The organism is Scytonema hofmannii PCC 7110 (assembly GCF_000346485.2).
In the GTDB taxonomy this organism is placed as follows: domain Bacteria; phylum Cyanobacteriota; class Cyanobacteriia; order Cyanobacteriales; family Nostocaceae; genus Scytonema; species Scytonema hofmannii.
The window spans coordinates 11,408,152-11,465,822 of sequence record NZ_KQ976354.1; the positions used below are offsets into that span (position 1 = coordinate 11,408,152).

Annotated in this window: 53 protein-coding genes and 3 pseudogenes (2 of these 56 only partly in view); 28 read left to right on the forward strand and 28 right to left on the reverse strand. The window is 40.3% G+C overall.

Annotated features, from left to right (window positions below; translation table 11 throughout):
- From WA1_RS48030 to WA1_RS48065, 8 genes and pseudogenes are all read left to right on the forward strand, one after another.
- Positions 1 to 472 carry the end of a S46 family peptidase gene (locus tag WA1_RS48030; protein WP_017747412.1) on the forward strand. Its footprint begins 1,697 nt before the window's first position, so the window shows 472 of its 2,169 coding nt (coding positions 1,698–2,169); its start codon lies beyond the left edge, outside the window; it ends in the stop codon at positions 470 to 472.
- Between the two features lie 187 nt (positions 473 to 659).
- On the forward strand, positions 660 to 2,978 hold the full coding sequence (locus tag WA1_RS48035) for a CHASE2 domain-containing protein (RefSeq protein WP_017747411.1): 2,319 nt from the start codon (positions 660 to 662) through the stop codon (positions 2,976 to 2,978).
- 4 nt (positions 2,979 to 2,982) lie between these two features.
- Positions 2,983 to 3,708 (forward strand): DUF928 domain-containing protein, encoded by a 726-nt coding sequence (locus WA1_RS48040; RefSeq protein ID WP_017747410.1) that lies wholly within the window; start codon positions 2,983 to 2,985, stop codon positions 3,706 to 3,708.
- 395 nt (positions 3,709 to 4,103) lie between these two features.
- The gene (locus WA1_RS48045; protein ID WP_017747409.1) at positions 4,104 to 4,298 is read left to right on the forward strand and encodes a hypothetical protein; all 195 of its coding nucleotides are present in this window, start codon (positions 4,104 to 4,106) and stop codon (positions 4,296 to 4,298) included.
- A gap of 336 nt (positions 4,299 to 4,634) precedes the next feature.
- Positions 4,635 to 5,264 (forward strand): hypothetical protein, encoded by a 630-nt coding sequence (locus tag WA1_RS48050; protein ID WP_272819382.1) that lies wholly within the window; start codon positions 4,635 to 4,637, stop codon positions 5,262 to 5,264.
- Complete coding sequence (locus WA1_RS59090; RefSeq protein ID WP_026135110.1) at positions 5,264 to 5,812, forward strand: hypothetical protein; 549 nt, start codon at positions 5,264 to 5,266, stop codon at positions 5,810 to 5,812. The genes WA1_RS48050 and WA1_RS59090 overlap by 1 nt, the downstream gene beginning before the upstream one ends.
- Before the next feature lie 11 nt (positions 5,813 to 5,823).
- On the forward strand, positions 5,824 to 6,174 hold the full coding sequence (locus WA1_RS48060) for a hypothetical protein (RefSeq protein WP_026135109.1): 351 nt from the start codon (positions 5,824 to 5,826) through the stop codon (positions 6,172 to 6,174).
- A 15-nt stretch (positions 6,175 to 6,189) separates the two neighbouring features.
- Positions 6,190 to 6,732 (forward strand): annotated as a pseudogene (locus WA1_RS48065) (GUN4 domain-containing protein); the annotation flags it as partial.
- 147 nt (positions 6,733 to 6,879) lie between these two features.
- Here the strand turns inward: WA1_RS48065 and WA1_RS48070 are convergent.
- From WA1_RS48070 to WA1_RS48080, 3 genes are all read right to left on the reverse strand, one after another.
- The gene (locus WA1_RS48070; protein ID WP_272819383.1) at positions 6,880 to 7,419 is read right to left on the reverse strand and encodes a hypothetical protein; all 540 of its coding nucleotides are present in this window, start codon (positions 7,417 to 7,419) and stop codon (positions 6,880 to 6,882) included.
- A gap of 15 nt (positions 7,420 to 7,434) precedes the next feature.
- Positions 7,435 to 8,493 carry an AAA family ATPase gene (locus WA1_RS48075; protein ID WP_017747405.1) on the reverse strand — a complete coding sequence of 353 codons (1,059 nt, stop codon included), beginning with the start codon at positions 8,491 to 8,493 and terminating at the stop codon, positions 7,435 to 7,437.
- 61 nt (positions 8,494 to 8,554) lie between these two features.
- The gene (locus WA1_RS48080; RefSeq protein WP_017747404.1) at positions 8,555 to 8,974 is read right to left on the reverse strand and encodes a CoA-binding protein; all 420 of its coding nucleotides are present in this window, start codon (positions 8,972 to 8,974) and stop codon (positions 8,555 to 8,557) included.
- A 171-nt stretch (positions 8,975 to 9,145) separates the two neighbouring features.
- On the opposite strand from WA1_RS48080, the gene WA1_RS48085 reads away from it, so the two are divergent.
- Both WA1_RS48085 and WA1_RS48090 read left to right on the forward strand, forming a co-directional pair.
- Complete coding sequence (locus WA1_RS48085) at positions 9,146 to 9,571, forward strand: hypothetical protein (RefSeq protein ID WP_017747403.1); 426 nt, start codon at positions 9,146 to 9,148, stop codon at positions 9,569 to 9,571.
- Between the two features lie 58 nt (positions 9,572 to 9,629).
- A complete protein-coding gene (locus WA1_RS48090) occupies positions 9,630 to 10,307 on the forward strand; it encodes a class I SAM-dependent methyltransferase (RefSeq protein WP_017747402.1) in 678 nt (225 codons plus the stop codon).
- 100 nt (positions 10,308 to 10,407) lie between these two features.
- On the opposite strand, the gene WA1_RS48095 is transcribed toward WA1_RS48090, so the two are convergent.
- Positions 10,408 to 10,698 carry a hypothetical protein gene (locus WA1_RS48095; protein ID WP_017747401.1) on the reverse strand — a complete coding sequence of 97 codons (291 nt, stop codon included), beginning with the start codon at positions 10,696 to 10,698 and terminating at the stop codon, positions 10,408 to 10,410.
- A gap of 207 nt (positions 10,699 to 10,905) precedes the next feature.
- On the opposite strand from WA1_RS48095, the gene WA1_RS48100 reads away from it, so the two are divergent.
- The 4 genes and pseudogenes from WA1_RS48100 to WA1_RS48120 all read left to right on the forward strand — a co-directional run bounded on the left by WA1_RS48100 (position 10,906) and on the right by WA1_RS48120 (position 13,676).
- Positions 10,906 to 11,088 (forward strand): hypothetical protein, encoded by a 183-nt coding sequence (locus tag WA1_RS48100; protein WP_066613496.1) that lies wholly within the window; start codon positions 10,906 to 10,908, stop codon positions 11,086 to 11,088.
- A 214-nt stretch (positions 11,089 to 11,302) separates the two neighbouring features.
- Positions 11,303 to 12,806: pseudogene (gene tnpC, locus WA1_RS54260) on the forward strand (IS66 family transposase).
- A pseudogene (locus WA1_RS48115) lies at positions 12,803 to 13,190 on the forward strand (four helix bundle protein). Before tnpC ends, WA1_RS48115 begins: the two co-directional pseudogenes overlap by 4 nt.
- Before the next feature lie 156 nt (positions 13,191 to 13,346).
- Positions 13,347 to 13,676 (forward strand): hypothetical protein, encoded by a 330-nt coding sequence (locus tag WA1_RS48120; RefSeq protein ID WP_017742462.1) that lies wholly within the window; start codon positions 13,347 to 13,349, stop codon positions 13,674 to 13,676.
- A 317-nt stretch (positions 13,677 to 13,993) separates the two neighbouring features.
- On the opposite strand, the gene WA1_RS48125 is transcribed toward WA1_RS48120, so the two are convergent.
- Positions 13,994 to 14,179, reverse strand: a complete 186-nt coding sequence (locus WA1_RS48125) for a ribbon-helix-helix domain-containing protein (RefSeq protein ID WP_017742461.1) — start codon at positions 14,177 to 14,179, stop codon at positions 13,994 to 13,996.
- A gap of 142 nt (positions 14,180 to 14,321) precedes the next feature.
- Here WA1_RS48125 and WA1_RS48130 point away from each other — a divergent pair, with 142 nt between their 5' ends.
- Positions 14,322 to 15,422 carry an AAA family ATPase gene (locus WA1_RS48130; protein ID WP_017742460.1) on the forward strand — a complete coding sequence of 367 codons (1,101 nt, stop codon included), beginning with the start codon at positions 14,322 to 14,324 and terminating at the stop codon, positions 15,420 to 15,422.
- Positions 15,412 to 16,341 carry a TniQ family protein gene (locus WA1_RS48135; protein ID WP_017742459.1) on the forward strand — a complete coding sequence of 310 codons (930 nt, stop codon included), beginning with the start codon at positions 15,412 to 15,414 and terminating at the stop codon, positions 16,339 to 16,341. Before WA1_RS48130 ends, WA1_RS48135 begins: the two co-directional genes overlap by 11 nt.
- A gap of 300 nt (positions 16,342 to 16,641) precedes the next feature.
- On the opposite strand, the gene WA1_RS48140 is transcribed toward WA1_RS48135, so the two are convergent.
- Positions 16,642 to 17,073: a hypothetical protein gene (locus WA1_RS48140; RefSeq protein ID WP_017742458.1), complete on the reverse strand. Its 432-nt coding sequence runs from the start codon at positions 17,071 to 17,073 to the stop codon at positions 16,642 to 16,644.
- Between the two features lie 857 nt (positions 17,074 to 17,930).
- Here WA1_RS48140 and WA1_RS48145 point away from each other — a divergent pair.
- A complete protein-coding gene (locus WA1_RS48145; protein WP_017742457.1) occupies positions 17,931 to 18,761 on the forward strand; it encodes a calcium-binding protein in 831 nt (276 codons plus the stop codon).
- Positions 18,762 to 18,773: 12 nt separating this feature from the next.
- Here WA1_RS48145 and WA1_RS48150 read toward each other — a convergent pair whose 3' ends face one another.
- Positions 18,774 to 21,512, reverse strand: coding sequence for a CHAT domain-containing protein (locus WA1_RS48150; protein ID WP_017742456.1), 2,739 nt, complete (start codon positions 21,510 to 21,512; stop codon positions 18,774 to 18,776).
- Positions 21,513 to 21,772: 260 nt separating this feature from the next.
- Between WA1_RS48150 and WA1_RS48155 the strand changes: the two genes are divergently transcribed.
- Together WA1_RS48155 and WA1_RS48160 are read left to right on the forward strand one after the other, a co-directional pair.
- Positions 21,773 to 22,309, forward strand: coding sequence for a hypothetical protein (locus WA1_RS48155; protein ID WP_017742455.1), 537 nt, complete (start codon positions 21,773 to 21,775; stop codon positions 22,307 to 22,309).
- Positions 22,310 to 22,890: 581 nt separating this feature from the next.
- A complete protein-coding gene (locus WA1_RS48160; protein WP_017742454.1) occupies positions 22,891 to 24,558 on the forward strand; it encodes an FAD-dependent oxidoreductase in 1,668 nt (555 codons plus the stop codon).
- Positions 24,559 to 24,600: 42 nt separating this feature from the next.
- On the opposite strand, the gene WA1_RS48165 is transcribed toward WA1_RS48160, so the two are convergent.
- Complete coding sequence (locus WA1_RS48165) at positions 24,601 to 25,107, reverse strand: DUF29 domain-containing protein (protein WP_017742453.1); 507 nt, start codon at positions 25,105 to 25,107, stop codon at positions 24,601 to 24,603.
- A 264-nt stretch (positions 25,108 to 25,371) separates the two neighbouring features.
- On the opposite strand from WA1_RS48165, the gene WA1_RS48170 reads away from it, so the two are divergent.
- Positions 25,372 to 25,812: a hypothetical protein gene (locus WA1_RS48170; protein WP_017742452.1), complete on the forward strand. Its 441-nt coding sequence runs from the start codon at positions 25,372 to 25,374 to the stop codon at positions 25,810 to 25,812.
- 296 nt (positions 25,813 to 26,108) lie between these two features.
- On the opposite strand, the gene WA1_RS48175 is transcribed toward WA1_RS48170, so the two are convergent.
- The 3 genes from WA1_RS48175 to WA1_RS48185 form a co-directional block, all read right to left on the reverse strand.
- Positions 26,109 to 27,095: a hypothetical protein gene (locus tag WA1_RS48175; RefSeq protein ID WP_017742451.1), complete on the reverse strand. Its 987-nt coding sequence runs from the start codon at positions 27,093 to 27,095 to the stop codon at positions 26,109 to 26,111.
- Between the two features lie 285 nt (positions 27,096 to 27,380).
- Positions 27,381 to 30,092: a two-partner secretion domain-containing protein gene (locus tag WA1_RS48180; RefSeq protein WP_017742450.1), complete on the reverse strand. Its 2,712-nt coding sequence runs from the start codon at positions 30,090 to 30,092 to the stop codon at positions 27,381 to 27,383.
- Positions 30,093 to 30,281: 189 nt separating this feature from the next.
- Positions 30,282 to 31,082 (reverse strand): hypothetical protein, encoded by an 801-nt coding sequence (locus tag WA1_RS48185; RefSeq protein ID WP_017742449.1) that lies wholly within the window; start codon positions 31,080 to 31,082, stop codon positions 30,282 to 30,284.
- A gap of 431 nt (positions 31,083 to 31,513) precedes the next feature.
- Here WA1_RS48185 and WA1_RS48190 point away from each other — a divergent pair, with 431 nt between their 5' ends.
- The 3 genes from WA1_RS48190 to WA1_RS48200 all read left to right on the forward strand — a co-directional run bounded on the left by WA1_RS48190 (position 31,514) and on the right by WA1_RS48200 (position 34,150).
- On the forward strand, positions 31,514 to 32,470 hold the full coding sequence (locus tag WA1_RS48190) for a hypothetical protein (protein WP_017742448.1): 957 nt from the start codon (positions 31,514 to 31,516) through the stop codon (positions 32,468 to 32,470).
- 36 nt (positions 32,471 to 32,506) lie between these two features.
- A complete protein-coding gene (locus tag WA1_RS48195; RefSeq protein ID WP_017742447.1) occupies positions 32,507 to 33,445 on the forward strand; it encodes a DUF1822 family protein in 939 nt (312 codons plus the stop codon).
- A 180-nt stretch (positions 33,446 to 33,625) separates the two neighbouring features.
- Positions 33,626 to 34,150, forward strand: coding sequence for a calcium-binding protein (locus WA1_RS48200; protein ID WP_017742446.1), 525 nt, complete (start codon positions 33,626 to 33,628; stop codon positions 34,148 to 34,150).
- Between the two features lie 34 nt (positions 34,151 to 34,184).
- On the opposite strand, the gene cobA is transcribed toward WA1_RS48200, so the two are convergent.
- The 5 genes from cobA to WA1_RS48225 form a co-directional block, all read right to left on the reverse strand.
- Positions 34,185 to 35,852 (reverse strand): uroporphyrinogen-III C-methyltransferase, encoded by a 1,668-nt coding sequence (gene cobA / locus WA1_RS48205; protein WP_017742445.1) that lies wholly within the window; start codon positions 35,850 to 35,852, stop codon positions 34,185 to 34,187.
- Positions 35,853 to 35,950: 98 nt separating this feature from the next.
- Positions 35,951 to 36,409, reverse strand: a complete 459-nt coding sequence (locus tag WA1_RS48210) for a tetratricopeptide repeat protein (RefSeq protein ID WP_017742444.1) — start codon at positions 36,407 to 36,409, stop codon at positions 35,951 to 35,953.
- 37 nt (positions 36,410 to 36,446) lie between these two features.
- A complete protein-coding gene (locus WA1_RS48215; RefSeq protein WP_017742443.1) occupies positions 36,447 to 37,049 on the reverse strand; it encodes a hypothetical protein in 603 nt (200 codons plus the stop codon).
- A gap of 122 nt (positions 37,050 to 37,171) precedes the next feature.
- Positions 37,172 to 38,098 (reverse strand): homogentisate phytyltransferase, encoded by a 927-nt coding sequence (locus WA1_RS48220; RefSeq protein WP_017742442.1) that lies wholly within the window; start codon positions 38,096 to 38,098, stop codon positions 37,172 to 37,174.
- Positions 38,099 to 38,143: 45 nt separating this feature from the next.
- Complete coding sequence (locus tag WA1_RS48225) at positions 38,144 to 38,986, reverse strand: methyltransferase domain-containing protein (RefSeq protein ID WP_017742441.1); 843 nt, start codon at positions 38,984 to 38,986, stop codon at positions 38,144 to 38,146.
- A gap of 145 nt (positions 38,987 to 39,131) precedes the next feature.
- On the opposite strand from WA1_RS48225, the gene WA1_RS48230 reads away from it, so the two are divergent.
- Together WA1_RS48230 and WA1_RS48235 are read left to right on the forward strand one after the other, a co-directional pair.
- Positions 39,132 to 40,466 (forward strand): TrkH family potassium uptake protein, encoded by a 1,335-nt coding sequence (locus WA1_RS48230; RefSeq protein WP_017742440.1) that lies wholly within the window; start codon positions 39,132 to 39,134, stop codon positions 40,464 to 40,466.
- Positions 40,467 to 40,650: 184 nt separating this feature from the next.
- On the forward strand, positions 40,651 to 41,346 hold the full coding sequence (locus tag WA1_RS48235; protein WP_017742439.1) for a potassium channel family protein: 696 nt from the start codon (positions 40,651 to 40,653) through the stop codon (positions 41,344 to 41,346).
- A 73-nt stretch (positions 41,347 to 41,419) separates the two neighbouring features.
- Here the strand turns inward: WA1_RS48235 and WA1_RS48240 are convergent, their stop codons facing one another.
- Together WA1_RS48240 and queA are read right to left on the reverse strand one after the other, a co-directional pair.
- Positions 41,420 to 42,538 carry a tetratricopeptide repeat protein gene (locus tag WA1_RS48240; protein ID WP_017742438.1) on the reverse strand — a complete coding sequence of 373 codons (1,119 nt, stop codon included), beginning with the start codon at positions 42,536 to 42,538 and terminating at the stop codon, positions 41,420 to 41,422.
- A gap of 122 nt (positions 42,539 to 42,660) precedes the next feature.
- Positions 42,661 to 43,893 carry a tRNA preQ1(34) S-adenosylmethionine ribosyltransferase-isomerase QueA gene (gene queA / locus WA1_RS48245; RefSeq protein ID WP_017742437.1) on the reverse strand — a complete coding sequence of 411 codons (1,233 nt, stop codon included), beginning with the start codon at positions 43,891 to 43,893 and terminating at the stop codon, positions 42,661 to 42,663.
- 195 nt (positions 43,894 to 44,088) lie between these two features.
- On the opposite strand from queA, the gene WA1_RS48250 reads away from it, so the two are divergent.
- The gene (locus WA1_RS48250) at positions 44,089 to 44,478 is read left to right on the forward strand and encodes a hypothetical protein (RefSeq protein WP_017742436.1); all 390 of its coding nucleotides are present in this window, start codon (positions 44,089 to 44,091) and stop codon (positions 44,476 to 44,478) included.
- A 206-nt stretch (positions 44,479 to 44,684) separates the two neighbouring features.
- Here the strand turns inward: WA1_RS48250 and WA1_RS48255 are convergent, their stop codons facing one another.
- The gene (locus WA1_RS48255) at positions 44,685 to 45,200 is read right to left on the reverse strand and encodes a YraN family protein (protein WP_017742435.1); all 516 of its coding nucleotides are present in this window, start codon (positions 45,198 to 45,200) and stop codon (positions 44,685 to 44,687) included.
- Between the two features lie 15 nt (positions 45,201 to 45,215).
- On the opposite strand from WA1_RS48255, the gene WA1_RS48260 reads away from it, so the two are divergent.
- Positions 45,216 to 45,731 carry a pentapeptide repeat-containing protein gene (locus WA1_RS48260; protein ID WP_017742434.1) on the forward strand — a complete coding sequence of 172 codons (516 nt, stop codon included), beginning with the start codon at positions 45,216 to 45,218 and terminating at the stop codon, positions 45,729 to 45,731.
- 206 nt (positions 45,732 to 45,937) lie between these two features.
- Here WA1_RS48260 and WA1_RS48265 read toward each other — a convergent pair whose 3' ends face one another.
- The 5 genes from WA1_RS48265 to WA1_RS48285 form a co-directional block, all read right to left on the reverse strand.
- Positions 45,938 to 47,167 (reverse strand): glycosyltransferase, encoded by a 1,230-nt coding sequence (locus tag WA1_RS48265; RefSeq protein ID WP_017742433.1) that lies wholly within the window; start codon positions 47,165 to 47,167, stop codon positions 45,938 to 45,940.
- A gap of 391 nt (positions 47,168 to 47,558) precedes the next feature.
- Positions 47,559 to 48,443, reverse strand: a complete 885-nt coding sequence (locus WA1_RS48270) for a hypothetical protein (RefSeq protein ID WP_017742432.1) — start codon at positions 48,441 to 48,443, stop codon at positions 47,559 to 47,561.
- Between the two features lie 7 nt (positions 48,444 to 48,450).
- Positions 48,451 to 49,782 (reverse strand): AAA family ATPase, encoded by a 1,332-nt coding sequence (locus WA1_RS48275; RefSeq protein ID WP_017742431.1) that lies wholly within the window; start codon positions 49,780 to 49,782, stop codon positions 48,451 to 48,453.
- 205 nt (positions 49,783 to 49,987) lie between these two features.
- The gene (locus WA1_RS48280; protein ID WP_017742430.1) at positions 49,988 to 50,389 is read right to left on the reverse strand and encodes a hypothetical protein; all 402 of its coding nucleotides are present in this window, start codon (positions 50,387 to 50,389) and stop codon (positions 49,988 to 49,990) included.
- 133 nt (positions 50,390 to 50,522) lie between these two features.
- Complete coding sequence (locus WA1_RS48285) at positions 50,523 to 51,962, reverse strand: RtcB family protein (protein WP_017742429.1); 1,440 nt, start codon at positions 51,960 to 51,962, stop codon at positions 50,523 to 50,525.
- A gap of 122 nt (positions 51,963 to 52,084) precedes the next feature.
- Between WA1_RS48285 and WA1_RS56310 the strand changes: the two genes are divergently transcribed.
- Positions 52,085 to 52,270, forward strand: a complete 186-nt coding sequence (locus WA1_RS56310) for a hypothetical protein (RefSeq protein WP_148662910.1) — start codon at positions 52,085 to 52,087, stop codon at positions 52,268 to 52,270.
- Between the two features lie 255 nt (positions 52,271 to 52,525).
- On the opposite strand, the gene WA1_RS48290 is transcribed toward WA1_RS56310, so the two are convergent.
- The 4 genes from WA1_RS48290 to WA1_RS48305 all read right to left on the reverse strand — a co-directional run.
- Positions 52,526 to 55,207, reverse strand: coding sequence for a DEAD/DEAH box helicase (locus WA1_RS48290; protein ID WP_017742427.1), 2,682 nt, complete (start codon positions 55,205 to 55,207; stop codon positions 52,526 to 52,528).
- A 142-nt stretch (positions 55,208 to 55,349) separates the two neighbouring features.
- Positions 55,350 to 56,162, reverse strand: coding sequence for a pyrroline-5-carboxylate reductase (gene proC, locus WA1_RS48295; RefSeq protein WP_017742426.1), 813 nt, complete (start codon positions 56,160 to 56,162; stop codon positions 55,350 to 55,352).
- Between the two features lie 93 nt (positions 56,163 to 56,255).
- A complete protein-coding gene (locus tag WA1_RS48300) occupies positions 56,256 to 56,852 on the reverse strand; it encodes a cell division protein SepF (protein ID WP_017742425.1) in 597 nt (198 codons plus the stop codon).
- Positions 56,853 to 57,139: 287 nt separating this feature from the next.
- Positions 57,140 to 57,671: the 3' portion of a YggS family pyridoxal phosphate-dependent enzyme gene (locus tag WA1_RS48305; protein WP_017742424.1), read on the reverse strand. 143 nt of this gene lie beyond the right edge of the window; the window shows 532 of its 675 coding nt (coding positions 144–675); its start codon lies beyond the right edge, outside the window — the gene reads right to left on this strand; it ends in the stop codon at positions 57,140 to 57,142.

Sequence of the window (57,671 nt, forward strand, 5' to 3'; positions counted from 1 at the left end):
ACTGAAGAAGCCTGTGTATGCTGATGCTAATAAAACACTGCGAGTTACTTTTGGTCGCATCCGGGGTTATTCACCAGGAGATGGTAGCTTCTATGAGCCTTTTACTACTTTGCGTGGTATTACTGAAAAATATACTGGCGCTGAGCCTTTCGATGCACCAAAGGAACAATTGGAATTTATTGAGAAAAAAAATTATGGTCGTTACTATAATCGGGCTTTAGATTCAGTTGCTGTTAATTTTCTCAGTGACCTCGATATTACTGGTGGTAACTCTGGTTCTCCTACTCTCAATAGTAAAGGGGAACTGGTGGGTTTAGCTTTTGACGGTATCTATGAAACTATTATCAGCAATTGGGAGTTTACTAAAAATGCCAGTGCTATTCATGTGGATATTACTTATATGCTGTGGGTAATGGAATACTTAGATAAGGCAGGAAATTTACTGGATGAAATGACTGTAAAGGGTAAATAATTCTTCGGAGTTTTCAGCCGTTTTCTTTATAAAATTAATTTTTGTAACTAAATACATAATTAGGGCTTGCTCGGACTGAGTTAATACTTAACGTGAGTTTGATGAAGTCAACACGACCTCACCCCAAACCCCTCTCCTACGAGGAGAGGGGCTTCAAACAAAAATGGTGCATTGCTTCACTCTCGTTATGACGAAGTTAATTGTCCTCAAGTTAGATGGTAATTTTTTACAGGGTTTTCGGGCAACTCTAGAAATAGGGTTAGAAGGTGAGCGCCCTGAAGTGGAGATAATGGGTAATTTGCCTCCCGCAACTGAACTTGTAGAACAGTATACTAGCTGGCAGTCAACTTATCGCAGTTTGGGGAAAGTAACCCGTGTTATTAAACCGAAAAGAGCCAAAATTGATGGTTCTCTAAAAAAAAGGAGAGAGGAGTGTCGTCTTAAAGCCTTGGAGTTACGCAATCAACTTAATACCTGGCTGAAAGTTGAGTCGTTTTTCCCAATTCGGGATAATTTACTAGAAACAGCAAGCACATCCGAACAAGTACGAGTGATGATTCGTGCTGAAAATGACCAAATCTGGCAGTTACCTTGGCACCAATGGGATTTATTGGAACGCTACAATCAAGTGGAAATTGGATTCAGTAATCTAAATTCAAAACCACCTCCAAAGCAAGAAAACTTTGACCACTTTGACCGCGAGCATCAATTGAGAATCTTAGCGATTTTGGGTAATAGCGAAGGTATTCAGGTTGAGGAAGATAGGCAACAATTGTTAAATTTTCCTGGTGCAGAAATCACATTTCTGGTGGAACCACAACGCCAAGAGTTAAACGACCAGCTTTGGGAACGACGCTGGGATATTTTGTTTTTTGCAGGTCATAGTTGGACAGAGGGTGCAACGGGTCAAATATGTCTCAATCAAACCGATCGCTTTAGTCTTGATGAACTTAGGTATGCTTTAAAAAAAGCAGTTAGCAGTGGGTTGCTGTTAGCTATTTTTAACTCCTGTGATGGCTTGGGATTAGCACGTGAGTTAAAAAAAATTCACATCCCACAAATGATTGTGATGCGGGAGCCAGTACCAGATCGCGTAGCACAAACATTTTTGAAGTATTTTCTCCAAGCCTTTGCCTGTGGTAAGTCTTTTTATATATCGGTTCGGGAAGCACGACAAAGATTGCAAGGTCTGGAGGATGAATTTCCTTGTGCTAGCTGGTTGCCAATTATTTGTCAAAATTCAACAACGGTGTCTCTGACGCAGTTAAAGTTACCTGTTCCTGTAAAAAATTGTCCAAAAAGTTTTTTCTGGAGTCGTTGGCAAACAGTTTTCCTGACAAGTTTGTTTGTGACTAGCTTAGTTTTCGGAATGCGATCGCTGGGAGTATTACAAACTCTAGAGTTAGAGAGTTATGACCAGATTCTTCGCCAGCGCCCTCCTGAATTACCAGATGCTCGCCTCCTGATAGTCGGAGCTGATGAAGCAGATATTCAACAATATAAGTACCCACTTCCTGATACTGTCCTCGCGCAGGCGATCGCAAAACTGGAACAGCATGGAGCTATAGCAATCGGTCTTGATATTTTTCGCGACCAACCTGTACCGCCCGGTCATGAGTTACTCGTTGCTCAGTTGCGTCAAAAACCACGTCTGTTTACTGTATGCTCGTTTGGCACTCGTAAAGAACAGGCTGTTGCACCTCCGCCCGACAGCCCAGATGAAAAGATAGGTTTTAATGATTTAGAAAAAGATGCAGATAATACCGTTCGTCGCCATCTCCTATCCCGTACTCCCAATGAAATATCTTCCTGCAACACGGGCTATTCCTTGAGCTTAGAATTAGCTAACCAATACCTGGAAGCACAAGCAGAGCCAATATCAGCAACAATTACCCCAGAGAAAAACTGGCAGTTCGATCAAGTCATCTTGAAAAATTTAGAATCGCGTAGTGGAGGGTATCAAAACCTAGATGCACGAGGAAATCAAATCTTAATAAATTACCGTGCTACGGATCGGATTGCTCAACATACAGTCACAATTAAGGACATCTTAACTGGAAAGTTAAAACCTGAGTGGGTAAAAAATCGAGTCGTTCTGATTGGTGTCACCGCCGCAAGTGTTCAAGACGAGCACAACACCCCTTATGGCAAAATGCGAGGTTTGGAAGTTCACGCACACATGGTAAGTCAGATTCTCAGTGCAGTAGAGAATAGACGCCCTTTAATTTGGTGGTTACCTTTATGGGATGATGCACTTTGGGTTTGGTTTTGGTCGCTAACCGGTGGAGTCGTTGTTTGGCAAGTGCGTGTGCGTAGTCCCCGTCCTGTAGTCAGACGATTGCGCCTAGTGCTGGTACTCAGCATATCTACCACTTTTGTGTATGGGGTCTGCTGGGTTTTCTTGTTACAGGGTGGTTGGCTCCCGCTTTTTCCAGCGATATTAGCTTTAATGAGTACAGGTGGAATCATCGCTTACATACCATTTCAGTCTTCAAGTTTGGAGTAAAGCAATGATTGATAAATCAACAATCAAATTTGCCTTTGTGACTGTTTTAGCGATCGCTATAAACACAAGCGATGAGAAAAACAGTATGGCTAGCAATCCAAAATCAAAATTGCCTAGTTTACAAGAGATTGCTGCTTTACCACCTGTACCCTCTCGAGGTACCCCTAATGGTCAGCGAACGCCAGGGGGAACTCGTACTCCTGACGGAAAAATAGATGGAAAGATAGGAGCCTGTAAGCCGACCGATAAGCTGCTAACAGCCTTAGTTCCAGAAGATGCTAAGGGTTTAACAACAGTTGAGCATCCAGTTTTTTGGTTTTATATTCCCTATGCTCCTAAAGAGGTACACTCCGTTGAGTTTTCGCTGCACGATCAACAAGAGACAACGACCATCTACCGAATTCCTCTCCAGCTGACGAAAACACCAGGAATATACAGCATATCCTTGCCACCAAATTCAGAAAAAGCTTTAAAACTTAATGAACCCTACCACTGGTACTTTAAACTGAATTGTGACCCTCAAGAAAAGCTTGAAAATGACATTGTTTTAGATGGTTGGGTAACACGAGTTCAGCCAAATACTAGCCAAATTATTTGGTACGATAAGCTGACAGATTTATCTAAACGCCTTTTCTCCAATCCAAAAAATTCTCAAGTTAAGAAAGATTGGGAGGAATTTTTGAAATCTGTAGGTTTGGAAGGACTAGCACAAGTACCCGTGGTTAATTAGTTACTTATATCATCTGTCGAGCCATCAACTGAGAAAATAACCCTTCAGTAGAAGCTAATTTATCAAAACTAATTTTGCATAATCAATGGGGAGGCTCCCGAATTTATCAATTGCCCTCAGAATAGAATTCTGGGGCTACACAAACAAAGTCCACCTGCGTGGACTTAATAATATGTATGATTTTGTGGTTAGAGATTTAGCGGCTAGGGCAGCATCAGCTTGATTATGTGATTAATTCAGTATCTCGTAGAATCAAAGAGAATTATTGCGATATTTAATTGTGGACACAACTCATACTATGAAAATCTGAAAAATAATTGAAAAGCACTCTATGAACTAGCTTTTAGACTTGTTGCTGAAGCCGAATTTGAATTAGTGACAGAATCAATCTGCGAATGTGCGAGCGGCGATCTTTCAGCTTGCGTCAAAGCGATCGCCAATCGCTACTGCCAGAGGGCTGTGATGAAAAAATCACGGCATCAAAATTGGTATTCAAGAGCGAATTTGAACCCAATACGGCTCGGCTAATTCATTTTGAAATAGTGATAAATTCAATTGAAAATGAATTAGTGACAGAATCAATCTTCTAGTGTGGGTTGCGAACGCTGGTTTTCGCGATCGCAATCCATACCCGAATCAAATAAAATGGAGACAGTCTCATAAGTTGATTTAGTCTCCATGTAGTAGTTAAAATGATTGTGTGATTAATTCATTTTGGAGTTCAATTGCATGAAATCATTACGAAGAGGCACTACAGAATCACATTTTTGACGAACATCGGGATTATTATGGCTACATCCACGTTAACGGTCGCATTTTAGCTAAAGATAAACAATTTACTAAGAGAGATATTCAAAAGCTTAACTTCAAGGATCTAGAGGATATAATTTTTGATTTACAAACCAGGATAGATAGGGGCACTAGCATTGATAATTGGGCTAATTACAAAGCTCCTCTCAATCAATCGAACGATCATCCGTTACGCTTACAGCTTACAGTACCTCAAAGGTATGTTGGAGTATCTGGGAGCGCACTATCTAGAGATTAATGAGCAATGTACAAATTATCAGTCACTTTCTGAGCAATTTGGTCGAGCTTTTGGTTACTTGCAACCGTTTCCTTTTTCGCTTGCACAACAAACTCGCTACTCAATAGCTTTCAAAATGAATTGGTTTCGGCAATTAGCAGAAGCACCAGAACATTCATTATTTTTCTGGACTGGGCAGTTTTTTGTAAATAACTATGAAAAGGTTGTCGAGATCGTCTTACCACCAACTGGTGGTAGGCAAACCCAGGGAATCATTATTGATTATTTTCATCAAGAGTTTTTAGAAGCATTGAGGCTTTACTACAGCGATCGCTCAGTTCTCAAATATGGATGGTTAGTAAAGCTAGAAAGTCTTCTCAGCAGTATAAGCAATCGCAACTATACTGACAAGCTCGCTTTACTCAAGGCTCGGCTCTTTCGAGAGTGGGAAGAAGTGAACCAAGCTAGACAAGCTTACCGTAGTATCAGAAATCATCCCATTTTTGGAGTGGAGGCAAGAGGTTTCTAATGTCTAAAAATGTTTTTAAGGATTCTCAACCACAAAAAACTGTAAAGCTAGTTCAAGAACCTCGTTCGGCTGAGGAGTTATGCGAGCAACTGAACGCATTAATTCAACAACCAGAATGGAAGATTGAAACAGCATATCGGTTTATTAATCTACTTATTAATTCTGACAAGCAATTTCAGTTAAATGTACAACAGCAAGATAAAGTAGTTCAAGCCATCATTAACTGTCCAATTAAATATCGTGCGTTGAATGTCTTGTTTATGGCAACTTCTCCTCAAGGAATAGAACCAGTGTTGGATTTTGAGGCAGAGGAAGGGCGCATTCTAGAGGCAACAAAGCGCATACCTTTATCTTTGACAGTTGAAGAAAGCGGTTGTCTGAGCGAATTAGGGTATTCAATACAAGAGTACGAACAGGGCTACTTTGATATCTTTCACCTAACGGGATATGCAACATTTAAAGATGAAAAACCCTGCTTCATAACAGAGACAGAATTAGGAGAACCAGAATATAGTAGTGCAGAAGATATTGCCGAGCAATTGAATTAGGACTCATAGAAGTGAGTTCCGAATCTGACAAATCAAAACGAGGTTATCGAGTTTCGCGTATTTTACCCTACATAATACCCACTATTCAGTTACCCGAAAAACCAAAATTATATTCATTGTATCGTAAAGCTTCAGATAAGTTATACGAATTATGGGGAAGTAAGGAAAATAGAAGTGAAGAACAATGGAGAGAAATTTTTCGTTTAGCATTGGCTGACAAAGAAAATCAAGAGCGATTTAGAGAGCAATTTTCCCGAATGCTGAAAGTACAACACAATTCAGAAGCCAATGAAGCTTTAGAATCCGAACTTAGAAAGGTTCGATTTGATTTATCAGAAGAAAACCTATGTATCCAATTATAAGAATATTTACAACAAGAAAGATGGGCAGAGGCTGATGAGGAAACAGCATTGATTTTTTATCAAGTAATGATATTAAATGAATACAACAATTTTAAGGATCTATTTCAAAACTTTCCCTGTGAAACTCTTAACAACATCAATCAACTATGGCTAAAATACAGTAAGGGAAGATTTGGTTTCAGTGCTCATTTGAAGATATTAGAAGATGTGGAATTTTTTAAACTGGATTCGGGGATCGGAGTAAAAGTCCCTAGAAGTAGGGCAATATATCCAAATAACTTGGATATAATTAAGGTAATACTAACAAATTATGTAAAACAAGTTGGATGGTTAGAAGTACCAAAACTACAGGGCGAGGAAGAACAACAAAGCGAGAGCAAAAAAATCTACCCCTATTTATTATTGAATAGAGGAAATGTGGATGATGGATATAGTGGGGGATATTATGAAGGTTCAGAAAAATGGTTCTTGGTGTGTAATAGTTGGAAAAACATTTCCGACTTCTGGGATGTTCTCTATTCTCTCGTGCAAAGACTTGTAGACTGTAACATAACGTAAGTTCAGCATTTCTAAAGTTTTGTTAATCTAAGTACTTTTTAGAAAACATAGGCATTTCAACAATTTCAATACCTAGTCTAAACTCCAGTAAATAAGAATGTATCTTAATTGTTTTATTTTATGCTGTGTTAGTTAATTTAGGAGATCCTATAGTTGCTCAATCCTACTTTGTAACTCAACAAGATCGGGATATTGATCGACATCTAGTTGATTCAGCCCCCAATCAAAAAAAGCATTCAGAGAAATATAGCGAGATTCTCGTTGCTGCATAGCTTTTTGAATATCTTTGCCATGAAACCAAATCAAATATTGCTTCTGTGTCCAAAACTCCTCTTGAGCAAACTGTTGCTGATACACAGCAAGACTTGCTTCAAATATGTCCTGTGTCACCGTTCTCACAACTTCTTGAAACTGGTTAATTAATTCCACAGCTTGAATTCGACAATCTTGCAATAACAGTGAGTTTGGGAGTTTACCACTACCACCCGTCCATGTCGTCTTCAATTGCACTCGCGCTGCACTTAAAAGTAATAAATCAGCTAATGCCCATCTTACCGCTTGATAATCCCGCAAGCTCATTGCAGATTCTTCAATCCATGCTGAAATCGCCTCTATTCCTGGAGAATTGCCATGTCCCCATCGAGAACAAACTCGTTTGCTTACCCTCACAGAAAATAACTTTTCCACTAACAACACTCACACCTACACCTCTAGCCGAATAATATACGCATCAGGCACTAATTGCTCCACATAATCAGAATGGGTTGTAATGATAAACTGATTGTTTTTCCCTAACTTGGGTAAGGCTCTTAACAAAGCCTGTTGCATGGGTGGATGTAAATGCAACTCAATTTCATCAATAAGAATCACAGAATTGTGAATATTCCAACTCGCAAAGTCCATTAACATTGGAAAGACAGCACGCTCACCCCCGGACATTTCAGAAATTTCATACTGATTTCTGCCATCATAGAGATAAAACCAAGGTTCGCTCAAAATATCATCTAAATTCTCTCGCGGAATGGGACCTAGAAAACTACGTTCTGGAAAGACGGTTTGATAAGCTCTTTCAATTTCTGCATATAAATCCTTTTGTCCATGAGGTCGTTGATGAATTTTACCCAATTCAATATCTTGATGAAATTGTCGCCATTTAGTCATGCGATCGCGCAACAAATCTTCTGTAATTTCCAACTGACGATTGGGATCTTCACTCGTGAGACTGGTGGAAGTTCTCTGTTCTGTATACCAAAGAACTGTACCAACTTGCTCAAACACTTTCCATCCTTCATTTCGGCGCAATTGTTTGGCATATAATCGTCCTTTAAATTGAAACAATTGAGCAGTACTGTTAGCAACAACACCTTCCTTGTTCCATCTAAGAGTTACATTGTGCTCTTCACCTGGAGATGGCAAATCTCGCCCCATTTCTCGTAATTTGAAGTGAAAATTTCTAAAGGCTTGGAGTTCGCCAGACGAGAATTGTACCTGTACGGCTACCTCAGGCGTCATACCTCCCCAATTAGAAGCGAGCAATTCATAGTTAAATCCCGCCCATTCCAAATCGGAGATGTTCTCTAAGCGTCCAGTCGCCGTACCTAAAGTGGCTGCAATAGCTTGCAACAAACTTGTTTTCCCAGAACCATTCATTCCAACCAGGACAATCGTATCTCGTGCTAACCCAGTTTCTGGCTCAGTAAAATCAAATACATAATCCTGAAATTTCTTAAAATACTTTAACTGAACGGATTGAACTTTCATTTTGAAATCTCATTTAGGAGAAAAACAGCGCTCAACAGTTATAAATGTATCTTATATAAAATTAGACACGAATCAAGCGTAAATATTCAATCAAGATACACATATCCATCACTACATTCATTCCCGCATCCAATGCTTTTTGTGCGGCTGCTTCATCCGATATACCGAGTTGCGCCCAGATTGTGTTGGCATTAATAGCGATCGCCTCAGTTACAATTTCACTTAAGTACTCAGAGCGGCGAAAGACGTTAACAATATCTATATGTGATGGCACTTCTTTCAAAGAAGGATAACTGGGTTGACCATCAATTTCTTGAACTTGTGGGTTGACGGGGTAAACAATATAACCAACCTTCCGTAAAAATTGGGCAATTTGGTAGCTAGTACGATTTGGTTTATCGGAGTGTCCGACAACAGCAATGACTTTCGCACTGGTCAACACGTCGCGTATTGCACTATCATTTGGTTTATTAAACGGCATTGTCGAGTGTCCTTTGAAAATGTTTTTTGAGTGACTACCTACACGCTTGAGCGTAAATGGTAGTTTTTTCAACTCAACTAATAGTTTCTAAAAACCAATTATTAATAGTATAATAAAATTCGACTATAACTTTTACAAAATTACAATAATTGCTCAATTTCTCTAAAAATTATGAATACTTTTTCGTACATAACTGGAGCAACAGTTGAACTTCAACAAGGTTTAATTATGTGGATAAGAAAAATCGAAGAGTATCTGAACCTCTACTACCAAGGAAATAAGGAAAATGCTAAAAATACTACGTTTTTCAACTGTATGGCGAAAGTAGAAGTACTTGATGAGCTTTTAATAAGCAGACGTGATGATTTTAGAGGCGTAAAAGATGCTCAAGGAATACTACAATCGGCGTGCATCATTGAAGTAGCACAAATCGACATTGATGACCAAAGTTATACAGGTTTGGCGATCGAAAGTCTCACCAATGCACCATGGAGTACAATTACCCATCCACAACCAGAAACCCGTTCGGGAAGTGCTACCTCGCTAATTGAAGAATCGTCACTGTATGAGGCTCAACCTCATACAGTGACGATATGAATACTATCGAGCTTGTATATTAATAGTGCTTTTCCAGTAGCAGAGAAATAGAAAAAATATGCATGAAAATGAAGAACGAATCCTGAATTCATGGAACAAGAATGCTTTGTCTTGGACGCGGGTGATTCGTTCCCATCAAATTGAAAGCCGTGTTATTGTTACCAATTCAGCAATACTAGAAACTGTTACTGAGCTAAATCCAACAACTTTTTTAGACGTTGGATGTGGTGAAGGATGGTTGTGTCGCGCACTTTTTGCCAAGGGAATTGATGGGTGGGGAGTCGATGCTTCTTGCGCTCTGATTAAAGCAGCACGGGAATATGGCGATTCTCGCTTTCTTGTGAGTTCATACTCCGAATTGGAAGTACAAAAATTCGGTAACATTGAACGTTTTTCTTGCTTTATTTGTAACTTCTCAATTCTCGGACAACGAGACTTAACTGATATCGCTGATGCCGGTCATCATCTTTTAGAGCCTCGCGGTCACATCATTGTTCAAACACTCCACCCGTTGACTGCTGGCGGTGGAACTGAAACAGCAGATGGCTGGCGGGAAACTTCGTGGTCAGAGATTGGCAATGAACCATTTCATCCCGCTCCTTGGTACTATCGTACTATGGAATCGTGGATTGAAGGATTTTGCAATCGCAATTACCGATTGCTGAATTTACGAGAAATGTACCATCCGGTAACCAACAAACCTGTCTCAATCATTTTTGTTTTTGAACAACAGTGAAGTGCTTCGGTCTGCAATTCAGTTGTTTCTAAGCTAACAACATTGCAGCAATATTAAGTGAAAAACTCCTAAAGAAAAATTCGCTACTTGTCGGCGCTAGCTACGTATAGACAAGTTCATAAACATAGGACTTATCTCCCTTTCGACTGACCCAGATACCAGCAGGTGGAACGGAACTTTCTTGCTGCTCCACGGTAACTTCCCAAGGAATTCCAACAATTTCAAGCTCTGCGTCAACGCATACCCAACCGCGTCCATTAACTAGAGTTACCCAAATGTCGAGGTCTTCACGTTTCCATGCTAATTGACCTTGGAATGGTTCGCAAGAACTGTAGCGATACACAACATCGTCAAGAAGGCGTCTAAGCTCAAAGCTTCTACGATTATTCATAGACATTTATATACTTCAAACCGTTGTTAAGAAATTATTCATTAATACTCTGTTAAGTTAATTGATATTAACTAGTAATGCACCATCTATTAAAAGTATCATATTTTTAGTGAAATAGTATAAGCGCTTAATAATCACCGGATGAGTGTTAATAGTTCAAAACGACATGGGATGTAGGTTAGAATGGTCAGTAAAATTGAGAGAAAAATGATTAAGCCTAAAAATGTAGTATATCGCGGACACGCAATAGCAAAAGTCGGTCATGGTAAAAGAGCCGTATTTAGAACAACTATTAATGAAAAAGAGTGGTCTGCTATCACTGAATCAGAAGTTAAAACAGCCATTGATGTTTGGATTGATGAAGGAGTGGAGCCGGAACGGGATAACTAAGAAGAGCCAAGCGAGAGTTGATTTTCTAGGAAGCCAAACCAACTTGTTAGTAAGGATTCAGGTGTAAAAAAAGAGGCAAGCAGGGGGAGCAGGGGATGCAGGGGACGCAGGGGGAGATGAATGATTCATCAGCATTGGAGATGGATGAATAATCGTCAAGATTCAGATCAGGGGGTATTGACAAGTGTGACATAGAAGGGGGAGCATCAGAGGTATGGAAAAAAACCAGCCGCCAAAAATAGACAGTAATATGTTGAAACAGTTGGGGACAACGCAGCTGGTAGAGATAATTGTTGAGCAAGCGAAAGCTATAGAGCAGCTAAAATCCAGAGTCATAAAACTGGAACAGGAAATAGAGAAACTGAAAGTTAGTAGAGATTTAGATAGCACAATATCATCGAAACCCCCGTCAGGAGACATCCTCAAAAAAACCGAAAACAAACAAGTTGATAAATCCGTTGAAAGCGAGACAGCGAAACGGAAACCAGGAGGACAACCAGGGCATCCGGGAAAAACGAGAAAGGGATTTGGGAGAGTCGATAGATTTGAGATATTACGACCACTTGAGTGTAGATGTTGTGGGCAAAGGGAATTCGGTAGCCAACCCATAAAAATAGAAACACAACAAGTAGCACAGCTAGTGGAACGGCCAATTGAAATAGTAGAATATCAAAGATATACGTGCATTTGCACCATATGTGGTGAAACTCAAACAGCAGACTGGTCACCAGAGATAGTACCAGGACAAGATATTGGAATCAGACTGCAAGCTTTTTTGGGATGGATAAATAATTACGGGCATTTACCTTACTCTAAACAACAAGAACTATTGTGGGAGCTCGGTGAAATAGAAATCGGGGTGGGAACCTTAGTAGCCACGAATGAACGAATAGATGGAGCAGTGGCTCAAAGTATTGACTTGCGTGAAACTTTGGATAAAGCAAACTCAGCCAAATATCCATTCGGATGAAACGCCTTGGGTAGTCAAAGGAGTAAAAGAATGGTTGTGGATTTTTGCCAATACTGATGCATGCTCTGTTTCATGCTGCTGATACACGTTCTCGAAGCGAATTAGAATCTGTTTTGGGTTCAAACTATGATGGTGTACTGAGTTCTGATGACTATAGTGCATATAATGGTTATCCGGTGAAAGCTCAACAGAAATGTGAGCGCACATTTACGCCGTCATTTCAAAAAGCTCGTCCAACTTCCCGGTTTACATAACCAAGACATTGGCACAAAATTTATCGAACTGATAGACGAAGCCTTTAAACACTATGCTTTATTCCAACAAAGCCAAAACACTGATGAATTTTTGAGTTGGGCTAACGAGTTTCGACGTATAGTTGAATCTTCGATTGATTTGTGGATTGATAAAGCTGGAGGGGAAGCCGGGAAACTTTTACGCTCCTTACAAAATAAATCTCATCAATGGTGGTATTTCTTAAACCATCCGGAGATCCCGCCTGATAATAATTTAGCACCAACGTTCGTTACGTTTAGCAGTCACAAAAAGAAAAGTTAGTGGCGGTTCCCGTTCTATGGAGCGGTTTCAAGATACCGCCAATTTATTGACAGTGATACAAACGTGCCGTCGTCAAGGACGTAAGTCAATTGAATTTTTTATTCAAGCTATAAAAGCGATGTTTAACCCAGTCGTGCAGACCCCTTCATTAATTCCTCAAGTTTACATCTCAATCCTTTCGGCAAAACAATGACTAAAGAAGCCATCAAAGACCATCAAGACTTAGGTATTTATAAAATAGCTTTTGAAGTAGCAATGAGCATTTTTGAGATCTCAAAGACATTTCCTGTGGAGGAACGATATTCTTTAACCGACCAAATTCGTCGTGCTTCACGTTCTGTGTGTGCCAACATGGCAGAAGCTTGGCGCAAACGTCGTTATGAAGCAGCATTTGTTGCGTTCATTGAATGACTGTGAAGCCGAAGCGGCTGAAACTCAGACTTGGATTAAATTTGCTGTTAAATGCAATTATATGGATGTGGAAACCGGACGAGAACTTTCTGGACGTTACAATCAAGTTTTATCTGGTCTTGTCAATATGATTAATAATCCATCCCCTTGGTTAATAAATCATTAATCTCCCCCTGCATCCCCTGCATCCCCTGCTCCCCCTGCTTGCCTCTTTTTCATACCTGAATTCTTACACTTGTTATTTCATGCGATCGCTCAGTTAAGCGAGTTCTTTTACGTTTAAGAAATACGGACAGTCAGAAAAATTAAGGCAACTCGTTTCATGTTAAGGTACAACGGTTTATATGTTACATATCATGAAGATGAAGAATCCAGAGCTTTATACATGAGTTGCTTGAGGTTTTATCGCGATGGAACGGTTATCTCCTGTGCAACTTATGGAGAACCAGAAGAAATTGTTAAGTGGTTTAACAAAAGCAATCCGAATATAGCCTTAGGGAATTATAAAGTGCATGGCGAGCGCATAGAATTTTCAATAAACTATGAGTTTAACTTTGAGTGCAGTTGCTTGGAAAATGGTCAAGAAAAGCGTTGGACGGAGTTAGACGTAACTGTAACTAGACCCAAAATTTGTCTGGGTCTGGAAGCATAACTGAGTCTTTAAATGTCTAAAACCCTTATCATTACGTTGCTGCTTCGTTCTCAATTGCTAACCTTAGAAGGATAACTTGTCCTTAAATGCAAAATGGAACCATAAAGAGTCCGCAAGTGCAAAGATTTTTTCCTTATTCAGTGATGCCTAAGTTTCTTTTAAGACAAAGTACTGACTGGCATAGAAAAGGCATATGTTAAGGTTTTATCCTGGTCATCAAAAATTTTCACGCATTTTTACAGAAATTTACAATCAAAAACGGGTAATTGATGAGCAAAGAAGGTTAAGGAAAGATTATGTAAAAATCGGGAAGGTTTTTACTGCTCTGGGAAAGTGCGTATTGATGACTTTTGAGGAAATTCCCCATTGTGTTTGGCTAATTTGATGGACATTTCAATCAGAAACGCTGCAAGATTGGCAGTGGGGCGTCCTTGAAATTCAGCCCACGCTTCTAAATCCTCTAAAACACTGTCGGGCAAAGTAACGTTAATTCTTTTACTCACGTTATCAGTTTACCAGTATCTATAAATCAACTGCTGACCAGTTTATCAGCAAGGTTAACTTTATATAAGTTACATCATATTTACATCAGATTCTCAAAAAGCCTCGTTACATGAAAAACTGGCTGACTATGATTCATATACAATGGCGCATCCTTATTTAGATATAGCTTTTGAAACTCTCAAGCCAATCATAACTAATTGTGGAGAATCACGAATCATTTTCATTGTTGGACCAACAGGAGTAGGTAAAACAAAATTACGTTTACTAATTGAAAAATGGATAATTGAGTCATCATTATCTTTATTAGATGTTGACAGAGGTTGTATTCCAGTTGCGAGTATTGAAGCACGTCTGTTAGGAGGAGGTTTATTTAATTTCAAAGACCACCTCAAACGTTGTTTATATGCGCTAGCAGAACCACCTGCGTTAGTTAAAAATAAAATAAATTACGGAACTTCAAATGTTTATCATAATCTGGATGGAGAATTAATTGTTAAACCAACAATTTTGGAAACTGAGTTAGGGTGGGCATTAGAGCAAGCTTTACATCATCGAAGACCTAAAATTTTCTTTATTGATGAAGCTCATCATTTATTAGCTGTAGCTAGTGGAAGAAAATTAACAGATGTACCTGAAGCAATTAAATCGTTAGCAAATATTACTCAAATTTTACATGGACTAATTGGAACTTATGATTTATTAACTCTTCATGATATTGGAGACCAATTAAGTCGGCGTAGTATTTATATCCATTTACCTCGCTACAATGCAGAGTTTATAGAAGATAGAGAAATTTGGCAAAGTATAATTTGGAATTTTCAGCATCAAATATCGACAAGAGAACCACCAGATTTTTTATCACATTGGGAGTATTTATATTCACGCAGTTTGGGATGTGTTGGGATTTTCAAAAATTGGTCGAGAAATGCCTTTGGAGAAGCGTTAAATGAAAATGCTTCTACCGTTACACTGAAGCATTTAGAAAAACGTGCTTTATCAGTTGGTCAATGTCGAAATATTCTCAAACATATTAAGGAAGGAGAAGCAAGATATGCAGAAATAGAAGGTAAGACGGAGGAATTATACCAAGATTTAGGTTTACGTCGTCCACCTATCTCTAAGCAAAAATATAGTAATCAATCTGAATTAAAATCCCAAAGTTTCTCATCTCAAAAGCGTAAAAAAACAGTTGGTATTCGTAAACCTACACGAGACTCAATAGGAACGGAAAATGCAATTTGAAAAACTAACATTATATTCAGGTTATGATTTTCAAACTCCGGTTGTTGAAAAACGTAGCACTTTATACTCTTTAGAACCAATTGGCATTGGTACATCTAAATGTGAAAGTCTAATTAGCTATCTCATTCGTTTAGCCGAAACTCATTGTGTAACTCCAGACAAATTAATTAAGCATAATATTCATCCACTTTTTTGGGGTCATGAGGATTTTTGTACTTATTATAAAGGTATTGTTGGTAGAACTTTTATCCATTATTCTCATATGAAATTGCTAAATTTTAGTGGTTGGTATACATCGAAATTAGTTGAGTGCTTACAATCTTTGACCTTACGTGAAGATTTAGTTTTTTTGACAATGATGCATTGGCATGAGCTAATTCATCATCTTTACTTATCTCGTTACTATAAAGCTTGGTGTCCTTTATGTTATGACTATTGGCGGCAAAATAAACTACCTATATATGAACCATTACTATGGTCTTTTGAGCCAGTTATAATGTGTGAGCATCATCATTCTCCCTTGGTTACTCAATGCCCTCACTGTAATCAAAAACTACCGATCTTAACTGCCACTACACGGCATGGATATTGCAATCATTGTGGAAAATGGTTAGTCAACCAAGAAAAATTATCATTACAGAGTTTATCAACTTCTGAAATCGCCTTACAATTAGACTTAATCAAAGTTTTTGGCTCGTTAATTGCTTTTACTCCTGAAGCTTTTAATAATACTAGAAAAACATTTTATAGACAAATAATAACTTATTTTCAACTTAAAGAATTTGAAAGTATTGAATTATCTAACCCTCAAATTTCTCCAAAAAGGATACATCAATCCATGACTTATGAAGGATTTACTGTTCAAGATTTTTGGAAAACATTCTCTCCAATAGCTTCTAATCGGACTAGAATATATTAGAACTGGGTCAAAATATTTAAATGAGCCTGTTCTTGAATTTACAAAATTTTAGCTGTTGGAAGCATAATTTGTCCGGAACGCGATTGGAAGCATATAGTGTCCTTTACTGCCAAGTTATGCTCCTAGTTACAGTAACGAGAATTAACTATAGGGGAAGTATCATAAATGTCATCGGAATGATAACTTGTCCGCAAAAGACACCATATGCTTCCAATAGTAAACGGACAAGTTATGCTTCCTGAAAAATGAATTTTTTAATCAAAAAAATAATTCAATAAATTTACAAGAATCTTCTTCATCTTAAGATTTTGGAACAGTCTCTAAAGCAATCAGTGAAAATGATTTCCAAAAATCTTTAACGGTACGTCCGGTATAGGTTAAGGATTTATGTATCCTCTTTTGGGGTATTTGAGAATTTGATAATTCAATATCTTCTAATTCTTTAACTTGAAAGTAGGTAATAACTTGACGATAAAATTTCTTTTGTGAATTTTCAGATGCTGACGGGGTGAAAGCGATTAATGAGCCAAAAATGTTGATGAAATCTGACTGTAATTTAAGTTCGTTTTGAGATAAGGTATGTAGTGGTTGTGATTGCTCTAAATTCCCTAACCATTCTCCACAATGATGACAATATCCAGGACGTGAATTAGCAGCTATTATTGATAATGTGTGATGACAACTGGGGCAGAGCGTAACGAGAGGATAATGATGATGTTCGCATATTGCCACTGGTTCAAGAAACCATATTAACGCTCGTAAGGAGAAAGAAGGAAGAAGGAAGTTGTATCCCCATCAATAAATTGAGGGGATTTTCAGAGTGAAAAACCTTTATGAATCCATCAATAAATTGAGGGGTTACGTGAAAGTCAGACAAAGTGGACAAGCCTTCCTGGGATTGTAAGCCAGAATACAGATCGCCCTTGTTGTTTATAAGGCTTGTCCACTTTGTCAGGGATTAATGCAGGGGCTTTTGACCCATTTGTCAGAAGAAAGAGAGTTAGACTTTGAGATATAAACGAAAATCCCAACCTTCTTCCCTCTTTCCTCTTCCTTCTTCCTTATTTTGGTAAAACAAGAAGAACTAAATACGTTTTTTTATTGAGTTTTTTAGCAAAAGCTAATCTGAAGACTAAGCTTTTTACTTTCCTTTGTTTATAACTCAAGCTCAAAGGCAGAGTTTTCTACAAAATTTCAAAAATTAATTTCTCTAATACAATGCAACTATAAGAATCTTAAATGATTTATGAAAAACTTTAAGTACCCTAGGTAGCAAGCTTTAGTTGGTGGGCATTGCTCACCGCAAGCATTAGTTGGTGGGCTTTAGCCCTACCTACGTGTAGTTCAAAAATCAAATAGGATTGCTATATATAAATTAATATTTGATATTTTGCAGAAAACGCTACTTTTTTTAGTTGAGTTATAGACAAAAGGAAAGGAAGGAAGCTTAACTCAAATATTTTGTTTGATAAGACAGGAGAGAGAGAATTATAAGCGACGACTTCCACTAGAACATTGAATTTGTGACAGGATTTATTAAACTGAAACCGACTCTAAACACTGAATTAGAAAAATAAGGAGAAATAAAAATGGCAACTAAATACGGCACCACAAACGCTGACACAATAAATGGGACTTCGGGAAATGACACTATCTACGGCTGGGCTCAAGGTGGTAATGCCAATAGTTCATCTGGTAAAGACAATCTGTTTGGCAAAAATGGCAATGACAGACTTTATGGTGGAACGAATAATGACAAACTTTACGGTGATGCAGGTTCTGATGAACTGTATGGCGGTAAGGGCAACGATTTTCTAAATGGGGGAAACGATCATGACGAACTCTACGGTGGAAATAACGAATATGGTGCAGAAGATGGCAATGACGAACTCTACGGTGGATCTGGTAACGATTACCTAGACGGTGAAGCTGGCGACGATTACCTAAATGGTGGTGAGGGCGATGACACACTTCACGGCGAGGCTGGTAACGATACCCTGTATGGATGGACTGGCAATGACACGATAGAAGGATGGGGTGGCGATGACTATTTATTGGGTCATGACGGCGACGATCATATGTTAGGTGGCGCTGGTAATGACATCTTAACTGGAGAGAATAATAATGATTTCCTCAGTGGAGATTCTGGCAATGACACTCTCACTGGTGGTTCTGGTGCAGATATTTTTCACTTCCAATTCTCTTCTGATGGAATTGATAGCATTACAGACTTCACATGGCAGGATGGAGATAAGATTCAGGTGAATGCCATTGGATTTGGCATTGGACACACCGATTACTATCATTTCACTTTCCAAGAAGTTGCTGCAGGAGGTGCTCTATTCTTTGATGGTATTCAGTTAGCGTTGCTACAACCAAATTCAGGCTTCGTACCTGAGTTAGACATCAAAATTGTTTAGAGACGCAATTGTCTAATGCCAATTGCCAACTAGAATATAAGGTGACCAGTCGTAAGGAGCTTTGTATCTCTCAAACAAAGCTAACTGCGCCTGATGAAGTGCTTCAGCTTTCGTGACTTTAGGATTGGTTAACTCTTTGTAAAACTGCCCCATCAATTCAGCAGTCGAACTATCTTTGACTTGCCACAAGGTTGCTAGAGTACTGCGTGCTCCTGCTCGCACGGCGATTCCGGCTAGTCCTAAAGTCGCTCGGTTATCTCCCCGTGCGGTCTCGCACGCACTGAGAACGAGTAATTCTATCTTTCTCAATGGGTTAGTGTTGTTACTTTTTAACAAGTTGTTCAAATCGTTAGTTTTCAACAGCTTGTCGTAAGTTAGAATAAATGTCTCTTCGGGGTCGGAACTGAACTTACCATGAGTGGCGATGTGAACGGCAGAGAAAACTCCTGAACTCATTTGCTGTTGCAGATTGGCTGTAGTAAATTTAGGATTTAATAGTGACTTTGCAGGCACGACACTCCCGATTTGTTGCAGTTCTTCTACCACATTGGGTAGTGCTGGAAATGGCGATCGCGCTTCACTGACTCCAGCTGTCAAGACTTCTAACTGTTCTCTCTGTAATGGTCGGAGGTCAAAAGGTTGTAAACTGGGAAGCACAGCAAGTGCGTAGGGCTTCTGCATCAAATACTCTTGCCGTTGGGTATCATAAATTACTGACATGGGAAGATTTCTTAAAACCCCGTCGAGTACAAACACTAAAGTTTTGACCTCTTGATTCATTTCTAAGTCTTGCGCTAATGGTTTGAGCAACCATTCATATAGTTTTGCAGCTTTTTCTCTAACTTCTTCTGGGCGGTTACGCTTTAATATGCTTGTTCGCAGTTCTAGTGCAGTTTTTTCGACTTCAGTCCGATCTACGAAGGCTGCATAATGCTTGAAAGATTGCTTTGGGAGTTTGGTAACAACTTCTAATCGGTCTTTTAAAATGATGGGATAAATAAATGCAGCTTGTGGATCTAACTTATCAAATTTTACTTTTAGGTCTTGTTTATCAACGTCCAACACAATCTGTACTGTCTGACTCAAGTTACAGTTCAGGAAATTTTCTAGTTCCGCTAGCTGCAATGAGTCAATTACATTAATGGCGTCGTGAAGATTTTCTTGACTCGGTTGAGATTTGTCTTCCTCCTGTAATAGCAAATTTACTAGCTGACGATGGATTGGTTCTACATTGTCTCGAAAAGAGAACTGTACATCTGCATTGATGCTAAGCAAATCACTGCGGATGGATTTGAGGGAGTTGAGAGCTTCTTTGTAGGCTGCGATCGCTCTTTTCTTATCCCCAAGTTTTTCCCACAAACGCCCCATTTGCCATTCCCAACGATAGCGAATATCAGGAGCTTGAATTTCCTCAGCTATCAGCAGAGCTTGCTGAGTTAGGTTTTGAGCAATTGATTCCCGTTTGGTCAGTTCATTTAGCCTTCCTAGTTGTCCCAAAGCATAGGATTCGGCTCTTTGCTGTTTTAAACTGCGAGCTTGCTCGATAGCAGTGGTTAAAATTTCGGCTATTTCTGAATATGAAGTTGTGCTCAGAATTGCCTGCGGGGGATTGTCTTTCAGTTCGCTCTGCCGTTCACGAGTTACGCATGAAAATTGCTTTATGTCAACACCCGGCAACAAACAAGTTAAACTTTGGGCAAAGTTAACTTTGGCATAGACAGTTGCTTGACTCGGAGGTAAGTGAGTCAGCAACTGTTGAATTTTTGGTTGCAGTTTCACCACTTCTGACCATTCTCCTGTCTCAACAAAGAAGCTCAGCAAATTCAACTCAGCTTGGAGTTGTACAGAAGGAGAGTTAGCTGCTTGTTGATAGTATGCGATCGCAGCTTGAGTGTATTTTTGAGCATCCTTACCGATAGCGATCGCTCTGTTACTCAAAGCACGTTCAGTGTTACCCAATTCCAGCAAAACAGAACCTTGTGTTTTAGAGAGTTGAAATTCTTGAGCCACTTGCAAGCTTTTGCGCAAAACCTCCTGTGATTGTTTGAGATTACCAATTCTTCTAAGTGCTTCACCGAGACTCTGCAAGCCAGTCGCCTTGATATTTGGGTCTGATTGCTGCTGTATAATTTTTTCTAAGTTTTGTAACTCTGTTTGTGCTTGACTATTTAACCCTATTGCCTGTAATGCAGTTGCTTGGTTAATTAAGCTACCGATTGCACCTGCGTAATTGTCAGCTTTTTTGTAGGTAGTTGCTGCTTGCTTCCAGGTTTCTACAGCTTCAGACCACTCTCCCTTTGACCATTGTAGGCGACCGAGAGTGTTTAAAGTTTTAGCAAAAATGTCAAAGTAGTGTTTTATATCATATTTATTCTGATTATGAGCCAAGAGTTGAAAATTTGGGGAGTGAAGTGAAGCGATCGCCTTACGAATCGCTTCTTCTGCGTCTTGCCACTGTCCTAAATGCTGATAAGCTAAGGAAAGATAGCGCAGCACCAATGCTAAGTTTAGATTATCTTCTTGACTTCCAAAGGCTGAAGCAGCTTGTTTCCAAACTTCTACTGCTTCTGGAAACCGTTCAGCCTCATAAAACTCTATACCCTGTTTGAGTAACAAATAAGCATTTGAAGTCTGTTGACTGACAACCGAAGTACCTACAACTTGTTGAGATGAGAGAACTGGTAGACCTAAAGTTGTTATGAGTGCTAGCAATGCTAGAAGAATGAGTTTGAGTAATCGATGGTATGGCATGATGTTATTGCATAGCCGATCGCTGCTGTCAAGCTTTCATGATTCCAATTTATCTACTAATTCACTCGGTTCACCAGGATAGAAACAATTGTCCAAAATCTCGGTTAAGGTGTAAGTTTTCACTCTAGTCACATAACAGTCACAATACCAGAGGGGAGTGCGATCGGCAATAAACCGTCCTATCACTGGTAGGACGGTTTTGCATTTTCTTCATAAAGATTAGGAGGAATCACCATTGTAAATTTGAGGTGACTCCTAGCATGACTGAGTTGTGTTCAATAACTCCGTTAGCTATGGAAACTCTACCTCTTATTTTGATTGCGATCGGTATCGTGCTTTTAGCCATGCTAATTCACGAAATTTATCAACAGAAACAGACGAAATCTCAAGCTGTGACTATCAGCAAATCTGTAATCCCTCCAAAAACTGTAACAGTGCATAAACCTTCTTTGGCAGTACCACCAACTCAATTACCATCCCAACTTCCAATTGCACTACAGAAAGTAGCACCCGTACCACCAGTGACCGCTAAAACTGTATCAAAAAAGGAAGTGCCAGAGCAGAAAATAGCACCCGTACTTCCAGTTACCAACGATCCAGGACTAACGCCTTGGCCAACAGCAATACCTCATAACAAACGAACCAGAGAGTTATTTGGTCAACTGGTCAAATTAGTTCACGGTGACAGCAATACTGCTAATCGCTTGGTGAGTAACCAGAGAACGAAAAATCCTGGTAGATCAGAGGAATGGATTTTGGAAAAGGTGATGGACGACTTAACGCGCGATCGCCATTAAAAGTGAAAAGCTGCTCCTATGAGCAGCGCGTTCCCAAGCTTTAACTCTAGAAAAATCTCTCAAAATTCAAAAGTGCAGTTTGATTGAGCAGCTAACTCAAACTGCATTTTTGTATCATATTTTACCTGTAACTGCTATATACTGCCGTTAAACAGTCAGAAATTCTTGCATTTTTAACAAAATTTAATATTTAAATTACAGTAAATAGTATACTTTGTCACTCTTATTTGCTCTACTACGTTGCTAATTATGTAGCCATTATTTCAGGTTATGTAGTTATTACTTAAAGCATAAAACTATAAAAAACTTGTAATAATAATCAAACAACTGTATGATATTTACTCTAGATTCACTAATTAATAATTTCCTTTGTCCCCTTGACTTTATATCTTTCCTCTACCCCAAACTCGCCCCCGCGCTCAATAAACTCTTGGGAAATAATTATCCAAGATCGATTGTGGCTCTATGGGAATTCCCGGATGTCTTCTGGTAAAAAGTATTGACTTATCTCTAAAAAGCATCTATTGAGCCTTGACTTAGTTGATTAATTAGTCAAACATCAAGTCCTTTTACTATCAAATATGAGTAACCCAAACAAATTTTTTTCCTTCAATCGTCGTTGGTTTTTAGGTAGTCTTGGTTTAGCAGGAGGAGCTGCATTAACTTCAGGATTCAGTCAATTAAGAGATATAAGTAGAGCAACAGCTTCAGAAAAATTTAAATATCAAAAAGTATTAAATGACTTTAATATTTACCCAGAATTAAAAAGTTTAACTAAAGCCAAGGGTAAGGCAGCGAGCAAGTCCAAGGGGATCTTAAGTGACCTAGATAACCTTCCTCAGTCAGGCAGACCATTAAAAGTTGTGATTTTGGGAGCAGGGATGGCAGGGCTTTGTGCTGCTTATGAATTAGAGAAACGCGGACACACCTGCGTCATTCTTGAAGCCGATCGCAGTCATATTGGAGGTCGCGTTCGCACCCTGCGATTTGAAGATGGTTTGTATGGGGAAGCAGGCGCAATGCGAATTCCGAAAAGCCATGACTTAACGCATCACTATATCAAAGAATGTGGTTTGCAACTGCGTAACTTTGTGAGTGGTAATCCCAATGGATATTACTATATGCGAGGTGAGCGCCTGCGAGTCGCAGAGGTGACACGGCTTAGTTCCATCTATGAACTCAAGGGTAATGAGAAGCAGTTGACCCCCGATGATGTTTGGGCTACGGCTGTTGATAGTTATGTCAACAACCTCAGCGAAAAAGAAAAAGAAGAGATATTTGCTACGTCAATTCAAAGCGCTGCTGTGCGCGAGTTGGATGAAAAATCATTGCTGCAATTATGTCGTGCTGCGGGATTCTCAACTGATGCTATTGAGATGTTGTTAGCAGCTTACGGCTTACTAGGTACGGAAATGTACTTCTCTGCCCTTGGTCATATACGTGATGCGGGAAATTACTCTGACTTAGAAGAAATTGTTGGCGGTTCAGACCTTCTCCCCAAAGCACTAGCAGCTAAACTCAAGTCTCAACCGAAATTGGGCTGCGAAGCGATCGCCATAGAACGGGATGACGCAGTTCGGAAAGCAAGAGTAATTTATGTCGAAGATGGTCAAACCAACTCGGAAGAGGGAGATTTTGCGATCTGTACGATACCCTTTCCCGTGCTAGCTCGGCTTGAGACTCCTTTTTCTCCAGCTAAGAAAAGAGCTATTCGCGATCTGACTTATGATTCTTCGACAAAAGTGCTGGCGATCGCTAACCGTCGTTTCTGGGAAACAGATGATGGCATCTATGGCGGTGGTTCATTTAGTGATTTGCCAATTTCTACTACCTACTATCCTTCAGACAATGCACAGAATAGAGATCCTAACATTTCAGCTAGACCAGCCGTGATGTTAGCTTCTTACACGTGGGGAAGTCAAGCACGCCGTTTGGGGGATTTATCTCCTCAGGAACGACACTCCCAAACTCAGCAGTGGCTGAGCAAGATCCATCCTCAGATTAATCAGAATGGAGTGATAGACAAAATGGTGAGTTGGTCTTGGGACAACCACCGTTGGAGTGGTGGAGCATTCACATTCTTGTCGCCTTATCAGCAGACAAGTTTATACAAAGATGTCATTGCACCTGAAGGTCGCATCTATTTTGCTGGAGAACACGCTTCAACAGATCATGCCTGGATACAAGGTGCTTTGGAATCAGCGCTAACATCTGTTAAAGAAATTCTGATTGCTGCTCAACGAGATTGATGGCATGATGTTATTGCACAGCCGACCACGGCTGTCAAGCTTTCATGATTCCAATTTATCTACTAATTCACTTGGCTCACCAGGATAGAAACAATTGTCCAAAATCTCGGTTAAGGTGTAAGGACAATCGAGAGAAAAGGTTTGCTCTGGTAAATCTGTTTCTCCCAATGCTAAGTCCCTGGCATTTTCATATGCTTCTGGTAATGCACCGTCAAGGTAAGGCTTGAGGCTGGGGTTGTCTCTGAGTAACCCTAATGTATCGCGACGCTGTACGCGAAGTGTTGCTAGCCAACTACGGCTGCGGCGTTGGGGTTGGTATTCCCATTTCCGCAAATGTCCAATCAGCACGCTCAAACGGTTGCGAAGTTCTTGGCGTTGCTGCTTCCCCAAAGATTCAATTTCCTCAATCAGGTTTGGTAAGTCGATTTTGCTCCACTGGTGAGCGCGGAGTAACTTTGCTTGTTCCTGTGTCCAAGCATAAAAGTCAGCCTCGTAAAGGTCGAATGCAGGCATCAATCTTTGTGCTGTTTCTGGATTTGCTTCAGGCACATATGTGAGGTTAATTTAACCACAGTCTCCCTATTATAAAGCAGTTTTCTGATTATATAGATAGGTACTCATAGCAAGGCTGAGTAGTGAATATATCTTAACATAAATTAATATTGAAAATTTTGCAGAAAACTCTAGGTTTTTCAGTGGAGTTATAGACAGAACGACGGAAAAAAGCTTAACCCTTTGTTCAAACACACATAAGAGTATTTTAGTTAGTCAGCAGATAGTCAAAATAAATGCATTAAATAAGGAGAGATAAGAATGGGTAGTCTTTACGCCACCAGCAAAACTTGGATGAAAAAAATCACCCGTCTAGTACCACTTTTCTTAGGGGTGAGCGTAATAAATGTAGTAGGTCTTTGTTTATCAACCTCCCAAAAAGCAGAAGCGCTAACAGCCTCAGATTGGATAGGAACATGGACTTGCAATAACGACGGTCACCCTCCAGTACAAGTCAAGTTCTGGCTGCATTATGGTTCGGTCATAGGGCAAATAGGTAACGATCATTGGGCTGTTATACAAAGAAGTTACGATCCTTCAATCGATCCTCCTACCGAACGTAAAGATCACGTACTACCTCTATCTGTTCAGAGCAATCAAACGCAGTGGTTTTTAGCAATGCATACATGGAACCAGGGCTATGCTAGTGGCTTTTCAAAATGGAATGGTAGTGTTTATGGAATGTTCTGTACTCGTCAATAGAAAACACCTAACTTAGGTTAAAAGTCAGACTACCATATAACAGCCAATTTCCTACTTACCCAAGTTGCTAGTTATCAAAAAATACCTTATTTTAAGTACAAAATCAAAAAAAATTGGTATTTAGTAGTACTAGCGATCCCGTTTTTTGTATCTTAATGATACCGTTTTTTGCGACTAACTAGCAACATGGAATGGGAGGAAGGGACGAGCATCATTTACCTCTTCCTCTATTCCATGAGTTTGTATTTTAGCTCTTTTGGCGGAACGACAAGTTTTTATGTCGTTTCCTCAACCAGTTAAGCAATCGTAAAATCTTGAGAGGCGACATTGGTGGTGTCTTGCACGATAGCAATTAAATCACCGTATCTGTAGATAGCGGTATCTAAGCCTGAGTTGCCAATCAAGTTCTGGTCTTTCACCAACGTATAATCATTAATGTTGCCACCTATCCGAATCTTATCGCCCTCCCATGCTTTAAAATCTGTGATCGCAGCATTTCCGGAGCCTAGATAGTAGATATCAACATTTGAGGAAGAGCGCCAGTTGTAACCGAGTCCAAACGTATCCGCCCCAGCACCGCCAGTCATGATATCCGTTTCAGAATCACTGTAACCTCCATATCCATTGAGGTAATCATCACCCCAACCCCCATTTAACTTGTCGTTCCCACCACCACCATAGAGCCCGTCATTACCATCCCCGCCAATCAGGAAGTCATCGCCACTAGGGGCTGATAACCCTCCTAGTATCGCATCACCAAAGAGAAGGTCGTTACCCTTACCGCCATAAATGACTTGGTTACCTGCGCCTCCTTCAATTACGTCATCACCTGGACTCTCAGGAGCCAAATCAGCCTCGTTAGATTTATTGAATACAGCAAAGGTTTCTAGATCAAATCCGAAGGGATGACCATCAATATGAGCAAGTCCTGCTTCACTACCTAATCCATTATGTCCGACACCTAGATTTACATCAGTAGATGGGTTATAGGGGTAGTTATGCAAATGTCCCGGTTCCCCTCCGGCTCGATTATTATCTGCAATTAAATTACTATCTTTGTCATAGTACTCCGTTATTACAACCTCTCCGTTGTAAGCAGTTAGCGAGGTTGGCTTTACAGAGTCAATGACGTAGTAACCAGTAAGCCCAGTTTCGTTAGCTGAGGTTTCATCTATACGCTGACCAGCGTAGTAGTTAGAGTCAGATGTTGTATAGCCGTAACCTTTGTAGTACTCCCCATCACCATAATAGTAAGTGAAAGTATAGGAAATATTAGTAGTCATTTGCTATCTCCTTTTACAAGCTTTGTGATTAAATCCTAAAGGTTTAAAAGATTCCTTCTGTTTATAACTCAAGTGAAAAAGCTAGAGTTTTCTACAAAATGGTAAAAAACAACTTTTGTAACAAAATATATATAGCGGTTCTCAGTTGTATCAAATACACCCAACTTTAGGGGCGCAAGGCATTGCGCCCCTACAAATGCTGTGGAACCATTGTGAGAAAAAACAGTTGTTAACCGTTCACAGTATAGATCTGAATAAGATTTAGAGTTTCTAATTTTTAGGAGCCTAATGAAAGCGACAAAGATTCTGAGAATGGATAGCAGGTATCTCTGCTACGAGGATAACTTCCCCTTTTTTATTAGTGACCCACCCTTGAGCTTCCACAATTTTGTCAGGTAAGTTTACTAAGCTTCTCCCTTGTCTTGTTCTCCCCCCATCTGTCACCTGAAGTGGTGCTGACACATCTTCCCAAATGTTACTACTGCTGAGAGGTTCGTAAGGATTTACTGGTAAACCTCCTTTACCAGTGTTAAAAAACGCAACAGATGATGACTGCTGTCCACCTGCTTGACAGCCCTGTACCACTTCCACGTTGACTGGCTCTGTTGGTAATTGGACTAATCCTTGACTGGGATCGACATCTGGTGTATTAATAATGACTTGCCCATTTAAGGATGGATTTTGTTGTGAAATGGCGGTAACGTCATTAGTAGGTAGCAAAGTGGGATCTAATTGAGTCGAGTCTGTTGTTCCTAAAAGCTGCTCTAGTTCGTTTCGACTGCGCGGTACTAAACCAAAGATGCCAGTAGCATTAAGAGTCACACTGCCTCCCTTTCCACTGAAAGCATTAGCAGTCATGTCGCTGTTTTCTGAAGGTACGGTAACAATAAAGCCATCAGGAATATTGATTGCGATCGCACCACCGTTACCGCCAGCAGAAGCTGTGCCTGCAGAAGTAGAAATCTCACTGTTGCGGCGCAGTAGTAACAAGTCCCGCAAGTTAAGTGTAATGTTGCCACCATCAGATGAGGTAGTTTTACCAATAAGCTTGCCTTCGTTATCCAATTTCAGAGAACGCGCTGTGATTTCCAGGTTACCTGCTTGTCCTAAGCCTGTACTGCTAACAGTCACTTCTGCACCATTTTTAACATTCAAACGCTGAGTTGTCACAGCTAAGTTACCCGCCTTTCCAGTAGCTTCAGCTCTAGTAAACAAGGTACTGGGAATCACCTCGGAGCCAATTGTTCCCCTACCCGTAACTTCTACAGACTCAGCAGCGTTGATGGTCAAAGTTCCCCCTGAGCCTTCTGCAAATGAACCCGATCTCACTTCTCCCCCATTTTGAATCACTAGTTGCCTGACGTTTATACTCTGTATTGCTCCTTTACCTGTACCCAAATTATCAGCTGATATTCTGGCTCCACCCTCGACAGTCAGTACTCCTGTACTGATGTTTAAGATTCCAACATTACCTGTAGCTTCTGGCTCAGCTGAGACAAAAATTCCACTGCGATGACTATCCAGAAGTGAAGCTGTGGCTAATGGCGAAGTTCCACTCAGTTGAATCAAATCTGAGGCGTTGATAGTCAAATTTCCACCATTTCCCCCTTTCCGAGCAGCTGTTGATATTTGTGCGCCTCCCTTGACAATCAACCGTTGAGTTTCAAGATTTAGAGTTCCTGCATTGCCAGGATTATCGATGGCTTGATCGGCAACTTGAGCAAAAATACCGCTAGGTAATCCATTTTGTGTTGTGCCAACGAGTTCTATAATATCTAATGCCTTCACAATGACATTCCCTGCTTGACCCGCCCCAAATGTAGAAGCATCAACTATCGATCCATCTTGAATTAGCAGTCTCCTTGTTTCAATGAATAAGTTACCACCATTGCCCGTAACGCTTTCACACAAAGAACTGACGCAGACTTGAGAACCTAGAAACGCTGTTCCCACCAGTTCTATAGAATCCAAGGCTCTTACTGAAACATCCCCAGCTTGACCTTCACTTTCAGCAAAAGTTCCAATTTGTGAACTTCCACTTAGGTTTACAGATCCGGTGGCATTAATTGCTAAATTTTCCCCTCTTTTTGACCCAAGCGCGATCGCAATAATTAGTGAATTCTCATTGAGAGTTATATTTCTTCCCTGTAACTGAATAGCACCACTTTCAAAATCACTAGTATCAATTTGAGCGCCGCGTGAGAGCTGAATATCGCCAAAGTTCTTAAAACCAGCATACTCCAGTGTAAAACCTGTTTCAATTTCACTTAGTTTGACTAAACCACCGTCAGCAACACTACCCAGCTCAATTCTTCCACCAGCTGCTGTCAAATTGCCACCCACAAGAGAGACATTACCTCCCACCAACGCTAAAGTCTTACCACTTAGAACCTGTAGCCCGACTGGGGAATCAAGACGATTAAGATTTGGACTTGCTTGAGATTGGTTAACAATCTCTCTAGGATTGGAACCGAATTGCAAACCAATGGGAACACTTACAGTTAATAGCCCAGATGTTTGAGGAGCGATCGCACTAAATTCTGTGCTATCAGAAAACTTCAAGCTGGTAGCTGTACTTGCTATAAACGAACCCCGAATCTGCAAACTGGCATTTTGTCCGAAGATAATGCCATTGGGATTGATAAAAAATAGATTAGCCGTGCCGTTAGCTTGAATTGTGCCATCTATAATAGAGCGCGACCCACCTGTTATCCGAGTGATGATGTTCCTAACTGCCAAATCATTGTTAAAAAAGGCAGTGTCTCCAGTAGTGTCAGCAGTTTGGGTAGAAAACGAAAACTCCCGAAAGCTGTGAAACAGATTGTTACCCTGTTGAGTTCCTCCTTCAATGATTCTGGTATTGCCAGAGGGAGTAACGGTAGAATTGTTGGGGAGCGTAGTATCTGGGATAATTTCTGCTGCTGTTGGGTTTAAAGCTAACAGCCAAAGCAAAAAGCTCCCACTAAAGCTCCAGGACTGCAGTCTCAAGGGGTTCATAAGCTGAATACCCTTATATTTGCCAGACTAAGGTTTACTTCTATTCTGGTCTAAATTAAACCTATTAAATAGTGTATTTTTATGACAAGCTATAGCAATCCTATTGGAGTTGTGAGAGAACAGAGCGATAAAGAAACCCGCTATCTGAAAAATACCGACTTTCTTTGTCTCTCAATTGATTTAACTACTCTATAGCTGATGCTTTTTGTATTCAACAGGCTTCTTCAAACGCTGATTGCTCTTCATTAATAACACTGCACCCAAAACCCCTACACCCAGCAAAGCATTGTTAGCTTGAGGTTCGGGAACTGGTTGAGATGGGAATTGCAGGGAAAATTTAAATACACCGCTGTTAGTCCCAACATTCTGCTCGTTATTGAAAGCAACAACAAGACTAGGGAAAAATCCTAGTATTTCGCTATCAGTAAATTGACTTAAAATTGATAAATTATTAATGATGTTAGGATCGTTTGACTGGATTAAAAAAATCAAATCAGGTTGAGGATTACTGTCAAATGTAACGTCATACCTCACTACATCATCATTCTCAAAAAAATCAGGATTGGATGGTAACTTAATAGCAAACAATTCCTGAAGCTGTTTTAAGTTAATCTGTTGATTATCAGAGCCAATATTGAGATTTAAAACATTACCAGACGCAGGATCTGTTCTAAGTCTAGTAACCGTCACATTTCCTGGCGGACAAACTAGATTGCCACAAATCTCAAAATTTCTCGAACCTAATGATTGATTACTGATATTAAAGTTCTGGATAGCTTCAGGGAAAAATCCTACACTCTCATCATCTTTAGTTACATCGTCAACAGTAACTATATCAAAATTAAAAGAACCACTGTTAATTGAACTTCCAGAAGCCTTACCGATTCTAATAGCTTGAGCAGACGCAGGAGCTAAAGTCGCTACTATTGAGAAAATTGTGCCTACCGCTATAACCTTCTTTAAGTCACTTAAACTTAATAAATAACCCATTGAAGTACCTCCAAATTTTCGCTTCTCGCCCTACTGTTCTTGAGGTGGAGATATTGTGAATGGAGTATTCCATGCCAAATGTAACTGCTGCTATTGCAGAAGAGCCACCCCAATTTTTCGGCATATTCAGGAAGCTTTGACACTTAACCAATAAAGCATACATACTGGTAATTATCCTGTAATTCAAATTATCTTTATAAAAAAAATATACTCATTTAATAAAAGTTTTATATTTTTCCCTCATATACTAAAGAAGCGTCAATTCATGTTTTCTACAAAATGGCAAAAATAAATTTTTGTAACAAAACACGTAATACTGCCTGTTAGAGCCGAATAAAACTATAGGTTTCCAATTTTTAGCGCAAAGTCTCTGAGTTCATCGGATACAACCCAGTCATCAATAATGGTGCTTCACCGAGTTATTCAAACAAATGAAAACAGATGGGAATGCTCTATTAACGAGTTGCACGTCCAGTGATACTTTCATAAGTATAGATACGCGACTCGAACAGCTAGCAACACAATCGCAACAGCACGTTCCTCAGTCCCAAGAGCGTCAATTGACACTCTCTCGACTCGTTGATGAAATAATGCGATCGCGCAAAGTTGCTCGTCCGCCTGTTGCTCAACCTCTATTTGGGGTATACAAGGAAATTTACGAGCAGGTACGACAAGAACTTTTGTATAATATTAATGAGGAATTGGATAATTATGACCCTACACTCTGTTCCATAAGAGGGTGGCTTGCATATCTACGAGATCGGGCTTTTAAAAAAATCCTAGATGATAATCGGCTTAAGAGTTTAGCAATAGAAGCCCAACGGCATCCACCTAACAATAAATTACGGCAGTATGGTTTAGGAGAACTGGTTGAGGCCATTCGGCTATCAGGTAGGCTTGCTCACCCGCATCAAAAAACGTTCTCATCTCCTCAGTTTTATGAACTGCTTTATGATGAAGCCGTTAATAAAACTTTAGCCTATGTTTGCCGAAAAATTGATAATTATGACCCAGAACGAGGTAACAAAAAATTTATGAACTGGGTTAATTTCCGACTCGATAGGGTCATTATAGAATTATCTCGTGAATTCAACGATCCTAATGTCAGACAATTACCGTCGATTTCCGAGCTAGAGACGATAGTAAAACAAGAAGAACTGCCTTCATTATTTGACATTATTCGTGAAAAAATAGAAGAAGATGCTGAAAACCTTTTTAAGCAGGCATATATTAGAAGTAGACCAGATGCCACTTTTCAAGCCATAGCATTGGCAAGATTTTCGGGCAAAACTTGGGAAGAAGTTTCAGCAGAATTTAAAATTTCAGTATCAACCTTAAGCGTTTTCTTTTTACGTTGTTGCGAAAAATTTCGCTCCCAGTTCTGGTAATGCAGACAAGAATTTCAGAGTTCTTTCAATCGTACAATGTCAGAATTTATACTCGATGAATCATTGATTAATTCCAGACTTGAACCTTGGACTTTCACAGTGCCGCTAGCTTTGAAAGCTCATTCGCAAGCGGAACAATTTCGACTTTATCAATCCAATCCTGACAAAGGTAAACAGGTATATCTTAACACACTAGCAATATACGCAGTCAATATTTATTTACAAAGCAGGGGATTTGAAACAGACTGGGAGAAAAGCTACAGTTTTAACCCCGCAATGCAAACGCTGATGGATGTAGCCGATCTAATGGTGAAAAATTATGGCAAGTTGGAGTGTAGACCTGTATTACCAAAGACAGAGGTTGTTTACATTCCCGCAGAAGTTTTCTCAGAAAGAATTGGCTATGTTGCTGTGCAGCTAAATGAATCGTTACGAGAAGCAACAGTGCTCGGATTTGCCGACAAAGTAGTACAGTCAGAGTTACCTATAAGCCAATTGCGATCGCTGAATGAATTGCCAGAATACCTAAATAACATTATATCTACAGTCAATCTCAGCCAATGGTATGAAGGGATTTTTGAAGCTGGTTGGCAAGCAGTGGAAGCTATTTTGGGTACAAAACCTACTCAGCTAGGTTTTAGCTTTAGAAGCCTTACCCAATCAGATATGAGGCGTTGTAAGCTGATAGAGTTGGGAAACCCGGAACAAGCGGTGGTGATGATTGTCACCGTTACTGAAAAATCTCAAAGCGAAATTGACATTGCCGTGGAAGTCCAGCCCTCCGAAGCCCAAACCTATCTTCCTACCAATCTACAGTTGATGGTGTTGAATGAGGAGGGAGAAGTGGTCATGGATATTCAAGCGGGAAGCGACAACAAGACGATTGAATTGGAGTTTAGCGGACAATTAGGAGACAGTTTTGGTGTCAAAGTCACTCTGGGTGATGTCAGTGTCATTGAAAATTTTGTTATTTAAGCAGCAGTGGTATTGTGCTTGAGTCGTGATATTAAATCTGTATTTACTGTTCTTTGACAGAAATTCATATTTGAGATTTTGCAGAAAACTATAGCTTTTTGACTTGAGTTATAGACAGGAAGACACAGAGGAAGATTCTTGTGAACTTCAAATTCAACTCAAAATTTAGGAGCATCTCAAATGACGACTGAATACTATACTGGCACTTCTGGAGACGACTACTTCAATTACACAGGTCCTAATAACCTCTATGCACAAGGTTTGGGAGGTAACGATTTTATTTGGGGAAATAATGGACGTGACATCATATATGGGAATGAAGGCAACGACACTCTCAAAGGCTATCTTGGTGATGACCTCCTCTACGGTGGAGCAGGTGATGACATCCTCAATGGTTTTGGCAGCGGTGTTGAATACGACGACCTTTACGGTGGCGAAGGCGCAGATACCTTCGTGCTTGGCGATGCCTCTGGAGCTTTCTACAAAGGAGCGGGCAATTCATTGGGCTACGCGGCAATTTGGGATTTTGACTGGACTCAAGGCGATAAAATTCAAGTCTTCGGCAGTGCAAATGACTATACCCTTAAGTCTTATCCCAATATAGGTGATTCAGGTGTAGTTGATATTTACTATAAAGGAGACCGAATTGGTCTTGTGAACAACACTGCTAATGTCATCATTTCTCAAGATTTTATCTTTGTCTAAAAGTCATTGTAAAATTTAGATCGTGACTGACTCCTTAAGAAACAGTCGCCCACTCGATCATTGCTTGTGTCAATCCCTCCAAGGTATATTCTCTTGCTTCTATATCCACGCGTCCAAATAAAGAACGACAAGTTTTGGAGGTTTGAGGACCAATAGAAGCAATACAAACATTCTCTAGAGATTGTGCGATCGGCTGGGGGCTTGACACTTCTCGTATCATCAATGAAGAATCTTCTTGAGAATTCTTAGAGAACACCTTTTGTATCAGTTGATAAAAAAATTGTACGGTTTTAGAACTGGTAAAGGTAATAACATCCACACTTCCATTTTGAAGTGCTAACTCTGCTGAGGGCGGTACATCTTCCGGACAGCGAGATTGATAAGCCGCCACTTCTACAACAAGTGCGCCTTTTGCAGTGAATTCCTGCATTAAAATTTCCCGTCCACCGTTTTCTACTCTAGGGAATAAAACTTTTTTATCCGTGAGTTCTTCAGGAAAGTTTTCTACCAAAGAATCTGCAACAAAGTTGGGGGGGATAAAATCTGCTTGGAGACACCGTTGTTTGAGGCTTTGGGCTGTCTTTTCTCCAACAACAGCAATTTTGATACCAGATAAAGTCCGAGCATCTTTACCTTGAGCAAACAACCGTTCAAAAAAGTAGTCTACACCATTGGTAGAAGTAAGAATCAACCACTGAAAGCTAGATATCTGTGAAATAGCATTATCCAAACCTTCCCAACTTGACGGCGGAACAATTTCTATGGTTGGCATTTCAATCACAGTTGCACCCTGTGAGGCGAGAGCTTGTGTAAATTGGCTTGACTGTCCGGCGGCGCGTGTCACAAGAACGGTTTTACCTGTGAGGGGAAGAGAGGGGGAGTGGGGGATGGGGAGAGGGGGGGATGGGGGGAGGTTTGCGTGCATAGTTTCGAGATGTGGGGTTGTGGAGAATGAAAACTCCTCTACAGATATTCTCTCAGGTTGCAAGTACTGGCGCAGCCCTACGACTTGCCCAATAACGATAACAGCTGGTGAAAGCGAGACACCAGATGTTTGCTCAAGTATATTTTCTAACGTACCTACCCAAATTTGTTGTTGGGGAGTTGCTGCTCGTTTGATAATGGCAATCGGTGTTGAACGCGATCGCCCTTGCTGCACAAGTCGGTGTATAATTTCACCTAGATGCTGACTGCCCATCAAAATCACAAGCGTCTCCAAGCGTGATAAAGCTTCCCAGTCTAAAGCATCTGGTTCGTGAGCTGTCAAAACAGCAAAACATCGGCTCATGACTGGATCTGTGAGAGGTATTCCAGCAAATAAAGGGGCTGCTAGGGCGGAGGATATTCCCGGTATCACTTCAAAAGCACAATCAGCTGCTTTTAACGCTTCAATTTCAGAAGTACAGCGACCAAAAATAAAAGGATCGCCGGACTTAAGACGCATCACTTTTCGTCCCATTTGGCAATACTTCACAAGTAAGTTGTTAATTTCGGTTTGAGGTGTACTGGGTTGACCGCCTCGTTTTCCCACATTGACTTGCAAGCAGTTTGGTGGTAAGTGTTGCAGTAACTCTGTATCTACGAGAGCATCATAGATCAATACTTCAGCGATCAATAAAAGTTTGTAGGCTTGGACTGTTAGGTATGCAATATTTCCAGGTCCAGCACCGACAAGATAGACTTTCCCTTTTGGTTTATTCATGAGTCTTACAACTTTTATATTCTGAACCGCAGATGGACGCAGACGGACGCTGATACTGTTCTGTTCTATCTGCGTTTGTCCGCGTCCATCTGCGGTTATTATTTCTTGAGTTTTTCAAGAACACGATTGACTTCTTCTAATTTTTGCGATTGACGCTGTGCTTGGAGTAAGTCTCTTGCTTGTTGCAGTGTAGTAATTGCTGACTCTTTTCTTTCTAGTCGCATCAAAGCATTGGACAGACGCAAATAAGCATCGACTTTTTTTGGTGCGCGGTTAATGACATCTTGAAATTGTTGGGTTGCTTCTTCTACTTTACCTTGCTGCATTAAAGTATCGCCTAAAAGCAGGTGAACGACATCATTTGTTGAATTTATAGCAATGACTTGGCGAAAAGCTGCTTCTGCATTTTTGTAATCCTCTTGCTGGTAAAGCGTCACTCCTTTCTGGAAAAGGTTGGAAGTAATTAAAGTTTTCCAAGAAAAATAACCGAGAAGTGCAAGACTAGAAACAACGACAACTACAGCAAAGACAGAACTAGGTTGAAAAGTATCAAACATTATCTTATTCCTAAAGGAAAAATACGCTTTCTTAAAACTAACTTTCTTCCAATCCCAAGCTGAGAATTCCTAAAATTTTACTAACTTGGTTCAAAAAATATTCATTTAAATCAATTTCTATGGTTGTTTCTTTTAACTGCATAAACTTCCAACTACTTCCAGTCGTGACAGCACCAAGTATTTGAGAAACCTGTTTGCCTTTTTTCTGGTTAAAAATCTGAGATGCAATCATTTCTGCCATACACTGTCCTAAACCCGATTCAATATTCTCGTTTTTGGCTTCTACTACTGTAATAACTGGTGATGTAATCACTAATTGTTCCGGAGAACGACTGATAAGAAAATCACAAAAACCATTTAAACCTTTTTCTACATCAACAGTAAAATCTTTACCTGAAAATAAACTTACTTTTTGAGGGTATAGTCGCTTTAATTCTAATAAAATTGGCGCAATAATCATTTCTGAACGTGATTTTTCTGAATTAATTGCTAAGGCTATTGGTGTATTGAAGCGAAGAGTTTCAGCTAAGTAGTCGCTGTAACTAACATCTGGAACATCTTCAAATTTACCGACTTTTTCTACTAAAGTAATCTTAAAAGTTTCTCGAATGGATTCAATATCAAACTGGCTGTAAGGCATAGTCTTATCCTTTTATTTTAAAAATAAGTAGAAAGACATCATTATCAAATGTAAAATAGACCGCTTCAGAAACCCGGTTTCTCCAAGAAACCGGGTTTCTAGATTTTGGTCACTGGTCACTGTTATACTGCTAAAAGGCAAGCAATGGGAAAAATTAAATATTCCACGAAAAACAGCTTCCAAATAAACTGATAAAATCGAGCAATATCGCTTTTCTCCTGCAAGTTAACTTTTTGACTACGCCACCACGTCCAAACTAAAGCAACTAATTGTGTCAGAATTAGGAATATCGAGTTCACTTCTGCTAGCTTAAACAAACCTACCAAAATCATTCCCGTATAACAAAGAGTTAACACCCAAAGGGCAAGCTGAAAAACTGTTTGTTTTCCAAGTTTGATGGTGAAAGTTTTAATGTTGTACAGAAGGTCTCCTTCAATATCGGGAATGTCTTTAAAGATTGCGATCGCAAAAGCAAAAACCAAAATAAACATTGTCAAAACCCAAACTTTAGAAGGAATAAACTGATTTCTTTGAAAAACCCAACTAAAGTGCAAAAACAGCCCTAAGTTCACTATTGCCCCACGTACCGAAAAAATGCAAAGGGCAGCCCAAAATGGAAATTGCTTTAAACGGATTGGTGGTAAAGAGTAAGCAGTACCAATTACTAAACTAACAGCCACGACCCCAAACAAAAATAGTCCTTGCACACCAGCCAAAAACAGTGCCAAAATACCAGTTATGCCGACAATCCACTTGCCTGTTTGCATGGAAAATTCTCCAGCAGCAATAGGCAAATGGGGCTTATTAATCTTATCAATTGCCACATCTTCGAGTTGATTCAAGCCCACAATATAAACATTGCCACACAGACAAGCAATCCATGTTCCGATCAGGGGGAGTGGGGAGTAGTGAGTGGTGAGTGGGGAAATTGCGATGAGATATAAACCTAAAACACTTAAACTTGTACCAATAATCGTGTGAGGACGTGAAAACTTCCAAAAACTGTAAAGCCAGCTGTCCTTAAACCTTCGTTGCGAAATCTGATTCATAAACCTCCTCTCTCTGTGTCCTCCTTAGCCCAAGAGTGCAGTTCGTTATTTCGTTCCACACAATAACCCAAATCGAACTAACCCACGTTCGTAACCCCGGCGCATTAAACCTAAAGACAGTGCAGCTTGGATTGTAGTCCAACCCGAAAGTAGCAAACCCCAAATTGCCTTTGGCGAAAACGCCGAATCAATCACCACATCCCAAAATGGCGCAACAGCCTTTGACCAATCAGCAGTACGAATATTTTGCAAACCGAGTTGACGGGCAATAGTCTCATACTCTGGTAAAGAAATGACATAGGGCAAGCAGTAAACTCGATAAATTTCTGCCAAATGGTTTTCCTCGTCTACTGTGAGTGGTGAATTGTCAATAGGTCGATGACACCAAGTCACCATAATTAACATTCCACCAGGTTTTAGTACCCGATAGCACTCCTGTATAAACTTAGTTTTATCAGGCATGTGCTCGCCGCTTTCCAATGCCCAAACCAAATCAAAGGAATTGTCACCAAAAGGCATTGCTTGAGCATCTGCGACTTGAAAATGAGCCTGAGACCCCAAATTGAATTCTTGGGCGCGTTGTGTTGCTCTTGCTGCTTGCACAGGGCTTAAAGTGACTCCCGTAGCTTGAGCGTGGAATTTTTCTGCTAAATGTAGCGAACTTCCACCAATTCCACAACCTACATCTAGTATATTTTCAGCTTTTTGAACTCCAGCCCACTTCAGTAGTTCTTCAATTAAGTCAATTTGTGCTTGACGGCGATCTTTTTTCACCCTGCCATCTGCACCATAGTAGCCGTGGTGCATATGTTCTCCCCATATTTGTTCCCACAACCCAGAGGAAGCATCGTAAAACTGCTGAATTTGCTGGTAAAGTGTTGCACTCATGAAAAAAAGCTGTGATAAGACAAAAATTTAGACACATTCGTAGGCTACCATGTGTGTTTTTATTTAAATTAGAGTAATGTGTTTTTACATCTAGGTATGAGTGACTGAAGAAGTCTACGTATAATGTTTTAAATTTTACCTTTATATGACTGTTTCTCAAAAAGTTTGCTTAGGATTTCTAGCAGTCATCACTGTGGGGACTATCCTGCTGATGATGCCTTTTTCTACAAGCAGTGCTACTTGGAATGACCCAATTGTAGCCTTATTCACCTCAACTTCAGCAGTTTGTGTTACGGGTTTGGGAGTTGTTGATACGGGTACTTATTTCTCTTTTTGGGGTCAATTATTTATTGCGCTGTTAGTTCAGATTGGTGGTTTGGGCTACATGACAACCACGACCTTTCTGATTTTGTTAATTGGTCGTAGATTTGACTTGCGACAAAAAATTGCCATTCAACAAACTTTAGATAGACCAGGAATGCAGGGTAGCGCCCAAATTATTCGCTCCATCATTGCGACTACCTTGATTTTTGAAATCACTGGCATATTTTTGTTACTACCTGCTTTTGTTCCAGATTTTGGATGGTCGCGAGGGCTTTGGATAGCTATCTTTCACAGTATTAATGGTTGGAACAATGCTGGTTTTAGTTTATTTTCAGATAACTTAATCAAATATCAGTCATCCTTTTTAGTAGTGTGCGTAATGACTGGATTGCTAATTTTTGGTGGCATTGGTTATCAAGTAATTTTAGATACATACATTTGGTTGCGCGAGACTCTACAGAAACGACAATTAAAACTGGTGTTTTCCTTAGATTTTAAAGTTGCAACTAGCACAACTGTCATTCTGTTAATTTTGGGAACAATTGCATTTTTCTTGGTAGAGTTAAAAAATCCAGCAACATTAGGCTCTCATAATCTTCGTGAAAAAATTTTATTAGCCTGGTTTCAATCAGCTACAACTCGAACGGCTGGGTTTAATACCATTGATATAGGAAAAATGACAACGGCTGGGCTATTTATTACTATTGCATTGATGTTTATTGGTGCAAGCCCAGGTGGAACAGGAGGTGGCATAAAAACAACAACTTTGAGAGTGCTTACAAGTTGTACAAAAGCAATTCTTCAAGGCAAAGAAGAAGTATTACTGTATGAACGCAAGATAGCAGTTCCTTTAATTTTAAAGGCTGTTGGAGTTTTGATAGGTTCAGTGACTACTGTCATTATAGCTACAATACTTATTGCTATCACAGATCCAGAATTATCATTCATTCAACTTTTGTTTGAAGTTGTATCAGCTTTTGCCACTGTAGGACTTTCTACTGGAATTACAGGAAGCGTGTCTGCATCTGCAAAGTTGATACTTATAGTAGTTATGTATATAGGAAGAGTCGGTGTTTTGCTGTTTATGTCAGCAATACTTGGAGATCCACGCCCCACAAATATTCACTATCCTGAAGAAAACTTGCTTGTAGGGTAGTTAGCCGTAAAAAGAAAGCCGAAAAGAACGTACAAATAACTCATTAAATGAGTGATAAGATCTATGTAATTGAAAAAAAATAAAGTCTTCAACAAGTCGGTAGAAGTAAGTTTTTCTCTATGAAAATCTTGATAAAGCCGAATTTTTTTGATAGAAAAAGTCATGGTTTATAAGGATTAAAACGGTGAATTTGTCATCATTGGGTTTTTTTCGCAGTCTGCGTAAAGATAATAGTCAGTTTGCTGTTATAGGGTTAGGTCGTTTTGGGCGTTCCGTCTGTTCAACCTTACATAAGTTTGGTTATGAAGTACTCGCTACGGACATAGATGAAAAACGGGTATCCCAAGCATTAACGGAGCAAATAACCAGTCATGCTTTGCAACTAGATTCAACAGAGTCAGCTGCACTCAAAGAAGCAGGAATTTTTGAATTTGATACGGTTATTGTGGCAATTGGAAATTACGTTCAGGAAAGTATAGTCACAACGTTAAATGTCAAAGAAGGTGGTGTACCCCATATTGTGGCAAAAGCTTCTAGTGAAGTTCACTGCAAACTCTTACATAAAGTAGGAGCAGATCACGTTGTCTTTCCTGAGTATGAAGCGGGTTGTGCTTTAGCAAGAACTCTGACTAAGCCTTCTATCTTGGATCGATTTGACCTCGACCCAGATAACAGTATTGTAGAAGTGATTGTACCCGATGAATTTCACGGCAAAACTATTGCCGATTTGCAACTTCGCAACCGCTATGGGTTGAATTTGCTAGCGGTAAGTCAGGATGGAAAATTTCAAATCAACCCTGACCCTTACAAGCGTTTTGAACGCGGTTCGGCGATGGTTGTTATTGGTTGCAACAAAGATATCAATAAATTGCCAATTTAGAGGGAATGGGCATTGGGCATTGGGTATTGAATATTAATCGTGTTTCTATTCCCCATTCCCCATTCCCTATTCCCTATTCCCCAATGTTACTTTCACTATTGCTTTGCGATTCAGTAGGGTTTTCTGATGGAGTGGGTGTCTGTTGTTCGGGTATCACTACACTGCTTGTGGGAGTTTGAGTGGGCGAAGTATTTTGGGTTTGACCAACCTGAGTTTTTTTGTACGCTGCTAGCTGGACAATTTGCTGCATCAATTGCTCGACTTTACTTGCCTGCGCTATGTTACCCTGTTTGCGGTAGCGATCGCGAGCATATTTCAAAGCTCCATTGGCTTTCTTATAGTCGCCCTGATTGTACCAAGTGACTCCAAGGTTATAGTAAGCTTCAGCATCGTTGGGAATTCGGCGAATGGCTTGCTGATACACAGCGATCGCTTCTAGTGCTTGCCCTTGGTTCACCATTAACCCCGCCATGTTATTATAAGCATCAGCATTTTCAGGATTGATTTCTACAACTTTGCGATAAGCTGCGATCGCTTCATTTGTTTGTCCTTTTTGTTCTAAGGCTCTAGCTAAGTTAGAGTAAACGTTAGTATTTGTGCTATCTAAATTAATGGCTTGTTGGTATAGAGCAATGGCTTCATCAACCTGTCCGAGTTCATACACTGCCAGCCCCTGATTGTAGTAAGCAGCTGCCATTGTTGGGTTGATAACTATAGCTTGACGATAAGCAGTAATCGCCGCCTCTTTCTGTCCTTGTTTGTGCAGCGCCAATCCGATGTTGTAGTAAGCTTCGCCAAGATTGGGATTAATTCTAATTGCCTCACTGAATTCTTGCACTGCTGCATCCAAGCGATTTTGCTGCAACATGATACTCCCTAAGTAATTGTAAGCAGCAGCCAAATTTGGATCGCGCTGTAAGGCTTGGCGGAAAGCATTTTCTGCCGACTGAAAGTCTTTATAGTTGTAGCGCATAACTCCTTGTTGGAACAAGCTTGCTGCTTCAAGATTTTGAGAAGGAACAAAAGTTTCAGCAAGTAGCTTGCTTTGTGCAGTCACCATCAATGATGGCGTGACTACCAAAAAAGCAGCGAGAGCAAAGAGAAGTCCGAAAGTTTGCTTCTGGCGATTTTGATGAAGAACTCCTTTAAAGAAACTGAGAAACCACTGACACACTTGATATTTTTGAGACATGACTGGCAGACCTGCATTTATTGCTATAGGCTCATAAGTCAGGTTACCCAGAACAAAATTTAAAATTAACTTGTTGGAGGTTAGTTGTTAGTTGTTAGTTGTTTTACCCTACTCCCTACTCCCTACTCCCTACTCCCTTGTGGCAAAATTAACATAGCGTCCCCAAAAGAAAAAAAGCGATAACGAGAGGCGACAGCTTCCTGATAAACACTCAACAATCTTTGGCGACCAATTAAAGCACTCACCAACATTAACAAACTCGAACGCGGCAAGTGAAAGTTAGTAATCAAGCCATTAACAACGCGCCATTTATAGCCGGGATAAATAAATATGTCCGTCTTACCACAAAATGGTTTGAGTTCTCCTTGAGATGCTGCTCCTTCGAGTGCTCGTACTACTGTTGTACCGACAGCAATAATCCGACCACCAGATGCTTGAGTCAGGCGAATTTTTTCTACTGTTGCGGAAGGCACTTCAATCCATTCTTCATGCATTTTGTGGGTTTTTATATCTTCCACGTCTACAGGACGAAATGTTCCCACTCCTACATGCAGCGTCACAAAAGCTCGATCGATACCGCGCTGTTGCAAGCGATCTAATAATTCTGGAGTAAAATGTAGGCCTGCTGTAGGAGCTGCAACTGCTCCCGGATGCTCTGCGTATACTGTTTGATACTGTTCGCTCTTGGCATCAGAAGCCGTAATGTAAGGTGGTAGAGGAACTTCACCAAATACTTCTAACAATTGCACTAGGGATATTCCCTCTGGCAAATCAAATTGTAACAGACGCCCTCCAGTTGCTTCGTCTGTTTCTAGAACTGTAGCTGTGAGTTGAGGACTAGGAACTGAGGACTGGGGACTGGAGACTTGGGAAAAATCTTTGTTATTCCCAATGCCCAATCCCCAATGCCCAATCCCCAATGCCCGATCTCCCCCCAATCTTGGTTCAAAAACAATTTTTGCTCCAGGTTTAAAACGCTTTCCCGGTTTAACTAGAGCTAACCAGCAATTATGCTGTCGCTCTTCTAACAGCAAAACCTCTATTTCTGCACCCGTTTGTTTATAACCGTATAACCGCGCAGGAATGACTCGTGTATTATTCATTATGAGTAAATCCCCGGATTGCAGTAAATCGGGCAAATCGCGGAAAATATAGTGTAGGGTAGCTGCTTCCAATCCTGCATTTGGATTGACCACTAGCAACCTAGAATTATCTCTCGGTACGACAGGATTTTGGGCAATAAGTTCTTGAGGTAATTCATAATCGTAACCCGCCAAACAAGTGTCTAATTCCGTGTCTTCCTTATTAGCGTTAGATACAGAGTCGTAATTGTTTCTAGTTGATGGTTCCTGCATTTATAATTCACATCTCTCTAAAATTTTTAGTTGTTTTGACTGAGAATTCACTGGTTACTGGTCACTGGTCACTGGTTACTGATAAAAATTGGGTAAACCTCCCCATGGAAAAACGGGGGCTTCTACCCTAGCAAGGAATGGGGTCGATCTAACAATAATAGAAATGTAGGGTTAGCTTTGATCCCAAGCACCAAGATGGAATACTTGTATTACCTGGCCAATGCCAGTTTAACTCTGAGGGTTGTTCAATTCTTGCATGGCAGACCCCAGATTCCCGTTTCATTCCTCACCGTAATTCATCAAATTGATGGTTGGGTGGTTAGGATCAAACTAAAGGGTCGCATTTCAGCTCAAATTGATGGTGATTTTCGAGCTTTCTTAAATGAACTAGGTATTAGTTACGAGCCACCAATGCGAGTGCAAATGGCACTTTGGAGTTTGGAAGCAGGACAATGTCCTGTTGATGTGATGCGCCGCTATCAAGTAGCGATCGTTTCTCACGGGAATCCAGAGAAAGAGGAAATTGAGGCATTTCGACAGCAATTTGTCAGAGGTTTGGGCTATTGTCCAGAAACACTGGCGTGATAGCTTTAGTTTGTAATCCTGCCAAATTCTACCATTTTGGATTTTGGATTTTGGATTTTGGATTGAGTCAGCCGTGCTTAGACTTAATCTCAACCAACTACCTGTCGCATTCTTTTTTCAATCTGGTATTGTTTGATTGGTTGTTAGTAACTGATAGCAGGTAATTGATGATTTTAGAGTTTTTGTTTGTTATTCTTTACCTGCTATCAACTGCTTGGACAATCAAAAGCTGCTGGAATGTATTCATATAGTATTAATTTATACGGGTTCCCTAAAAAACGGCTCCGAGCTTCTTGGGCATTTTTAACTACATATGACTCTTGTGATATCTGTTGATAACCAACAATAGCAACATCAAATCGGCAAGAGTAGTTTGCTTTTTCAGGATATTGAGCCAAAAACATAAGAGATGTACGCCAAAGTTTTGCTTGTTTTTGTTGCGTTATAGCACCCCTTCCTCCTGCATCCCAATTCCCTTGACTGCGCGTTTTCACTTCGACAAATGCCAGAAGAGGAGATGAGAGAGATGAGGGAGGATTTTTTTTCTGATTCCCCGTATCTTGTCCTTTTTCGCCAAATTGGGCAATAATATCAACTTCTCCCCTACGGTAACGCCATCGGCGATGCAAGATCGTCCAGCCTTGGGTTTCTAACCAATTAACGACTAGGTCTTCTCCTGCGATACCTATACGGGGATAATGAGATGGAGGATGGTTTGCCATTAGTAAAAAATTACGATGACTAGGTTAAGCAATCGGATTTGGGCAAGGATAGTCTGTTTACTGCTTTGGGCAGTAGTATTTCTTACAGCCCCTGTAAGTTGTGCGGGATTTGCGCCACAAGCATTGGCACTTGACTACAACAAAGAAAGCTTGGTAGAGCAGGATTTTTCAGGACGTGACCTCACAGATTCCAGCTTTTCTCATGCCAATCTCCGTTACAGCAATTTGAGTCACACTAATTTAAACGGTGTTAGTTTTTTTGCTGCTAATCTCGAATCGGCAAATTTAGAGGGTGCAGATCTCACAAATGCGACTTTAGACTCAGCCCGCTTGATCAAAACGAATTTGACTAATGCAGTTCTGAATGGTGCTTTTGCTGCCAATGCCAAATTTGATGGTGCTATTATAGACGGAGCAGATTTTACTGATGTGCTGCTACGTAAAGATGAGCAACAAAAATTGTGTAAGGTAGCTAAAGGTACTAATTCAACCACAGGACGCAACACTCGCGACACTTTATTCTGTCGTTAATGTAAAGCGAAAGTTTTTTAACATTAGTAAAATATGTTACTCCTAGATCAAATTATGATTTCTTATACTAAGGTAGCAAAAGAAACTAACCTATGGAGCAGATGTAGAGACGCGTTTTGACATTAAGGGATTTCCAAGAAATAAATTATCCGGTGATTGTGGGGCGGGCGTCCTCGCCCGCTTATCCTAGCTGTTTTATATGTATCTCAAAGCAAAGAAGGAAGTTGAAACTCAATTTGCTGCTGGATGAGGCGAACTATGTTAGCGCGATCGTATTTCTTAATAGCAGTCGCACGAGCACCACTACCCAAGCGATCGCACAAATCGTAATTCCGCAAAAGTTCCAAACAAGCTGCGGCAAAATCGTTGGGATTGTCTCGCATCAAAAATTCTTGTCCGTCTTTGAATTCCAATCCTTCGGAACCCACACGAGTCGCAACTATTGGTTTGCCATAGGCAGCCGCTTCAACCATTTTGACGCGTGTTCCCCCTCCTGATAAAATAGGGCAACAAACAACTCGCGATCGCTGATAAAGTTCTGACAAATTATTGACAAATCCGGCAAATTCAACACCAGGTATGCCTTTGTCATAACTGGGAATATTTTCTGGATACGGTCCTGCAATAATCAATCGGGCGTTGGGCATAGCTTTATGAATTTGAACCCATACTTTCTCAATTAAAAAGTTGGCGGCGTTGATATTGGGATAGTAGTTGTAACCGCCTAACATCAACAGGGTAGGTTCTAAAGTGATTGTTTGTGACTTGGGAATTGCGATCGCGTTGGATATCGTGACGACACCAGGCAATCCCCAACGTTCTGTTAGGTAAGTGCGATCGCGTTCCGAGCAAACAAAAGTGCGACGTGCTAACTGAATAGCTTGTAATTCCCCACGCAAACGCGCAGGTACTTGTAAATAATAGAGTTGTGTAACCAGACGCGTCGGTGGCTGTCGAATTTGCCGCATGAAACTGATATGTTCAATATCATCTAAGTCGAGAAAAATAGGTGGTAAATCTTGCTGCACCTGCATAACCGCACTCATGGATGAAAGCCGATGCACAAAAATTGCATCTGGTTTTCGACTCAAGCATTTTTCAAGTGCTTGCATTTGTCGCGACGTTATGAAGAAATCTGACTGTTGGAAAAAGCTAAAAATGCCTCCCCATTGCTGCTTCCATTTTGGAAGCGAATCGTCTTCCTCCTTAGGACATAAAAAGAGATTAAGCGGTGTTTGCCAATGTTGAGAAAACGAGCGTTCTGTTTGGGCGATCGCTTCTGGAGAAAGGTCAGTTTCCGGTGGTACAAAGAATAGCATATCCAGTTGACCGAGCGCCTTGATTGCATCGATAAACATTGACATCCGTTTGTAGATACCCAAAGTACTCTTGCTCAAATCTTCAGGAAAGTGAATGGATATAAATAGGATTCGCATTTCTTACCTCTTTGATTGGGATTGACTTTTCATAGATTAAAAAACTTTGTTGATGACAAATATTTTCTCATCTTAGAACGGGTGGGGTAGACAAACGAAGTCTTTGCTTGCGATAAGCTGGGTACAGCTTGCGCTTCGCGAACGCAACGAGAACCTTGCTTTGCATATGACATAGGTGCTAGCCCATCAGTGAGCTAGATTAATATTTTAATAGAGAATTTATACTAGCCAATTTTTATAGTAATGCAGCCCAACTTACAAACATTATGCTTTGAAAAGGTTACTTAGAATCTGCCTATTTTTTAAAAATTAGTCATTTTTTATATTTCAAATCTAATAAACGACAAAAATCTATCTTTGGGTAGATGCTAAGAAAAATGTTCGAGCTTTATTACATACTTATACGAGAAATTAACTGTTGAAATAGACTTTCTTGAGCTAGTTGTTCTACATCAATACATCCTAATAAAGCTCCTGCCAAAATCTCTGAATTATATGAATTTCTTATTTCTTTTCTTAAATAGGGTCTAATATACCATAATAAAACGTCATTGAAGTCATGACCGCGCATTTTATATCTTAAATCTACTACCTTTTTAGCTGATAATTCCTCAAATGTATTTATAAATAAACCTTTTTGTGTAATTTGTCTATTTTTATTTAAATATTTTATAATAAATTTTTCTCTATCAAATAAAATCTCATTTGCATTTCTGTTACAGCAATCCTCAAACTTCTCTAACCACTCCATTTTTAACTCAAGTGCTTCATTAGTAGCTCTAATGAGATATAAATTTTCTAAAACTTTCGAGACTTGATAAAGTACATCTCTAGCTTTCACGTGATTTAACCGCAATGATAAACGTAAAAATTTATCTATAGTAATTTCATTAAAAAGATACATTTCTAGACAAGAATAATCCGTGAATAATAGTAAATCACAAATATACTCAATATCAAATAGCCAATCAAAATCTTTATCTGCAACACAGGTAAGATGTGGTGGAATTTTTGGGAGCATATTTTGTAAATATAAAGCAAGGGCAATAACACGTCCTCGCTTGCTATCATTTAATTCAAGCTCAAAGAGTTTTTGAGCAGAAATATCGACAGTATCAATTTCATAAACAGCAAAGCCTTCTTGTCCTTTTTGTTCTAGAAACCATTCTAACAAAAGCTTATCTGTCTTACCTTCAACATATATATCTCGTAGTTCTGGCTCAAGTTCATATCTCGCAACTAGCTCGTCAACTGAGCGTCTTATCTCATTCCCCATCTTTATCTTACTTACCAATATTAGCCAACTTGACAACGTTAGTTTTGTATTGAGACAATAACTCAATTGAGTGAGTAGCCACTATAAACTGAATCTGGCTATCTTTTGTCAGTTCTAGTAAAGCACGAATCAGTTGACGCTGCCATTTTATGTTGAGCGATATTTCCGGCTCATCAATAATAAATATGGTTGCGCGATCGCGTGCAGTCAATGTATTACAAAATAGAAGCAGTAATTGTTTTTCTCCTGAAGAAAGCATTTCAGAAGATAACTCTTCTCCTGTATCTGTTACAATTCTCATTCCATCTTTAATATGCAATGTTAGATGCTTATCATGTAAAAATTTATTTATTGTGTTCTCAAATAAACTCAATAAATCTTTCGTCTTTTGAAGGGCATTAAAACGAGCTGCTATACTATCAAGATAAGGCTTTAATATATTGCGTATAATAGAATCATTGATTTGAGTGTTTACTTGTAATATTTGAACAATTTTTTGAGTCATTAAAGGTGACATTAAACCAAAATGAGAAAATTCCTTGCTGCGACTTTCATAGGACCTAAGTTCATTAATCAAAATATCCATAGACTGTGGTGATTGTGGAAAATCATCATATACCTTGTCAGCATCATGAAAAATTTGTGCAATAATATCTTCATAAATACTATGAATATTTTCTACTCCTTGGTTTGCTCCTTTCAATGCTTGCTCGCGTATCCAGTCCTCAGTTCGAGCAATAGAGAGTTTGAGTGCAGTTTCTCTAGTGATGTTAGTTCGATCTTCAAAAAAAGGATTGATGAAAAGAAACTTCTTCATAGAATTTGGCTGATAATCTCTAGTTTCTTCTTCAAAAAAATCGCTTTTTAAGCGCCTATCATCATCTAACAGAAACAAGTTTAGCTGAAGCTTAGTTAAATGTTGATAAAATTCATAATCTTGAGTTTTTCTGTTCTCAGCTTCAATTTGAACGATCTCTTGAAAAAGATAACTTCCTTGTAAAATTTGAATTTGAAATGTGCCAAGTAAATTACTATCTGTACGAGTGGCAATAATACTTGTTCCATTAGCAAGCACCACTGAAAATCTAGAAAAAGGAGTTTGTGCTAAAAACAAGTGGTGATCGCATTTTTGTTTTGGTGAAAGAAGATGAAATAAGAGCTTGAGAATAGTTGTTTTTCCAGAACCATTATCTCCATAAAGGATAATAAAAGACGAATCTAGCTGGGAACTATTATCTTTCCTTGTTAAAATATATGTGTATCTACCAAAGAGCCGTTCTACCTCAATGCGAACGACAGAAAGAGGAGGACTAGCCGTATTTATATCGGTGATATGCATAAATTCGTCTCTTGCCTGAATTGTGAAGGATAGGTAGAGTAGATACAAAATTGTAGATACAACTTATCTCTCAAGAGTTTGTTAACTCTATAACTAGCTTAGATAAAGTAAACAGAAATATTTATAAAAATTGAGTAAGATATTCACAGTTGCTCCCAAGATTGCTTAGAAGTTGTCAAGTAAATGAAATTTTAGAAACAAAATCTTACGGTAAAGGGACATAACGTCTGCGCCAGCGAAGAATAGCGACTGCTTGAGCTTTGCGAAGCATAAAGCAGTCAGCCTCCGTTCGCAGTGCTGTTAATTCTGCTCGTTCAGCATCAGAAAGTATATTATCTTGATTGTGCTCCAACAAAACATTGTACCGCTCCATTTCTGCTGGAGTTTTTCGGCTGTGAGCAATTTTCCACAATACCTCATCTTCCATTCTGTCCAGCGCCGCTAAGTCAACCTGAAACTCATTAGGTACGTTATCCCAATCTGGTGGACTACCCACTCTTATTGCATGAAGTATAATATCCTCTAAGGGACGCTTGGTAGCATTAGCAGTATTTACGAGTCGTTGATACAGTGGTGCCGGAATTTGTAAAGTAACAGTTTCTGTCATAGTACTCAAATGCTCTTCAACTATATTTTAAGGGGTTCGTGGAATTACGATATAGATAATCTTTGGACTTGAAACAAGTCAATGAAAACCTCTCTGCTAGCCGAGAGGTTTGTTAAAACAAAGCCGATAGATATCACCCTTTAAACGTCAACACCGGACTCAACCTAGCCACAACACCCACCATATCCGCCTGTACCTGTACATCAATTACGGGCTGTATGGGTTTATAAGCAGCTGGCGCTTCTTCGATGCGGCGTTCTTCCCGCAAAGTGATACAATCTACACCTGTTAATCCCAAGGCTTCTTCACTCTGAGATGCTCCTTTACGGGTAAGGTCAAACCGTGAAAGTACTCTTCCCGCACCGTGGGAAGCAGAAGCGCAAAAAGCTGGATTGCCTTTCCCCACTACCAGATATGATGGCGTCCCCATCGATCCCGGTATAATTACGGGTTGTCCTTCGTAGGCGGGACAAGCACCTTTGCGAGTCACCCATCCTGCACCCTCTCGCAAAGTGATGTTGTGCGGTAAGTCATACACCAGTGGTGCTTCTACATCTCCATAAACTTCTCGCAAACGCAGACGCAGTAATTCTGCTAACAAAAGTCTGTTAACAAAACCATAGTTAGCAGCTGTAGCCTCTGCTTGCAGATACTGGGTAACTAGTTCGGGATGGGAATGCACGGACAAAGGAAAAATGTGGGAGTCTGGATACTTCAAACCTTTTTCCCAAGATGCTTTAGCTTTGTCACGCCACATTCCACCAATGTACTTACCTACGTTCCGAGAACCAGAATGAATCATGAAGGCAATTTGTCCTTCTTTAATTCCCCACTCATGGGCTAATGCTCTATTTTCTACTCGTTCTACTCTTTGAATTTCAACAAAGTGGTTCCCAGATCCAATAGTTGCAAGCCCACCATCGCGTACCAGCCCATTTTCAGGGACTAATTCTTCAGGAGCAAGTTTCCAATCTCCCTCCATTGAACCATTTAAGAAGATGAGATCGCCCTCTGCAAGCAATTCATTAAGATCGGACTTGACAAAACTCCCCGTAGGCTCATCTAACATGGCATCTACCCAACCAGGAACTCCATATTGAAACAATGCGTGCATGGTACGAGCATTCATTGTTACATCACGGGTTCCAAAAAAATAGTCCCCTTTCATGCGTTCCACAAACTGGTTGCGCTTTGCCAGGAATTGGTCAATTGTTAGATTGGCAACGTGCAAGCGCATTCCACAGTTTATATCTGAACCGACAGCACTGGGAATAACTTGACCGATTGTTTCGATAACTGAACCAATGGCAATTCCCCCATCACCGGGATGAAAGTCCGGTGTTGCATATGCACGACAAACACATCCACCAGCAGGATGGCGCACGTTGGCTAAGTTTGCTAATTGTTTGAGCGCCTTTGCTTCTACAGGGAAACCTTGTGGAAGTAACACTTCTGCTACGGGTGCATCGGAGGTATTGGATAAACGAATAGAGTAAGTCTTGTTGTTGTAGCTGACATCAAGCCCTTGGCGAGCTAGAGCTTGCAAAAGTCGTTTTAAATTCTTTGGCTGCATGAAAACTCCATGTTCAGCACTGAGGAGAGAGCGTTCAGTCAAATTTCAAAAAATGAAAGTAAGACTCAGAACTTATAACTCTGAACTCAGGGCTTTATTTTTTTTGAAGAGTTTAGGAGACTTTGGTTCAGCAGCCGCATCTCAACTTAAAAGTAGAAGTCGTTTTCCCAAATAGTATGGGAAGACGACAGGAGAATTCCTACTTATGTCTATGCTACATTAATAACACAAAGATTTTCGAGTGGCAAGCTCTTTTATTTGCGATCGCTATTTCTGCACAAAAGCACGAAGTAAAAAATGTATTTTGAATATTGTCAATTATTGCCAAATAGATCGCTCTAATTCAAAAAAAGAAGTGGCAGAGCCACTTCTAAGTAATTCCCAGGTAGAACCTAATCTTTAGTATAACTTTTATAAATATTTCAAATCGTATAATTACACACTTATTAATCTTCCCATTTATTAGGCTTTTTGGGTTTTAAAACTTTAAGACTATAATTTATGGAAATTTGCAACATTGAATGTAGAGATGACACAAAACATCTCTACACATAGAGTTTCTGCTATTCCACAACCTCATTAACAGGAAATCGATCGATCAATTGCATTGCACGATTGGCATTACGGCGCAAGGTATCTGACAAATGAGGTACGTGAGGAATTTGTGAAAGTAAATCTAAAGTCCGGCGTAAAATTCTTACCACGTCGCCTTCATCTAAACTTGTGCGATCGCACAACTCTACCCACTCCATTCCCAAAGCCCACTGTTCTACTAAAGAAACCAAATTGATAAATTTAGTCTCCAAACCCACAGGCAATGCGACACCATGGCGATATTGCACCTTAAGTACGGAACGACGAATTTTTTGCAGTCTCGTCCAAGCCTCATCCACTTCGGAGGAGACATCAAAGTTAACTTTGCTGTCTGGACGTGGTGTTTCGGTGACCAATGCTGCTACTGTCGCTGCTAAGTGTTGCGGATCTAAGTTATCTAATTCCTTACTAGCAAGTACCAAGCCAAGCCATAATTCATTTTCTCCTCTCAGGGCTGCAGCACTCTGTCCCAATTCTGTAGGAACCAAGTTAACCAGACATTCAAAATGCTGTAGAATTTCAATTAAATTCAAAAATTCCTCCCAATGGCGCTGGGATTCTTGCTCGACTTGCGATCGCAACTCCTGAATTTCTGCTTTCAATTCACCAACACGTGCTTTGCGTTTGGAAAGATTGCTCACATTGCCAGATTGATGCAAGGGATGAGCCTCTAATTGCTGCTGTACTGCAACAAGACGGCTCAACTGTTCTGCAACTTCTGGAGCCATATATTCAGTTCCACTGGGATCGGGAATCTGTTGGGCTATGGCTGCTGTTTCCTGATTACCTGCGAGTGTCTGTCCCCGTTTCAAAGGCATCTCTGGTGGTGGTAGGAAATCGGCAGGCACTTCTATTCTAGGTAATTCTGCATGCAAATCCAACACATCGGAGGTTGTCACAACATACCACCGATTATCTCGCCCCAAACAAACTAGATAACTCGTTTGACTGGGACTTGGTGTTTTCCCCACCAACACTGCGGGAATTGGCGCGGGCATTGTAAAGTTTTTACTCTTGAGACTCAAAAGCGTTCCCGATACAGCAAAATCTAACATCATTGCCAATTCTTCTTGTCGGGTTTCTTGAGCCTGTTCTTGCAGCGTTTTCAATAATTGACGTTCTACTCGCAAGCGTTGCCTTAATTTCTCATAAACAGCCACTTCCCCTTCGTCAATCGTTTCAATCTGTGCTTGAAGTTCGTCTAATTGTGTTTGTAAATAGTCTATATACTCATACTGCGGTTTGAGATGAAGATTCGCCAAGTATTGCCCAAAACTGCGTTCTATCAGTTCTCTTGATTGCTCAAGCGTATGAGTTTGCAGTAGGTTGAGCACCATGCCGTAACTGGGCGTAAACTGGCTGACTAGGGGATCTGGTCTAGATGTCCCTAAATACGCTGCTTCCTTTGCTCCTTCAAAAGGAGTTTGCAGGGTCACCACATGACCCCGTTCATCCATCCCCCGACGCCCCGCTCTTCCTGCCATTTGCAGAAACTCGGAAGCGTTTAACAAGCGATGTCCTGTATCGGTACGCTTGGAGAGGGTAGAAATGACTGTTGTTCTGGCTGGCATATTAATTCCTGCAGCCAAAGTTTCGGTAGCAAATACAACTTTAATCAGCCCTTGCTGGAAGAGTTCTTCTACCAGTACTTTCCAAGCAGGTAATATCCCCGCATGGTGTGCTGCAATACCTCGATACAGAGGTCCGACGTGTCCGGAACGACCTGCATCGGGATTGCGTGTTAAAAATTCGTCAATTTGCCTGCGTAACTGTTGTGCTTCCTCTCTATTAACCAGCCAGAGATCGCCAACTTCTGCCACTGCTTTATCACAACCTCGGCGACTGAAGATAAAGTAAATAGCTGGTAGCATATCCCGTTCTTGGAGTTGGGTTAGAATCTGAGTGATCTCAGGTGCTTCAGCTCTTACATTTTTGCCTTTTTCTTTGTCTCCCCTTTTCTTTTTCTTCAGGAGGCGGGAGTTAATTTGGGTTTTGTTGTCATTTAATAGCGGAAATAGCCCTTTTACCGTGCCAAAGTGAAATTCTAAAGGGACTGGTCGAAAATCAGAATAAATCAAGTCTGTGGGACCGTGGACTTGATTTAACCAGTCGGTCAGTTCATCACTATTGGCAACCGTTGCTGACAGGGCTACAAGTTGAACGCTTCGAGGACAATATATGATAGATTCTTCCCAAACTGTTCCTCTTTGGCGATCGTTCATGTAGTGGCACTCGTCAAGCACCACCCCCTCAACGTCCGCTAAGGAAATCCCAACTTGCCCGATAGGCGTACCATAGAGCATATTGCGAAAAATCTCTGTGGTCATAACCAATACCGATGCATCTCGGTTGATGGAGGCGTCGCCAGTCAACAGCCCGACATTGTCAAAGCCAAATCTTTCGCGAAAGTCTCGCAGTTTCTGATTTGAGAGTGCTTTCAAAGGAGTCGTGTAGAAAACTCGCTTTCCTCGCGACAGGGCGCGACAAATAGCATATTCCCCTATTAATGTTTTACCTGAACCAGTGGGCGCACACACAACTACGGAGCGTCCGGCGTTCAGAGACGCGATCGCTTCCTTTTGGAACCGATCCAGTTCAAAAGGGAAGATCGAACTTGGGTCAACTTCAGGAGACAGCGCAGGATAGTTCACTCAATCTTAATTGCAACCATATTATTTACTATATTAACCAGTCTTTTGTCAACTTTGTCAGTTGTTAGTTGTTAGTTGTTAGTTGTTCGTTGTTCGTTGTTCGTTTTACTACTAACCACTTACCACTTACCACTAACCTTTATTATTTTCCCAATTCTTGAGATCGTGCTGTGGCTGCTTTGACTGCTTGAATTAAAGCCGAACGAAAAGAAGCTTGCTCTAATTGGACAATACCAGCAATTGTTGTACCACCCGGACTGGTGACGCGATCTTTGAGTTCTGCTGGATGAATTTTTGTTTCATGGAGAAGTGTTGCTGTTCCCAGTACAGTTTGTAGGGCGAGTTGGTTGGCGATCGCTCTTGGTAAACCTGCTGCGACTCCCCCATCTGCAAGTGCTTCTACCATCAGCGCTACGTAAGCCGGTCCCGATCCTGATAGCCCTGTGACTGCATCCATCAAGCTTTCTGAAACTTCTACGACTTCTCCTACTGCCGAAAAGAGTTTCTTTGCTATTTCTTGGTGATGTACCTTGGTATATGCCCCCATACATATCGCCGTCATTCCCGCCCCTACAGTTGCAGGGGTGTTTGGCATCGCCCGAATGACTGGTATGTGGGGAAAAGCTGCTTCTAATTGACTGAGAGTCACACCTGCCAATATGGAAATGACTAAAGGTTTGGAACCTGTGGGTATGACATCTGCCAATTCTTGGGCGATCGCACTAAATACCTGGGGCTTAACTGCCAGAAATAGGACTTCTGTCACTTGTGTGAAAACCAGACGATTATCTGGTGTCACTGTAATACCGTACTCCTCCTGTAAGAAAACTTGCCGTGAGGGCTGCGGTTCGCTGACTATAACTTCTGATGGTTGATATATTTTCCGAGCAATAAGACGGGATAACAGCGCTTCTCCCATTACCCCGCCACCTATTAAGCCAAATTTAGTTGTCATTTGTCATTTGTCATTTGTCATTTGTCATTTGTCATTTGTCTCTATTCTGACGACAAAGGACAAAGGACAAAGGACTAATAACTTGTATATTATTTATTGTGCTACGCGGTTAGCGTCATTTCCCCAATTTTGATTTGGGGTTGCAGTAGGACGTGGGCGTGCAGGCGGTTGGGGAACTTCGTGCAGAACTCCTGTTTGAGTACTAACTTGTACGCAGCTTGGTGTAAACAAAAAGATACTTTCGCCGATGCGTTCTTGATGTCCATCTAGGGCGTAAGTTCCACCTGCAACAAAATCTACTGCCCGTTGTGCCTGATCCGGGTCCATAATTGTTAAATTTAACACAACTGACTTACGCTCTCGCAATGCTTGAATCGCCTGGGGCATTTCTTCAAAGGTGCGTGGCTCTAGCACCAATACTTCTGAGATCCCGTTCATTGCTCCTGGCATACCAATAACATTACTCATCGGCTTAGAACCTGTTGCTATATCATTTCCCCCCATTGTAGGCACAGGTTCGCGCCAACGTCGATTAGCTGGTGTAGGTTCTTGTGGTGTTTGTTGAGAGGCATTTTGTTCCTGATACAGATTCCGGTAACTATCTGTATCGGGTTCTTCTTCTTCATAGTAGTACTCTACTGGCTCATTTAGACCGACGAAGTCTCTCAGCTTGGAAAATATGTTGTTCATGGTTTGCGCTCCTAGTGCCAATCACTATTGACTGTAGTGACCAAAATAACTCAGTCAACTCTCACTGCTACAATGGTCGGACAACCCAGCAAATTCTATCGCTGTTTGTAGCATCTATTACGTTTTTTTTTAATAAACAGAAAATGCCCCCAGTCTGTTTGTTATATTGTCTTGCACACAATAATGAGTCCAGATTATAACTTAACTGGAACGCTAGGGGAAGTTTATGACATCCTTTTTTTTATCTTTAATTTCTAAATCAGTGACCAGTGGTCACTGGTCACTGGTCACTGATACAGTCTTTCACCAAACAGAATGGTTCCTAACCTGACCATTGTTGTACCGGCTTGTATTGCCAGTTGGTAATCGCCTGACATCCCCATGCTCAGTTGGTGCATTTTAATGCTAGATAAGTTTTTTTCTTGAATTTCTTTCGCTAGGTCTCGAGTACGATGAAACACGTCGAGTATCTCGGACTCATTTAATCCAAGTGGTGGAATTGTCATCAAACCATGAATTTGTAAATTTTTACATTCATTAAGCTGTGATAAATCTTCTAGTAACTGTGATACCGTCCAACCTGACTTGTTGGGATCGCTGAGAATTTTGACTTGCAGGCAAACCAAAGGGCTTCGTCCCAATTGCTGTGCTAATTGGTTTAAGCGTTGAGCCAGTTTCAAACTATCCACAGAATGTATCCACTGGAAGTGTTCAATGGCAAGTTTTGCTTTGTTACTTTGCACTTTGCCAATAAAGTGCCAGGTAATATCTGGTAAATCTTGCAACTCGACTTGTTTGGTTGCTGCCTCTTGGATGCGA

Excerpts from the sequence above, each read along its gene's own strand:
- WA1_RS48035 (WP_017747411.1), top strand. The coding sequence starts at position 660 with ATGACGAAGTTAATTGTCCTCAAGTTAGATGGTAATTTTTTACAGGGT.
- WA1_RS48040 (WP_017747410.1), top strand. The coding sequence starts at position 2,983 with ATGATTGATAAATCAACAATCAAATTTGCCTTTGTGACTGTTTTAGCG.
- WA1_RS48045 (WP_017747409.1), top strand. The coding sequence starts at position 4,104 with ATGTGCGAGCGGCGATCTTTCAGCTTGCGTCAAAGCGATCGCCAATCG.
- WA1_RS59090 (WP_026135110.1), top strand. The coding sequence starts at position 5,264 with ATGTCTAAAAATGTTTTTAAGGATTCTCAACCACAAAAAACTGTAAAG.
- WA1_RS48075 (WP_017747405.1), bottom strand. The coding sequence starts at position 8,493 with ATGAAAGTTCAATCCGTTCAGTTAAAGTATTTTAAGAAATTTCAGGAT.
- WA1_RS48080 (WP_017747404.1), bottom strand. The coding sequence starts at position 8,974 with ATGCCGTTTAATAAACCAAATGATAGTGCAATACGCGACGTGTTGACC.
- WA1_RS48085 (WP_017747403.1), top strand. The coding sequence starts at position 9,146 with ATGAATACTTTTTCGTACATAACTGGAGCAACAGTTGAACTTCAACAA.
- WA1_RS48090 (WP_017747402.1), top strand. The coding sequence starts at position 9,630 with ATGCATGAAAATGAAGAACGAATCCTGAATTCATGGAACAAGAATGCT.
- WA1_RS48095 (WP_017747401.1), bottom strand. The coding sequence starts at position 10,698 with ATGAATAATCGTAGAAGCTTTGAGCTTAGACGCCTTCTTGACGATGTT.
- WA1_RS48100 (WP_066613496.1), top strand. The coding sequence starts at position 10,906 with ATGATTAAGCCTAAAAATGTAGTATATCGCGGACACGCAATAGCAAAA.
- WA1_RS48120 (WP_017742462.1), top strand. The coding sequence starts at position 13,347 with ATGTTAAGGTACAACGGTTTATATGTTACATATCATGAAGATGAAGAA.
- WA1_RS48130 (WP_017742460.1), top strand. The coding sequence starts at position 14,322 with ATGGCGCATCCTTATTTAGATATAGCTTTTGAAACTCTCAAGCCAATC.
- WA1_RS48135 (WP_017742459.1), top strand. The coding sequence starts at position 15,412 with ATGCAATTTGAAAAACTAACATTATATTCAGGTTATGATTTTCAAACT.
- WA1_RS48145 (WP_017742457.1), top strand. The coding sequence starts at position 17,931 with ATGGCAACTAAATACGGCACCACAAACGCTGACACAATAAATGGGACT.
- WA1_RS48150 (WP_017742456.1), bottom strand. The coding sequence starts at position 21,512 with ATGCCATACCATCGATTACTCAAACTCATTCTTCTAGCATTGCTAGCA.
- WA1_RS48155 (WP_017742455.1), top strand. The coding sequence starts at position 21,773 with ATGACTGAGTTGTGTTCAATAACTCCGTTAGCTATGGAAACTCTACCT.
- WA1_RS48160 (WP_017742454.1), top strand. The coding sequence starts at position 22,891 with ATGAGTAACCCAAACAAATTTTTTTCCTTCAATCGTCGTTGGTTTTTA.
- WA1_RS48170 (WP_017742452.1), top strand. The coding sequence starts at position 25,372 with ATGGGTAGTCTTTACGCCACCAGCAAAACTTGGATGAAAAAAATCACC.
- WA1_RS48175 (WP_017742451.1), bottom strand. The coding sequence starts at position 27,095 with ATGACTACTAATATTTCCTATACTTTCACTTACTATTATGGTGATGGG.
- WA1_RS48180 (WP_017742450.1), bottom strand. The coding sequence starts at position 30,092 with ATGAACCCCTTGAGACTGCAGTCCTGGAGCTTTAGTGGGAGCTTTTTG.
- WA1_RS48185 (WP_017742449.1), bottom strand. The coding sequence starts at position 31,082 with ATGGGTTATTTATTAAGTTTAAGTGACTTAAAGAAGGTTATAGCGGTA.
- WA1_RS48190 (WP_017742448.1), top strand. The coding sequence starts at position 31,514 with ATGAAAACAGATGGGAATGCTCTATTAACGAGTTGCACGTCCAGTGAT.
- WA1_RS48195 (WP_017742447.1), top strand. The coding sequence starts at position 32,507 with ATGTCAGAATTTATACTCGATGAATCATTGATTAATTCCAGACTTGAA.
- WA1_RS48200 (WP_017742446.1), top strand. The coding sequence starts at position 33,626 with ATGACGACTGAATACTATACTGGCACTTCTGGAGACGACTACTTCAAT.
- cobA (WP_017742445.1), bottom strand. The coding sequence starts at position 35,852 with ATGAATAAACCAAAAGGGAAAGTCTATCTTGTCGGTGCTGGACCTGGA.
- WA1_RS48210 (WP_017742444.1), bottom strand. The coding sequence starts at position 36,409 with ATGTTTGATACTTTTCAACCTAGTTCTGTCTTTGCTGTAGTTGTCGTT.
- WA1_RS48215 (WP_017742443.1), bottom strand. The coding sequence starts at position 37,049 with ATGCCTTACAGCCAGTTTGATATTGAATCCATTCGAGAAACTTTTAAG.
- WA1_RS48220 (WP_017742442.1), bottom strand. The coding sequence starts at position 38,098 with ATGAATCAGATTTCGCAACGAAGGTTTAAGGACAGCTGGCTTTACAGT.
- WA1_RS48225 (WP_017742441.1), bottom strand. The coding sequence starts at position 38,986 with ATGAGTGCAACACTTTACCAGCAAATTCAGCAGTTTTACGATGCTTCC.
- WA1_RS48230 (WP_017742440.1), top strand. The coding sequence starts at position 39,132 with ATGACTGTTTCTCAAAAAGTTTGCTTAGGATTTCTAGCAGTCATCACT.
- WA1_RS48240 (WP_017742438.1), bottom strand. The coding sequence starts at position 42,538 with ATGTCTCAAAAATATCAAGTGTGTCAGTGGTTTCTCAGTTTCTTTAAA.
- queA (WP_017742437.1), bottom strand. The coding sequence starts at position 43,893 with ATGCAGGAACCATCAACTAGAAACAATTACGACTCTGTATCTAACGCT.
- WA1_RS48250 (WP_017742436.1), top strand. The coding sequence starts at position 44,089 with ATGGAATACTTGTATTACCTGGCCAATGCCAGTTTAACTCTGAGGGTT.
- WA1_RS48255 (WP_017742435.1), bottom strand. The coding sequence starts at position 45,200 with ATGGCAAACCATCCTCCATCTCATTATCCCCGTATAGGTATCGCAGGA.
- WA1_RS48260 (WP_017742434.1), top strand. The coding sequence starts at position 45,216 with ATGACTAGGTTAAGCAATCGGATTTGGGCAAGGATAGTCTGTTTACTG.
- WA1_RS48265 (WP_017742433.1), bottom strand. The coding sequence starts at position 47,167 with ATGCGAATCCTATTTATATCCATTCACTTTCCTGAAGATTTGAGCAAG.
- WA1_RS48270 (WP_017742432.1), bottom strand. The coding sequence starts at position 48,443 with ATGGGGAATGAGATAAGACGCTCAGTTGACGAGCTAGTTGCGAGATAT.
- WA1_RS48275 (WP_017742431.1), bottom strand. The coding sequence starts at position 49,782 with ATGCATATCACCGATATAAATACGGCTAGTCCTCCTCTTTCTGTCGTT.
- WA1_RS48280 (WP_017742430.1), bottom strand. The coding sequence starts at position 50,389 with ATGACAGAAACTGTTACTTTACAAATTCCGGCACCACTGTATCAACGA.
- WA1_RS48285 (WP_017742429.1), bottom strand. The coding sequence starts at position 51,962 with ATGCAGCCAAAGAATTTAAAACGACTTTTGCAAGCTCTAGCTCGCCAA.
- proC (WP_017742426.1), bottom strand. The coding sequence starts at position 56,162 with ATGACAACTAAATTTGGCTTAATAGGTGGCGGGGTAATGGGAGAAGCG.
- WA1_RS48300 (WP_017742425.1), bottom strand. The coding sequence starts at position 56,852 with ATGAACAACATATTTTCCAAGCTGAGAGACTTCGTCGGTCTAAATGAG.